Annotated in this window: 47 protein-coding genes (1 of these 47 running past the window's edge); 20 read left to right on the forward strand and 27 right to left on the reverse strand. The window is 70.5% G+C overall.

Translation table 11 applies throughout. The features are described from left to right. The first annotated feature begins 219 nt into the window (after window positions 1-219). From ABD830_RS07580 to ABD830_RS07590, 3 genes are all read left to right on the forward strand, one after another. Window positions 220-1,863, forward strand: coding sequence for a phospholipase A2 (locus ABD830_RS07580; protein WP_344985735.1), 1,644 nt, complete (start codon window positions 220-222; stop codon window positions 1,861-1,863). A 144-nt stretch (window positions 1,864-2,007) separates the two neighbouring features. Next, the gene (locus ABD830_RS07585; protein WP_344985736.1) at window positions 2,008-4,071 is read left to right on the forward strand and encodes a S8 family serine peptidase; all 2,064 of its coding nucleotides are present in this window, start codon (window positions 2,008-2,010) and stop codon (window positions 4,069-4,071) included. Window positions 4,072-4,175: 104 nt separating this feature from the next. Continuing rightward, the gene (locus ABD830_RS07590; RefSeq protein ID WP_344985737.1) at window positions 4,176-4,676 is read left to right on the forward strand and encodes a DUF4232 domain-containing protein; all 501 of its coding nucleotides are present in this window, start codon (window positions 4,176-4,178) and stop codon (window positions 4,674-4,676) included. Window positions 4,677-4,681: 5 nt separating this feature from the next. Here the strand turns inward: ABD830_RS07590 and ABD830_RS07595 are convergent, their stop codons facing one another. Further along, window positions 4,682-5,197 carry a hypothetical protein gene (locus ABD830_RS07595; RefSeq protein ID WP_344985738.1) on the reverse strand — a complete coding sequence of 172 codons (516 nt, stop codon included), beginning with the start codon at window positions 5,195-5,197 and terminating at the stop codon, window positions 4,682-4,684. Between the two features lie 123 nt (window positions 5,198-5,320). On the opposite strand from ABD830_RS07595, the gene ABD830_RS07600 reads away from it, so the two are divergent. Then, window positions 5,321-5,464, forward strand: coding sequence for a hypothetical protein (locus ABD830_RS07600; protein ID WP_344985739.1), 144 nt, complete (start codon window positions 5,321-5,323; stop codon window positions 5,462-5,464). 82 nt (window positions 5,465-5,546) lie between these two features. On the opposite strand, the gene ABD830_RS07605 is transcribed toward ABD830_RS07600, so the two are convergent. Both ABD830_RS07605 and ABD830_RS07610 read right to left on the reverse strand, forming a co-directional pair. Next, window positions 5,547-7,238, reverse strand: a complete 1,692-nt coding sequence (locus tag ABD830_RS07605) for a DEAD/DEAH box helicase (RefSeq protein ID WP_378520792.1) — start codon at window positions 7,236-7,238, stop codon at window positions 5,547-5,549. 61 nt (window positions 7,239-7,299) lie between these two features. Next, window positions 7,300-7,500: a hypothetical protein gene (locus ABD830_RS07610; RefSeq protein WP_344985741.1), complete on the reverse strand. Its 201-nt coding sequence runs from the start codon at window positions 7,498-7,500 to the stop codon at window positions 7,300-7,302. A 48-nt stretch (window positions 7,501-7,548) separates the two neighbouring features. Between ABD830_RS07610 and ABD830_RS07615 the strand changes: the two genes are divergently transcribed. Next, a complete protein-coding gene (locus ABD830_RS07615; protein ID WP_344985742.1) occupies window positions 7,549-7,794 on the forward strand; it encodes a hypothetical protein in 246 nt (81 codons plus the stop codon). Here the strand turns inward: ABD830_RS07615 and ABD830_RS07620 are convergent. After that, complete coding sequence (locus ABD830_RS07620) at window positions 7,791-9,224, reverse strand: serine hydrolase (protein WP_344985743.1); 1,434 nt, start codon at window positions 9,222-9,224, stop codon at window positions 7,791-7,793. The two genes, ABD830_RS07615 and ABD830_RS07620, sit on opposite strands and share 4 nt — an antisense overlap. A 149-nt stretch (window positions 9,225-9,373) precedes the next feature. On the opposite strand from ABD830_RS07620, the gene ABD830_RS07625 reads away from it, so the two are divergent. After that, complete coding sequence (locus ABD830_RS07625; RefSeq protein WP_344985744.1) at window positions 9,374-10,339, forward strand: MBL fold metallo-hydrolase; 966 nt, start codon at window positions 9,374-9,376, stop codon at window positions 10,337-10,339. Here ABD830_RS07625 and ABD830_RS07630 read toward each other — a convergent pair. From ABD830_RS07630 to ABD830_RS07640, 3 genes are all read right to left on the reverse strand, one after another. Next, window positions 10,314-10,466 (reverse strand): hypothetical protein, encoded by a 153-nt coding sequence (locus ABD830_RS07630; protein ID WP_344985745.1) that lies wholly within the window; start codon window positions 10,464-10,466, stop codon window positions 10,314-10,316. The two genes, ABD830_RS07625 and ABD830_RS07630, sit on opposite strands and share 26 nt — an antisense overlap. 154 nt (window positions 10,467-10,620) lie before the next feature. Further along, a complete protein-coding gene (locus tag ABD830_RS07635; protein ID WP_344985746.1) occupies window positions 10,621-12,153 on the reverse strand; it encodes a carboxylesterase/lipase family protein in 1,533 nt (510 codons plus the stop codon). Between the two features lie 199 nt (window positions 12,154-12,352). Continuing rightward, on the reverse strand, window positions 12,353-12,976 hold the full coding sequence (locus tag ABD830_RS07640) for a TetR/AcrR family transcriptional regulator (RefSeq protein ID WP_344985747.1): 624 nt from the start codon (window positions 12,974-12,976) through the stop codon (window positions 12,353-12,355). Between the two features lie 82 nt (window positions 12,977-13,058). Here ABD830_RS07640 and ABD830_RS07645 point away from each other — a divergent pair, with 82 nt between their 5' ends. Beyond that, complete coding sequence (locus ABD830_RS07645) at window positions 13,059-14,261, forward strand: cytochrome P450 (protein WP_344985748.1); 1,203 nt, start codon at window positions 13,059-13,061, stop codon at window positions 14,259-14,261. A gap of 4 nt (window positions 14,262-14,265) precedes the next feature. Here ABD830_RS07645 and ABD830_RS07650 read toward each other — a convergent pair whose 3' ends face one another. The 3 genes from ABD830_RS07650 to ABD830_RS07660 are packed head-to-tail and all read right to left on the reverse strand — an operon-like array spanning window position 14,266 to window position 19,674. Further along, window positions 14,266-14,778 (reverse strand): hypothetical protein, encoded by a 513-nt coding sequence (locus ABD830_RS07650; RefSeq protein WP_344985749.1) that lies wholly within the window; start codon window positions 14,776-14,778, stop codon window positions 14,266-14,268. A gap of 40 nt (window positions 14,779-14,818) precedes the next feature. Then, window positions 14,819-19,246 carry a hypothetical protein gene (locus ABD830_RS07655; protein WP_344985750.1) on the reverse strand — a complete coding sequence of 1,476 codons (4,428 nt, stop codon included), beginning with the start codon at window positions 19,244-19,246 and terminating at the stop codon, window positions 14,819-14,821. A gap of 35 nt (window positions 19,247-19,281) precedes the next feature. Further along, a complete protein-coding gene (locus ABD830_RS07660) occupies window positions 19,282-19,674 on the reverse strand; it encodes a YbaB/EbfC family nucleoid-associated protein (protein WP_344987648.1) in 393 nt (130 codons plus the stop codon). Between the two features lie 129 nt (window positions 19,675-19,803). On the opposite strand from ABD830_RS07660, the gene ABD830_RS07665 reads away from it, so the two are divergent. Beyond that, complete coding sequence (locus ABD830_RS07665; protein WP_344985757.1) at window positions 19,804-20,118, forward strand: hypothetical protein; 315 nt, start codon at window positions 19,804-19,806, stop codon at window positions 20,116-20,118. A gap of 118 nt (window positions 20,119-20,236) precedes the next feature. Further along, the gene (locus ABD830_RS07670; protein WP_344985759.1) at window positions 20,237-20,359 is read left to right on the forward strand and encodes a hypothetical protein; all 123 of its coding nucleotides are present in this window, start codon (window positions 20,237-20,239) and stop codon (window positions 20,357-20,359) included. Between the two features lie 24 nt (window positions 20,360-20,383). On the opposite strand, the gene ABD830_RS07675 is transcribed toward ABD830_RS07670, so the two are convergent. The 7 genes from ABD830_RS07675 to ABD830_RS07705 all read right to left on the reverse strand — a co-directional run bounded on the left by ABD830_RS07675 (window position 20,384) and on the right by ABD830_RS07705 (window position 29,564). Continuing rightward, window positions 20,384-20,887 (reverse strand): NUDIX domain-containing protein, encoded by a 504-nt coding sequence (locus ABD830_RS07675; RefSeq protein WP_344985760.1) that lies wholly within the window; start codon window positions 20,885-20,887, stop codon window positions 20,384-20,386. A 109-nt stretch (window positions 20,888-20,996) separates the two neighbouring features. Beyond that, window positions 20,997-21,884: an IS5 family transposase gene (locus tag ABD830_RS07680; RefSeq protein ID WP_378521066.1), complete on the reverse strand. Its 888-nt coding sequence runs from the start codon at window positions 21,882-21,884 to the stop codon at window positions 20,997-20,999. Between the two features lie 122 nt (window positions 21,885-22,006). Further along, window positions 22,007-23,959, reverse strand: coding sequence for an ABC transporter ATP-binding protein (locus ABD830_RS07685; RefSeq protein WP_344985761.1), 1,953 nt, complete (start codon window positions 23,957-23,959; stop codon window positions 22,007-22,009). Further along, on the reverse strand, window positions 23,956-25,692 hold the full coding sequence (locus tag ABD830_RS07690; RefSeq protein ID WP_344985762.1) for an ABC transporter ATP-binding protein: 1,737 nt from the start codon (window positions 25,690-25,692) through the stop codon (window positions 23,956-23,958). The genes ABD830_RS07685 and ABD830_RS07690 overlap by 4 nt, the downstream gene beginning before the upstream one ends. Continuing rightward, window positions 25,692-26,288 (reverse strand): TetR/AcrR family transcriptional regulator, encoded by a 597-nt coding sequence (locus ABD830_RS07695; RefSeq protein WP_344985763.1) that lies wholly within the window; start codon window positions 26,286-26,288, stop codon window positions 25,692-25,694. The genes ABD830_RS07690 and ABD830_RS07695 overlap by 1 nt, the downstream gene beginning before the upstream one ends. Before the next feature lie 295 nt (window positions 26,289-26,583). Continuing rightward, the gene (locus tag ABD830_RS07700) at window positions 26,584-28,059 is read right to left on the reverse strand and encodes a serine/threonine-protein kinase (RefSeq protein ID WP_344985764.1); all 1,476 of its coding nucleotides are present in this window, start codon (window positions 28,057-28,059) and stop codon (window positions 26,584-26,586) included. Beyond that, window positions 28,059-29,564: a serine/threonine protein kinase gene (locus tag ABD830_RS07705; RefSeq protein WP_344985765.1), complete on the reverse strand. Its 1,506-nt coding sequence runs from the start codon at window positions 29,562-29,564 to the stop codon at window positions 28,059-28,061. Before ABD830_RS07705 ends, ABD830_RS07700 begins: the two co-directional genes overlap by 1 nt. Window positions 29,565-29,957: 393 nt before the next feature. Between ABD830_RS07705 and ABD830_RS07710 the strand changes: the two genes are divergently transcribed. Beyond that, window positions 29,958-31,577, forward strand: coding sequence for a phospholipase A2 (locus ABD830_RS07710; RefSeq protein ID WP_344985766.1), 1,620 nt, complete (start codon window positions 29,958-29,960; stop codon window positions 31,575-31,577). 73 nt (window positions 31,578-31,650) lie between these two features. On the opposite strand, the gene rpoB is transcribed toward ABD830_RS07710, so the two are convergent. Both rpoB and ABD830_RS07720 read right to left on the reverse strand, forming a co-directional pair. After that, window positions 31,651-35,106 carry a DNA-directed RNA polymerase subunit beta gene (gene rpoB / locus ABD830_RS07715; RefSeq protein WP_344985767.1) on the reverse strand — a complete coding sequence of 1,152 codons (3,456 nt, stop codon included), beginning with the start codon at window positions 35,104-35,106 and terminating at the stop codon, window positions 31,651-31,653. A gap of 162 nt (window positions 35,107-35,268) precedes the next feature. Continuing rightward, on the reverse strand, window positions 35,269-36,288 hold the full coding sequence (locus tag ABD830_RS07720; RefSeq protein ID WP_344985768.1) for a hypothetical protein: 1,020 nt from the start codon (window positions 36,286-36,288) through the stop codon (window positions 35,269-35,271). A 132-nt stretch (window positions 36,289-36,420) separates the two neighbouring features. Between ABD830_RS07720 and ABD830_RS07725 the strand changes: the two genes are divergently transcribed. The 6 genes from ABD830_RS07725 (at window position 36,421) to ABD830_RS07750 (ending at window position 42,482) form a co-directional block, all read left to right on the forward strand. Continuing rightward, window positions 36,421-37,584 carry a sensor histidine kinase gene (locus ABD830_RS07725; RefSeq protein ID WP_344985769.1) on the forward strand — a complete coding sequence of 388 codons (1,164 nt, stop codon included), beginning with the start codon at window positions 36,421-36,423 and terminating at the stop codon, window positions 37,582-37,584. Beyond that, the gene (locus tag ABD830_RS07730; protein ID WP_344985770.1) at window positions 37,577-38,242 is read left to right on the forward strand and encodes a response regulator; all 666 of its coding nucleotides are present in this window, start codon (window positions 37,577-37,579) and stop codon (window positions 38,240-38,242) included. Before ABD830_RS07725 ends, ABD830_RS07730 begins: the two co-directional genes overlap by 8 nt. A 126-nt stretch (window positions 38,243-38,368) precedes the next feature. Continuing rightward, window positions 38,369-40,147 carry a bifunctional metallophosphatase/5'-nucleotidase gene (locus tag ABD830_RS07735; RefSeq protein ID WP_344985771.1) on the forward strand — a complete coding sequence of 593 codons (1,779 nt, stop codon included), beginning with the start codon at window positions 38,369-38,371 and terminating at the stop codon, window positions 40,145-40,147. A gap of 1,229 nt (window positions 40,148-41,376) precedes the next feature. After that, the gene (locus ABD830_RS07740) at window positions 41,377-41,790 is read left to right on the forward strand and encodes a ribonuclease domain-containing protein (RefSeq protein WP_344985772.1); all 414 of its coding nucleotides are present in this window, start codon (window positions 41,377-41,379) and stop codon (window positions 41,788-41,790) included. 7 nt (window positions 41,791-41,797) lie between these two features. Further along, window positions 41,798-42,166, forward strand: a complete 369-nt coding sequence (locus ABD830_RS07745) for a barstar family protein (RefSeq protein ID WP_344985773.1) — start codon at window positions 41,798-41,800, stop codon at window positions 42,164-42,166. Between the two features lie 121 nt (window positions 42,167-42,287). Beyond that, window positions 42,288-42,482, forward strand: coding sequence for a DUF5708 family protein (locus ABD830_RS07750; RefSeq protein WP_344985774.1), 195 nt, complete (start codon window positions 42,288-42,290; stop codon window positions 42,480-42,482). On the opposite strand, the gene ABD830_RS07755 is transcribed toward ABD830_RS07750, so the two are convergent. Beyond that, window positions 42,449-43,438 (reverse strand): hypothetical protein, encoded by a 990-nt coding sequence (locus ABD830_RS07755; protein WP_344985775.1) that lies wholly within the window; start codon window positions 43,436-43,438, stop codon window positions 42,449-42,451. The two genes, ABD830_RS07750 and ABD830_RS07755, sit on opposite strands and share 34 nt — an antisense overlap. 121 nt (window positions 43,439-43,559) lie before the next feature. On the opposite strand from ABD830_RS07755, the gene ABD830_RS07760 reads away from it, so the two are divergent. From ABD830_RS07760 to ABD830_RS07770, 3 genes are all read left to right on the forward strand, one after another. Continuing rightward, window positions 43,560-44,675: a sensor histidine kinase gene (locus ABD830_RS07760; protein ID WP_344985776.1), complete on the forward strand. Its 1,116-nt coding sequence runs from the start codon at window positions 43,560-43,562 to the stop codon at window positions 44,673-44,675. Further along, window positions 44,615-45,244, forward strand: a complete 630-nt coding sequence (locus ABD830_RS07765; RefSeq protein WP_344985777.1) for a response regulator — start codon at window positions 44,615-44,617, stop codon at window positions 45,242-45,244. Before ABD830_RS07760 ends, ABD830_RS07765 begins: the two co-directional genes overlap by 61 nt. A 179-nt stretch (window positions 45,245-45,423) precedes the next feature. After that, a complete protein-coding gene (locus ABD830_RS07770; protein WP_344985778.1) occupies window positions 45,424-45,843 on the forward strand; it encodes a sensor histidine kinase in 420 nt (139 codons plus the stop codon). A 14-nt stretch (window positions 45,844-45,857) separates the two neighbouring features. Here ABD830_RS07770 and ABD830_RS07775 read toward each other — a convergent pair whose 3' ends face one another. The 7 genes from ABD830_RS07775 to ABD830_RS07805 are packed head-to-tail and all read right to left on the reverse strand — an operon-like array spanning window position 45,858 to window position 56,384. Then, on the reverse strand, window positions 45,858-46,580 hold the full coding sequence (locus ABD830_RS07775; RefSeq protein ID WP_344985779.1) for an alpha/beta fold hydrolase: 723 nt from the start codon (window positions 46,578-46,580) through the stop codon (window positions 45,858-45,860). After that, a complete protein-coding gene (locus ABD830_RS07780) occupies window positions 46,577-48,049 on the reverse strand; it encodes a glycoside hydrolase family 43 protein (protein ID WP_344985780.1) in 1,473 nt (490 codons plus the stop codon). Before ABD830_RS07780 ends, ABD830_RS07775 begins: the two co-directional genes overlap by 4 nt. Continuing rightward, on the reverse strand, window positions 48,046-50,139 hold the full coding sequence (locus tag ABD830_RS07785; protein WP_344985781.1) for a glycosyl hydrolase family 95 catalytic domain-containing protein: 2,094 nt from the start codon (window positions 50,137-50,139) through the stop codon (window positions 48,046-48,048). Before ABD830_RS07785 ends, ABD830_RS07780 begins: the two co-directional genes overlap by 4 nt. Further along, on the reverse strand, window positions 50,139-53,021 hold the full coding sequence (locus ABD830_RS07790; RefSeq protein ID WP_344985782.1) for a carbohydrate binding domain-containing protein: 2,883 nt from the start codon (window positions 53,019-53,021) through the stop codon (window positions 50,139-50,141). The genes ABD830_RS07785 and ABD830_RS07790 overlap by 1 nt, the downstream gene beginning before the upstream one ends. Window positions 53,022-53,024: 3 nt before the next feature. Then, window positions 53,025-54,596 carry a DUF3502 domain-containing protein gene (locus tag ABD830_RS07795; protein ID WP_344985783.1) on the reverse strand — a complete coding sequence of 524 codons (1,572 nt, stop codon included), beginning with the start codon at window positions 54,594-54,596 and terminating at the stop codon, window positions 53,025-53,027. 28 nt (window positions 54,597-54,624) lie between these two features. Then, complete coding sequence (locus tag ABD830_RS07800; RefSeq protein WP_344985784.1) at window positions 54,625-55,491, reverse strand: carbohydrate ABC transporter permease; 867 nt, start codon at window positions 55,489-55,491, stop codon at window positions 54,625-54,627. After that, a complete protein-coding gene (locus ABD830_RS07805) occupies window positions 55,488-56,384 on the reverse strand; it encodes an ABC transporter permease (RefSeq protein ID WP_344985786.1) in 897 nt (298 codons plus the stop codon). The genes ABD830_RS07800 and ABD830_RS07805 overlap by 4 nt, the downstream gene beginning before the upstream one ends. Window positions 56,385-56,713: 329 nt before the next feature. Here ABD830_RS07805 and ABD830_RS07810 point away from each other — a divergent pair, with 329 nt between their 5' ends. Continuing rightward, window positions 56,714-57,671 carry the 5' portion of a hydroxyacid dehydrogenase gene (locus ABD830_RS07810; RefSeq protein WP_344985788.1) on the forward strand. It continues 29 nt past the right edge of the window, so the window shows 958 of its 987 coding nt (coding positions 1-958); its start codon is at window positions 56,714-56,716; the stop codon falls past the right edge of the window.

The following is a 57,671-nucleotide window of genomic DNA, read 5'->3' on the forward strand; positions in this document are numbered from 1 at the left end:
TTATTCTCGACGGCTCCATATAATCGCCATAAATTCTCCATAAGTTCACCACAAACCCTTACGACCTGCGCGAACACGCGAATAACACACAGCTCGAGATATAGCTTCATCGGCGATTTGAACACCGTTCCAGGGAAATGTCCAGCTCTTGTCGCGCAGTTAACCATCACTTACTCTCCAGGTGATCAAATCACTTCCCGTTTTTCCTGGAGGCACCACTTGCGCCGATTAGCGCTTCCCATCGCCCTCACGGCGATGCTCTTCCCCTTCCTCGCCACGGAAGCCGCCACCGCGACCGCCACCTCCACGGCCACGTCCGCCACCACACTCGCGGATCCGCCGCTGGCGGACGTTCAGGAGATCGGCCCCGGCCAGTACTCCGCCGACACCAAAACCTTCCAGCTCACCGAACTGGACGTGTCCGCCGGCGCGGTCAGCCGCAAGCATGGTGTGGCTCTGACCACCGGCGACCTGGCCCGGCCGCAGTCGGCCCCGGCCACCCGCCCCGAACTGGGGGTCTTCGGGCCGGGCTGGCAGGCCGAGTTCGCCGGTGGGCAGATCAACCGGAAACTGGAGAACCAGAACGGCACGTTCGTCGTCACGGAGCTCGAGGAAGGGACGTCGACCAGCTACCCCCTGAAGAGCAGCATCTCCTACCCCGACGGCGGCGGCGTCCAGACGTACGAGGCCGCCGACGGATCCAAGATCACCCAGACCACCAAGTGGGACGCGGTCGTCGGAGCGATGCGCACCACGACGACCGAGACGTTCGCGACAAATCTGGGTTCCCTGGACCCGGGCAAGGAGCCCTTGACCAACCCCGACGGCACCCCCGTCAGCGACGCCGACCTCCAGTTCACCTACACCTGGTCACGCCAGTCCGGCGCGCCGAGCGCCGACCCCTGGCGGGTGGTCAGCCTGGGCACCACCGCCCTCGGCAAGTCCACGGTCGCCTACGACGCCCAGGGCCGGGTCAGCACCGTCAAGGAACCGGCGCGCGGCGAGAACCCCGGGTCCCTCACCAAGTTCACCTACGCCGCGACCACCACGGCCTCCGGCACCACCTTCGGCGACTACGCGGGCCGGCTCAAGGAAGTCACCGTCGCCTACGGAACGGATGCGCCGCAGACCGAGGCCAGCTACGCCTACGACCCGAACGGCCTCCTGCGCACCGTGACCGACCCCAGCGTCGGCGCCACCCAGGGGACCTACGCCTACGACTCGGTGGGACGCCTGTCATCGATCGACTCAGCCGGCAACGGCGCATGGCAGCTCACCTTCCCGGCGGGCGTCGCCGCTCCCCAGGTGGCCGCCGTCGGCACCGACATGCCGGCCAACGGCGGGGCGACCGAGGGCGCGGCCGGAAGTGAGGACCCCAACGCCACCGAGCCGCCGGCCAGCGACTTCCTGCCGGACGGCGTGGACGCCCCGCAGTCCTACCCGAAGAAGTGTGACACGGCCAAGACCTGGATGTGGTACACGAAGTCGGGCTGCTCGGCCTGGGCATACCACGGCGGCAAATGGCGGCAGCCTGGCTGGAAGCGGACCGCCAGCGGCTTCAACGTCAGGGGCATCACGTACGACCACTGCACGAAGCCGGGAGTGGACCGCCCTCTCGGGTTCGACTTCCGACCGGCCTGTGACTCCCACGACTACGGGTACGGCCTGATGACCAACCAGAAGAAGCACTACAGGTACTACCTCGACCGCACGTGGTGGCGCAAGGCCGACGTGGACACCCGCTTCTACATCACGTTGAAGGACAAGGTGTGCGGGGGCTACTTCTTCCTGGTGCGGCCCAGCTGCAAGAGGATCGCGGCCGTCTATTACGCGGCCGTCCTGACCTTCGGTATGCCCGGATAACGGCGCGAGCAGAACGTAAACCTGCGCTGTGACCTTTTCTCGGGGAACTTTCCTCGGGCCGGATGGCGGCATCGGCCGCCGTCCGGCCACCCCTCATGCCGGCGTCGTTTCCCTGCACCTCCTTTATGTAAGGCGCGGTACGTCATGAAATTGCGAGTTTTATCCAGTCTCATCGTGGCGCTGGCGGCCACGGCGATCGCGACCGGGCCGGCCTACGCGGCAGAGGCCCCTTCTCCAGCGGCTCCCACGGCCGCCGCTTCGGCCGCGCAGCAGACCACGTCGGCGGCCCCCTATATCGAGCCCCAGCTGAGCGCCCGGGTGGCAGCCGCAGGCAAGATCAGGGTGAACGTGGTCAGCAGAACCCGCGCCGACATGCCGGACGCGGCCGCCAGCGGCCAGGTCGTCCAGCAGCTGTCCCGCTTCCCCGTGGTCACCCTGCACGTCGACCAGGCCGGGCTGGACCGGCTGGCCAAACTGCCCAATGTGGTCAGCGTGACCGAGGACCGGCCGATGCGGGCGTCATTGGCCGAGAGCATTCCGCTGATCGGCGCCGACAAGACCAGGGCCGCGGGCAAGACGGGCGCCGGCAGCGTGGTGGCCGTGCTGGACACCGGCGTCGCGGTCAACCACCCCTTCCTCAAGGACCGGGTGCTGGAGGAGGCCTGCTTCTCCCCCATCGACGACAACTACTCGGCCACCAGCCTGTGTCCCGACGGCACCGCCGCGCAGGAAGGGCCCGGCTCGGCCGACTCCGACCAGGGCCCGTGCGCCGACGTCGCGCTGGACTGCGACCACGGCACCCACGTGGCCGGCATCGCGGTCGGCAACGGCACGGGCGTGACCGGCGCCCCACCGGCCGGCGTCGCGCCCGGCGCCGAGCTGGTCGCGATCCAGGTGTTCAGCAAGTTCAGCTCCGAAGACGTGTGCGGGCCGGGCGCCGCCCCGTGCGTGCTCAGCTTCACCAGCGCCCAGCTCGCCGGCCTGGAGAAGGTGCTGGAACTGAAGAACGAGGGCGTGCCGCTGGTGGCCGCCAACCTCAGCCTGGGCAGCGGCCAGTACACCGCCGCCTGCGACGACGTCCTGTACAAGACGGTCATCGACAGCCTGCGCACCGCCGGCGTGGCCACCGTGGTCGCGGCCGGCAACGACGGCTTCGGCGCCGCCGTAGCGGCCCCCGCCTGCGTGTCCTCGGCCATCGCCGTCGGCGCCACCACCGACCAGGACGGCGTGGCCGCCTTCAGCAACCGCGGCGCGCTGCTGGACCTCTTCGCCCCCGGCGTCTCCATCGTCTCCTCCGTCCCCGGCGGCAAGTGGGCCTCCTTGAGCGGCACCTCGATGGCCGCTCCGCACGTCACCGGAGCCCTGGCCGTACTGCGCCAGGCCATGCCCAATGCCACGCTGGACCAGCTCGAAACCGCTCTGAAGAGCACCGGGAAATCCATCGCCTACAACGGCGTGACCACCCCCCGGATCCAGGTCGACGCCGCCGTACTGGGGAAGAGCCCTGACCCCGGCGCCTGGCCGATCCCGTACTACGAGAACATGAAGGACACCGCGATCCCCGACCACGGCACCGTGACGTCCTCCATCGCGGTCAGCGGCCTGATGGGCACCGCGCCCGCCACCACCGAGGTGTACGTCGACATCCACCACAGCTGGCGCGGCGAGCTGAAGATCGACCTGATCGCCCCGGACAACAAGGTCTACCCGCTGCAGGCCAACGATCCCAACGACAGCGGCGACATCATCCACGAGACCTACACCGTCAACGCCAGCGCCTCCCCGGCCAGCGGCACCTGGAAACTGCGCGTGCAGGACGTCGAATACCTCGACACCGGCTTCATCGACGGCTGGTGGATCCGGCTGCCCTGCTTCGGCAACTGGGACGACACCGCCATCCCCGATCCCGGCGTCGCCGAGTCCAGCATCGTCCTGGCCTGGCTCAACGGCAACGCCCCCACGCGCACGCGGGTCCACGTCGAGATCGACCACACCTGGCGCGGCGACCTGAAGATCGACCTGGTCGCGCCGGACAACAAGGTGTATCCGCTGCGCGCCGCCGATCCCAAGGACGGCACCGACAACATCGACGAGAACTACTGGGTGAACGCCAACGTCTCACCAGCCAGCGGCACCTGGAAACTCCGGGTGGAAGATCTCGCCAAGGGTGACAAGGGCTTCATCAACGGATGGACCCTGACGCTGTAGCGGCACCCGCAGGACGGCTGCCCGCGCGCCTGTCGCGGGCAGCCCGGCCCTTTTCCCGGTGTCGCGCCGCGAACACTATGGCGGTGACGAGCGTCAAAGAATGTATGAAAGCTGACAGAAGGCGCACCGCCGCCGTAACGGCCATGCTGCTGCTGGCGGTCACCGGCTGGGGCGCTGAGGCCCACGCCACCTCTTCGTCGGAAACCGCGGCCCAGCGATGCGTGACGGGACAGTTGAAGGCGAGCCTCGGCCGGATCGACCCGGGGGCGGGCCAGCGCAACACCGACCTGTTTCTCACCAACAGGTCGGGCAGGACGTGCTCGGTCTACGGGTTCGTCGGGCTCATCATGATCGACGGCAAGGGCGACGCCCTTCGGACGAGGGTCCGCAGGGACCACGTCACGCCGCACCGCGTGACGCTCAAGCCAGGACATAGCGCGAAGGCCGGGCTGCACTGGGGTGTGATCGAGACGGGCGGCGAGAAGACCTGCCCGACGGCCGCCCGCCTCATGATCATCCCTCCGGACGAGACCGCCCACCTGGAGATCCCCTTCACCGCGCAGGTGTGCGACGACGGCCGCATCGACGTCGCGCCCTTGCGCTGACCGGGTCAGAGCGGGCGGCCGCCCGACAGATGCCGCCGCACCAGCGTGTCCCGGTACTCCTGCGCCTTGCCCTGCGGCGAGAAGTTCCCGATCACGGGCAGGCCCGCCGGGTCGATCAGCAGGTCGCCGGTCTCCCATGACTGGATGATGCCGCGTAACGGGGTGTCGCGCCGGTACGCGGCGACGACGCGCTCGTCGAAGGCCGCCCAGCCGTCGCCCTCGGGCTTGCGGTGGTTGTAGGCGTACACGAGATCCATGCCGGTGCGGCGCAGGAAACGGCCGGTGAGCTGCGTGTACGCGGCCAGCGCCGCCGCCGGCCACGACCCCGGGTAGGTGTAGCCGGCACCGGACGGGCCGGAGATGAGCAGGTCGTTCGCGGTGGCCGTGCGCTGGTAGCACGCCAGCAGAGCGGGGCCGATGTCGGCCAGCAGCGGGCTGAGCGTCCAGTTGACCGGCGCGGCGCCGCGCTTGGGGTCGTCCCAGATCTCACGCATCCGGCGCTGGCAGTACTGGTTGTCCATGGTGCACGGAGGTGCCCGCGGTCATCGTGCCGTGGAACTTCCCCGTGCCCATGATCCTGGGGGCGCTCGGCCCGCTGCCGGCCGCGGGAACACCGTCGTGCTCAAGCCGTCCGAGCGCTCCCGATGTCGGCCGTCCGGCTGCTGGAGCTGATGGACCTGCCGGCCGGCGACAGCGGCATGGGGTGGGCGACCGGCTCCCGGTCGGCCTACGACGCGGCCACCCGCCCCACCTCGATCCACTCCGTCCCGGCGGCCCCGGGCACCTGACGCGCCGGACAGCACACCGCCGTCCGCGTGCTGCCCCCAGGCACCTCACCGGGGCCTCAGCGGGCACCTCTCACCGGGAGCCTCATCGTTGCGTTCGTCTGCCGCGTGGGTCACGCTCGCGGCGGACGATCGCCTTCCTTCCCTTGATCGTGGTCCGCCGGAGCGCGGCGATCACCTCGTCGGCCGCGGCCTGCGGCACCTCCACCAGCGAGAACCGGTCGGCGATCTCGATCGCGCCGATGTCGCGTCCGCTCAGGCTCGACTCTCCGGCTATCGCGCCGACCAGATCCTGCGGCCGGATCCCCGCGCTGCGGCCCAGGCCGAAGAAGAGGCGTGCCATTCCACCCGCGGCGCCACGGGCGTACCGCCCGCCGGCCGGGGCGGCCTCCCTCCGCCCGCGCCGATCGTCCACGGTCCGCGGGGCCACTTCGGGAATCTCCTGCTCGTCGGGCGTGGTCCCGCTCGCCTCGTGCGCGAGCTTGACCGCGGCGAGCGCCACCTCCATGAGATCGAACTCGTCGGTGAGCGACTCGACCACGACATGGAACGGCTCGAGGTCGTCCTGGAGCAGGCATTCCTCCAGCGCGGCACGGGTCAGCTCCATCCGGCGCGCCCGCAGGTCGGCGACGGTCGGCAGCCGCTCCACCGCGATCCGCTGGTTGGTCACCCGTTCGATCGCTTTGAGCATGCGGTGCTCGCGCGGCTCCACCAGGGTCAGCGCGACCCCTTCGCGGCCGGCGCGGCCCACCCTGCCGATGCGGTGCACGTACGCCTCAGGGGCGGACGGGACGTTGTAGTTGACGACGTGGGTGAGTTGTTCGACGTCGAGCCCGCGCGCGGCCACGTCGGTCGCGATGAGCAGGTCAGCGGTCCCGGCCCGCAGCCGTGACATCACCCGGTCGCGCTGCTCCTGCTCCATCCCGCCGTGCAGGGCCTCGGCACGGTAGCCGCGCCCGTTCATGGTCTCCGTGAGGTGGTCGACCTCTTCACGGGTGCGGCAGAAGACGATCGCGGCCGACGGCGCCTCGATGTCGAGAAGCCGCCCGAGCGCCGCCGGTTTGTGCGCCCTGGCGACCAGGTACGCGCTCTGCTCCACCAACGGCGTCGCCTCGCGCCCCGCCGCGGCCGCGTGCCCCATCTCTATCCGGACCGGGTCGCGCAGGTGCCGACGGGCGATCCCGTCGATGCGCGGCGGCAGCGTCGCGGAGAACAGCACGGTCTGGCGATCCTCGGGGGTCTCCGCGAGGATCGCCTCGATGTCGTCGGCGAACCCCATGTCGAGCATCTCGTCCGCCTCGTCGAGGACGACCGTGCGCAGCGTCTCCAGGTCGAGCGTTCCCCGGCCGATGTGGTCGAGGGCCCGTCCCGGCGTCGCGACCACGACGTCCACGCCACGCTTGAGCGCCTGCAACTGCCGGCCGATGGGCGCTCCGCCGTAGATCGGCAGGACGCGGGCACCCAGGATGCGGCCGTACCGGTGGAACGCCTCCGAGACCTGAACGGCCAGCTCCCGCGTGGGCACCAGCACCAGCGTCGTCGGCCCCGTGCCATCACCGGGGGGCGGCATGCGCTGGAGCACGGGCAGCGCGAACGCCGCGGTCTTGCCCGTGCCCGTCGCCGCCTGCCCGAGCAGGTCACTCCCCTGGGCCAACGGCGGGATCGCCGCTCTCTGGATCGGCGTGGGCTCTTCGTAACCCAGATCGGACAGCACGTCCAGGAGCTCGGCTCTGAGCCCGAGATCGGCGAAGGTGACCTCGCCATCGGTCGCATTCATGGTCATGCATCCCCACCGTACGCAATACCGCAGGTCTACCCATGCCAAGGGGCGGAGAACATCAGGCGGAGATCAGCGGGAAGCCGTCCAGGATCCGCCGCCGATGCATCACCTGCCGCGGGAGCTCGCCGGGGCTGAACAACCGGATGCCCCAGGCGGCGACGTTCCCGATGTCGTCATCGCTCCACGAGTGCAGCCCACCAGGGCGACCCGTCGTCGGCCCGGCCATGAGGAGTTTGCTGCGCGAGTGCCGTAATTCCACTCTTGACTATCTCGCCGGCGGCGACAGCGCTGCGACCGAGGCGGATCGGTGCAGAAGGGCTTCGCCGACGACGCCGCGTCCTGGCTGGACGCCACCGGGCTGTGGGGCAGGGCGATGGTGGCCACGCTCGACGCGCTCCGCGCCCGGGAGGCCGGGGACGAGAGCAAGGCCGGCGCGCTGCTCGCCGAGTCGCGGGAGTTGCAGCGGCAGGCCCGCGCCATCCGGGTCAGCCCGCCGCGCAACCGCTGGGGGCGGGTGGATGCCACGGCGTCCACCCGCCCCCTGTTCACTTAGGGGTGGCGCTTCTTCTCGTACGTGTCGATGGCCTTGCCGAGCAGGGCCATCTTCTCGGTGAACCAGACGTTCTCGGCGCCTGTCGGCGGCCGGTTGGAGTCGACGTACTGGTAGCCGAGGTTGGAGAACATGGCGACGATGTAGGTGCGGCCTCCCTTGCCGGGCAGGGCCTTGACGATGCCCGCGTCGGCTCCGGAGTTGCCCACCCAGCCGTTCTTGTGGGCGAACGTCACCTCGGCCGCGTCATTGCACGGCCGCACGTCGTGGCCGTACGCGACGCCCTCGCCCGGGATCGTCACGGTGCCGTCGGCGCCGATCCAGCGTGACGGAGTGAGCTGCGGGATGCCCTGGGCGGGGTAGGCGGCCCCGCACCAGTTGGTGGTCGACAGGGTGACGTTCATGCCCTGGTCGCCGAGCTTGCTCTTGAAGAACTCCCGCGAGGCGGGGCTCAGGACGGCCGCGGTGACCGCGGTGCCGCCGGGCGCCGTCCACAGGGTGCCCAGGCCGCCGTTGACCAGCATGAGCAGCTTGGCCGTGTCGAGGGAGCTCATGGTGACGGGGTTGCCCCACCGGGCGCCGTTGGCCGGGTTGGTGTTCTTCAGCTGGAGCGTCTCCAGACCCAGGTCCTGGAAGGTCTGGTTCAGGCCGTCGACCGCGCCGTGGTCGTGCAGCAGCTTGACCATGGCGCAGGAGGCGGCGTTCGACGACCAGGTCAGCGAGGCGTCGAGGTAGTTGCGGACCGTGTTGCTGCTGGCCGGGCCGCACAGCGAGCTGATCGTCGTCGGCTCGTAGGCGTAGGTGTCGTCGAGCGAGATCTCGCCCTTGTCCACCAGCCGCAGCACCCCGAAGGCCACCATGAGCTTCAGCACGGACGCGGGGTAGGGAAGCATGAAGTCGATGGAGGCGTTCTCCCGTCCCGCCACCACGTCGATCGTGCCCTGACCGTGGTTGGCGTACCAGCCGGCGTCGTCCCACTGCCGCCAGCGCACGTCGGTGGTGTGCAGGTTGCGGTCCACCGGCACGATCTTCCCGTCCGGGTACTGCGGGCTCATCAGCACGGTGCCGGAGGAGACGGGACGGCCGAGCCTGTTCAGCTCGATGACGGTCAGGTCGATCTGCGGCTGCTGCGAGATCGGCGCCGCGGCGGCGGCCGCGGCCTTCAGGTCCGCCCGCTTCGGCGGCTTGGCCGCCTCCTTCTCGACGTCGTTCTGCCGCAGCGCGTTGAGCTCGGCCGCGCTCGTCGGCGGGTCGGTGTCCAGGACCTGCTCGAACTTCAACTGGTCGACGGTCTGCCGCAGATGCTGCGCGAGCGGCGAGCCGCCTTCCGCCGAGGCTGCCTGCGGCACAGCGACGAGACCACCGAACAGTACGGCCGTGGCGGCGAGGCCGGCGAGGCCTCGAGTACGGTTTGAGGATCTTGGTAATGTCACCCGCGCCACTGTAGTCAGAGTGATCCCGGGAAGGCCGACGATTCAGATAATTTCGGGGTGATATCCGGTGGAATTTCGGGCGCCCGTCCGGAAGCATCGGCCATCGGGCCAGGACGAAATCACGCTCGGACCTCCGGAAGGCGCACCCGATGACACAGACCTCCCATCCCCCTGACCGGCTGATAACGGGACATCCTTTCCGGCAGTGGAAGACCTGGCGGATTCCCGGCACCACATTCACGCTCACCGGATACTCCCGCGCGAACGACAAAACCTTTTTTCACATACCGGAGCTGCGGTGCGCCCTGGACGCCGGGCTGTGCGAGGGGCGGCAGCCCGAGACGGTCTTCCTGACGCACACGCACCATGACCACTCCAAGGACCTCGACTATCTCGCCTCGAGGCCGTCCGGCGCCGACATCTACGTGCCTGCCGAGGCGCTGCCCTACGTGGAGGCCTATCTGCGTGCCTCCGCCGAGTTGAATCACGCGGCCGCGTACGATCCCGCGCTGGCCCCGGCGTCTCGTCTGCACGGCGTCCGGCACGGCGACGAATTCACCTTCGGCTCCCGCGGCCACCATGTCCGCGTGGTGCGGTGCGAGCACAAAGTGCCCTGCGTGGGCTATGCGTTCTCCGAGGCCGGCAAAGAGCTGCTGCCCGAATTCCAGGAGCTCCGGCGTACGCTCACCGAGGAGGGACGCGGCGCGGAGTTCGGCCGCGTCATGGCCCGCAAACGGCAGGAAGGCGTGGAGGTCGACCAGCAGGTACGCCGCCCCCTGTTCGCTTTCCTGGGCGACACGCACGTGTCGGTGTTCGAGCAGAATCCCTGGCTGTTCACCTATCCGGTCATCATCACCGAGTGCACCTTTCTGTACGACAGTGAGCTGCCCCGCGCCGACCGGGTCGGGCACACGGTCTGGAGCCGGCTCAAACCCGTGGTCGAGGCGCGTCCGGACACGCTTTTTGTCCTGACCCACTTCAGCCTGCGCCACTCCGACCAGGAGGTGCACGACTTCTTCCAGCGCGAAGGGCACGGCAACGTCCTGGCCTGGGCGCACCCGGAAAGCCAGCTGCCCGAGCAGCACCAGGTCAGGGAGCGTCTTCCTCGGTCCTGAGGAAGCGCGGCACGTCGCGGTGCCAGCCTGGGACGTCAAGCCTGTTCAGCGCCGTGACGATCTCGCGCTCCTCGTAGGCGAAGTGCGACTCCATGATCGCGGACAGCCCGTCCAGCTCGCCCCGCACTCTTCGGACCTCGTCCGGTCCGGCCGCCGCGTCGAAGCCCTCGACCAGCTCGGTGATCCGGCCGAGGATGACCTCCTAGGCGGTCTGACGTACTCATGCGTCCACCATCATGACACGCGACGGCCGCCATCACGTGATCGCCGGCGCCGGCCGCTCAGGCGGTCAGCAGGGGAAGCGCCTCGAAGACGTGGTCCTGCCACAGGCGCCGCGAGATCTCCTCGGGGTACGCCGTGACCGACGGCGGCGTGTCGAAGACCCGCGTCAGGCGCTGCCGGAAGTCGTACGCGGGCCAGCCCGGGTCGCCCGAGGTCGCGAAGGACGTCCAGGCCGTGCGGATCTGGGACGTCAGCTCGCGGGCCTCGGCGGTGTGGTCGGGGCCGATGGCCGCCGGGCCCAGGTGGGCGTCGTAGGTGCCGAACAGCAGTGGGCCGTCCAGGCCGTGGCAGGCGCCCAGCGCTCCGCCCATGCCCGGGGACTGCCAGGCCAGCTCGTACAGGTACGCCCGCCCGCCGCCGGCGGCCTGCGCCTCGGCCAGGCGCAGCGTCGGCATGCGGAACAGCCAGTCGTTCTGCACGAGTTCGTACAGCTCCTCGGCGGACGCGTCCGGGAACGCCGCGCGGTAGGCGCGCTCGCCGTCCTCGCCGGGGCCGAAGTGGCGCAGCGCCTCCGCCGCCTGTTCTTCGGTGATCTTGCCGAGCTGACCGGAGAAGAGCATGAACGTGCGGCACTCGTCGCGGGTGTGACCGATGATCAGCTCCACGTCCCGTCCCGCGCCGCCCGCCAGCGCCTGCCAGGGCGCGGCCGGCAGCACGTCGCCGTCGACGACCGGCGAGAAGGGGGTGAGCGTGTGCGCGAACGAGCCCCAGCGGTCCTCGTACTGCCGCATCTTCGGCTCCAGGGCGTGCCCGGTCGTCACCAGCTCGCGCGGATCCACGCCGGACAGCTCCCCTGCGGTCGGACGCAGGCCCGCCCCGGCCGCCAGTGCCGCCGCGACGTCCCTGGCCAGGGCGTCGGAGAGGAACGTGCCCGGCAGGCTCTGCCCGACGGCCCGCCGGAACAGCCCTGCCGCGCTCGGCATGGCCATCAGCGCGGCGATGGACCCGGCGCCGGCCGAATCGCCCAGGACGGTCACCTGGCCGGGGTCGCCGCCGAACGCCGTGATGTTCTCGCGCACCCACTCCAGGGCGGCGACCTGGTCGAGCAGGCCACGGTTGGCGGGCGCGCCGTCGATGTGCAGGAAGCCCTCGACGCCGAGGCGGTAGTTCAGCGACACGAACACCACGTCGCCGTCGCTGGCGATGTGCTGGGCGTCGTAGCCGGGGCTGCCGGAGAAGCCGTGCTTGTAGGCGCCGCCGTGGATCCACACCATGACCGGGCGGCGGGCGGCCGGGTCCGGGGCGGGCGTCCAGACGTTGACGGTCAGCCAGTCGTCGCCGGTGCCCTTGAAGAGGTCGCCGCCGCTGCGGCCGGCCATGTTGGCATCCTGTGGGGCCGGCGGGCCGAAGGTGTGCGACTCGCGTACCCCGTCCCAACCGCGCACGGGCCGGGGCGCCTGGAAGCGGGCCTCACCGATCGGGGGTTCGGCATACGGGATGCCGCGGAAGACGGCGAGGCCGCCTTCCGCGCGGCCACGCACCACACCGGCGGCGGTACGGACTTCGGGCTCGCGGGACTCGACTGCGGACATCGGGCGGCTCCTCACTCGTGGCACGTCGTTTTTACACTGCCGTCGCCGCATCGCCGCATCGCCGCGCGCAGCAAGCGGCGGCCGCCGGCTCGGACGCCGCGATGGCGCCCCGTCCCAGCCGCGGACCGCCCCGTCGGAGGGCCCGGCCGGTCGATGGTGTGGCCGCAAGCCTCGGCACGGCCCTGCCTGCCGCCGGGCGTCAGGACCGGGTGCGGCCGTCCTCGTGGTACAGGGCCGCCAGCAGCGGCCGGGTCAGCGCGGCCATCTCGGCGGGCGAGCACGGGCATCCGTGCTGAAGCCAGTCCGTGGCGACGCCGATGAGCGCCCCCGCGGTGAACGCGGCGGGCACGTCATGCGGAACGCCGTCCGTGAAGTCGGCAGGCGACGGACCGTCGCCGCCGGTGGCGGCGCGGAGCGCGCCGACGTAGGCCGCGACGGTGGCACGGCGGCGTACGTGGTCGATGACGCGCGCGCTGCCCTGGGCCCCGAGCACGCTGCGGTAGAGCCCGGCGTGCTCGGCGAGGAGGGCGAAGAAGGTCAGCAGGGTGTCGGTGGTCTCTTCCCGGGTGCCGGGCTCGGGGATGGCGTCGATCAGGTCGTCGATCATCGCCGTGCAGGCCGCCTCGGCCAGTTCGTGCACGTCACGGTAGTGGTCGTAGAACGTGGACCGGCTCACCCCGGCGCGTTCGGCGACGTCGGCGACGCTGATCCTGGACAGGTCGCGGTCCTGGACCAGCTCGATCAGCGTGCGCCGCAGGGCCGCCTGCGTGCGGCGCACCCGCGGGTCGTTCAGGTCGGTGCTTCTGTCTCTGGGGAGGGCCACGCCTCAGTGTACTGTGGCCTACATTCGTAGGTTAGCCTACGGATGTAGGGAAGTTGGGATCACACGCCGATGGGGGACCCTCGTGACCGCTGACTCCGCGGAGACGCTCCAGATCACCCGCACCTGCCCGTACGCCCCGCCGGAGCAGCATCTTCGCTTCCTGCGCGAGCAGCCGGTCACCAAGGTCGCGCTGCCGAAGGGATCGGAGGCCTGGGTCGCCGCCCGTTATGAGGACATCCGCACGATCCTGAGCGACCCGCGCTTCACTGCCGACCGCCGCCACCCCAACGCGCCCAGGCTGAACGGCGAGACGGGGCCGGGCGAGTCACCGCTGCCCAAGATGATGCTGGAGATGGACCCGCCCGAGCACGGTCAGGCCCGTCGCGCCGTGATCGGGGAGTTCACCGTCAGGCGCATGGCGGCGCTGCGGCCGCGTATCCAGCAGATCGTGGACGAGCACCTCGACGCCATGCTGGCCGGCCCGCGCCCGGTCGACCTGGTGCGGGCGCTGGCGCTGCCGGTGCCCTCGCTGGTGATCTGCGAGCTGCTCGGCGTGCCGTACGAGGAGCACGACTTCTTCCAGACGCACTCCGCGCAGTTGCTGAACCGCACCATCACGCCGCAGGAGCGGCAGCACGCCTCCCTCGAACTGGCCATCTACCTGGACAAGCTGATCAGGGCCAAGGAGGAGGACCCCACCGACGACCTGCTCGGCCGCCAGGTGATCAAGCAGCGCGAGAACGGCGGGGTGGACCATGGCGCGCTGCTCAGCCTGGCATTCCTGCTGCTGATCGCCGGGCACGAGACGACCGCGAACATGATCTCGCTGGGCACGTACATGCTGCTGCGGCACCCCGACGCGCTGGCCGCGCTGCGCGAGGACCCGGGCAAGACGGCGGGCGCGGTCGAGGAGCTCCTGCGGCACTTCACCATCGCGGAGTTCGCGATGATGCGGGTGGCCCTCGAGGACGTGGAGCTCGGCGGCACGGTCATCCCTGCGGGAGAGGGCGTGCTGATGCTGGCGAACGCCGGAAACCGCGATCCGGAGGTGTTCGCCGACGCCGACACGTTCGACATCGAGCGCGACGCCCGCAGCCACCTGGCGTTCGGCTTCGGCCCGCACCAGTGCCTGGGCCAGAGCCTCGCCCGCGTGGAGCTGGAGATCGTCTTCAACACCCTGTTCCGGCGGATCCCCGGCCTGCGGCTGGCCGTCCCCGCCGAGCAGCTCGAGTTCAAGGACGACGCCACCGTCTACGGGATCCACGAGCTGCCCGTCACCTGGTGACGCCTCAGGTCTCGCGCCGCCTGTTCACGGCGATCATGCCGGCAGTGTGCAGGCTGGTCAGCAAGGTCCAGTCGTCGGCCGGGTCCAGCCACACCTGGAGGTCCGCGGGCCCCGACGGCCTCGGCAGCGCCCCGGCCGGCTCGTAGAAGGTCGAGACCAGGACCAGCGGAACCGGCGCCTCCCATCGGGCGGGCGCCGGCGGTTCGTGGCGGCCGCCGAGGATCACGGCGCGCTCCGCCTCGCCGCAGTCGTCGAGATCCGGCCCGGCCGCGAGCTGGGCCTGCAACCTGACCTGCGCGTTCAGGGCGAAGCGGACCCGCGCCGTCATCCGCTCGTCGTCGGCGAGCTCGTCGTAACCGGGCACGAGCATCCCGACCAGCTCGGCGGGCTCGTCGGCGTAGCCGCGGTAGTCCCCGCCCGCGTAGATCATCTCGTAGCGGTACGGCCGGCCGTCGCCTCTGCGCGGTGCGACCGGCGGCGACTCCATCGCTGAGGTGTTCCGGAGGATCACGGTCACTGGTCGGCATCCCGTTCCGTGGTGAGGTCGTCCGGTGCCGTCATCGCGCGCGCACCCAGCGCGTGGCGGCGTACAGGGCGGTGAGCTGCTCCTTGTCGGCGGCCCGCCAGAACAGCTCGTCCACCAGGCTGCGGAAGGAGAGGCTCCCCCGCTCGGTGAGGTCGAGCGCGGCGCCCAGCTTGCGGAGCCCGGCGTGGGTGCCCAGCCGGTCGCGCCGGCCCATGTTGGGGAGATCGCCCAGCGGCGCGTTGCGGAGCACCGCCTCGACCAGCGCGATCGACACCTTCGTCTGGGACTGGATCACCGCGGGGTCGAGTGAGCCGTCCCACAGCCGGAACTCGATGTGGTCTTTCGAGGAGCCTTTCATGCCCGCCATGTTCACCGCGACCTTGCGGTTGCTGTTGGAGTTGCGCATCGGAGCCATCGACTCGTAGCCGGCCGCGGGCCGCTGGTTGGGCTGACAGTACTGCAGGCCCCGGTGGCTCTCCCGCTCCGGGTTGTGCCCGAGTCTGAACAGCGTGTCGGAGTGGTGGTCCACGTAGTCCAGCATCCCGGTGTAGTGCTCCACGATGTGGTCGTAGTCGTGCGTGCTCACGTGGACGTGCCCGCCGGTCGAGACGGTGGCCGTGCCGCCGTGCGCCCGGATGATCTCGCAGGCGATGCGGAGGTTCTCCCACGTCGCCGGCTCGTCGTACAGGATGGGTGAGATCAGTTCGCCCGCGACCGTGCCGTCCTTCTCCAGCCTCCAGAGGCCGCGCCCGCCGTTCTTTCCTGACCGGTAACCCTGCGCCAGCATGGTGTGGTGCGAGTGCACCTGAGCGTCGCCGGTCAGACCAGCCTCGTGCAGGGCGTGGGCGATGTCCTCCAGCACCCGGCCGGTGGCGGGGCCCGGCAGGTCGAACTCGAGCTCCAGCCCGAACCCGCGCCCGCCGTCACGGGCCCCCAGGGACGCGGTGGCGTTCTCCGGCATGTACGGAATCACCGGCTCTCCCCTGGCCGCGCGTTCCAGCGCCTGGTCGTAGGCTCTCCGGAACGCCGCGAAATCCCGCGTGAAGGACACCTCGGGGAGCTCTGGCCGGCGCTGCCAGGCCTGGGCCCGGGCCTCCAGCGAGGCGACCCGTTCCTGCTGCGCCACGGCCAGCGCGTCGGTGCCGGCGAACCGGGACAGGGCACGGCGCATGCGTGGATGCGCCCGCTGATACGCCTGCTGTGCCTCGGCGTGCTCGTGGATCGCGGCCTGCCGGGCGTCCCGGACGGTCGAGGGGGACAGATCGTGCAGCCCCGGCGGGACGTCCGGCGGCCGGCTGATCGGGGTGTTCCGGGTCAGGGCGTCGATCACCTGCCACCGGTCGACCGGCCCGAAGAGGTCGAAGCCGGCCCGGTGGGCCTCGGCCGCGCACTGTGCCAGCCGTTCGACGGAATGGTCGAGACCCGCCTCTCCCGCCAGCCGGCGCAGCGGATCGAACACCCACAGCCGGGACGGCGCCTCGGCCCCGGTGATCTCGGCGAGGCGGGAGAGGGCCCGCGCGTCGTCGCCCCCCGGATGCGCGATGCCGCGCTCGGCCGCGATCCGCAGCCCGTCCCAGAGATGCGGGTCTCGCGCCCGGTGGGCGTTGAGGAGGCCGGTGAGCTCATGGGGGCTGTCCGCCCGCACGAGGTCGGCGCCGTGCGCCTGCGCGTCCTCGGCCAGGCGTACGAGCTGCTCGACCGAGCGCCCTTGGCCGACATCGGCGGCCAGGCGTTCCAGCGGAGGGACGGCGCGGTCCGCGCCGGCGCCCGGGGGCGGGGCGTGCTCGTCCAGGAGCGCGACCAGACGTGCCGTCTCGTCGCCGGGGTCGGTCAAGGAGTGCCTCTCCGCGAGCAGCACGCCGTCCCACAGGTACGGGTCTTCCTGCCGGAACCGGTCCATGCCCGTGTGGAACGCCGTCTCCCCGTCCGGTCCGGCGAGGAGGTAGCCGTTCTCGTGGGCCGCCCGGACGACCGGCAGCAACTGCGCGGTGTCGCGGATGCCGTGCCGCTCCAGCACCGGTCTGACGAACTCCCGGGCACTCCTGTAGGTGATCGCCTCCCCCATCATGTGCACCATGAGTCCGACCGTGCGTGCCTGCGCGGCGGTCACGTCCTGGAGAGAGAACAGGGTGTGGTGGCGCTGCCCCGCCCAGCGATGGGGGTCCGCCTCCATGCTCCTCTTGAGGATGTCGGTCAGTCCCGCGCGGTCGGTCGCGCTGTCGGGGGCCAGGCCGTGTCGCCGGGCGTCGCCGTAGAGGTCGACCAGGGCGTCGACATCGCGGTCGAGGCCGAGTTCGGCCGCGATCTCGGGGATGGCCCTTCGCGGATCATGCCACTGGAGGACCCTGCTCATGGATGCGAGGGCTCTCGCCGTCGTGTCGCCGTGGTCGAGTACGGGCAGCTGGTCCACCAGTCGCCGGCCCTCTGCCAGGAGCCCTTCATCGAGGGCGTCCCGGCCCTCGCTGCCGGGCGTCCAGCGGTGGACCGTCGCCGCGGCCTCGGCGAAGTTCCGTGGCCGCGGATCCGCTATCGGGGAGAACTCGCCGGGGATGTCCGGAGGCGTTCCCCATGGGCGTTCGGCCGGAGCTGGGGGCGTTCCCACTGGCCTTACAGACGGGGACGGTCCTACTGGGCCGACGGCCGGAGCCGGCGGCGTCGGGTCAGGGGTGCTCGGCCGGCTGTCACCGATGCCGGAGTCCGCCAGCGCGCGTGTCACCGGGCGGGCGGCGGCCGGGCCCACCACGGGCTCCGGTGCCCCTCTCGTCACGGGCTGGTCCTGGGGCGTCTCCGCGAGCGTCGATGTCCGGGTCTCCGGTGTGGAGCCGTGATCGCGTGGCGGGTGGGGCGCGGGGTCGTCCGCGGGAGACTGCTCTGGTCGTTCCGGCCTGCTGTGGGCGGCCGATGCAGGTTCGGCCGCTTCGGGAGCCTCATGCCGCTTCTCGACGGCCTTGGGAGGGCTGTCGGTCCCCTGTGCGCTCGGCTCGGGAGTGCCGGCGTCGTCGGGGGTCGTGCTGATGATCGACGGGACAGTGGCCGGCAGCATGGAACCGCGCGTGAGCCTGCTCGAAACCGGCGCAGAGGCGGGAGCGGCTTCGCCGGTCGGGGTTCGGTCGGCGGGGAGGCCCTGCGGGGCTCGTGCCGGGGTTCCGCCGTGGCCCGCCCTGTCGCCGACCGGGCCCGGCAGGGGCGTGTCGTGGCGACGGGTGACCTCACCCATGATCACCGGGCTGGGGTACGGCTGGAGCAGCACGTCTCCCGATTGGGACTGGTCATGATCGGTTGAGGTGTCGGCATGGTCCTCGGGCCGGGGATGCTGCACCAGGGCAGTCGTGTCGTGGCCGGTGGCCGGCGGGGTGTGGTCGCCGGGGCTCCCGGGCTGGTGCGGCTCGAGGGCTCGGGGAGCGGGCGGGGGCGGCCCGTCGGGTGCGTGCGGCGGCCCGTCGGGTGCGTGCGGCGGATCGGCGTGGGAGGTGCCGATGAGCGGTGGGTCGCCGATCTCAGCGACTGCCCGCATCGGGACGAAGCTCACCCGGGCCGAGGCCGGGATGTCGAGGCCGCCCGCGACGCCGGAGATGAAGGTGTAGGCCAGGTGTTCGGCGTCGAGCTGCCCGCTGAGTGCCAGGCCGGGGACGGCGCCGGCGGTGCCCGCCATGCCGCCCAGCAGCGCCTGGCCGTACATGCTCTGGGTGATCGCCACGACCCTGTCGCGCACGGCCAGCTCGGCCTCGGAGGCGACGTACACCATCGGCCGGCTCAGCAGGCGCGAGAGGCCCGCGTTCGCGCCGGCGAACAGGGCGCCGGTCAGTGCGCCGCTGCCGAGCGACATCGCCAGCGACTCGAGGTCGAAGTCGCCCGCCTCGCGAGCCCCCCAGATCTGCTGCGCCACCTGCACGCCGAAGTCCAGGCCGCCTGAGATCGCGGCGAACTTCACCATGTTGACGAGGACGAGCCGCTTGACCGTCTCGATCTTCACCTGGGTCAGCAGCGTGTGGTGCTGGATCAGCCTGAGGACGGCCGGGCCGTTGACGTAGATCCAGACCAGGAGCCTGACGATCATCACGCCGAGCAGCGCCAGCGAGGCATAGATCATCCACTCGGTCTGCTGCATCCGCACACCGTGCCGGCGCAGGGACGCGGACTCCTCCCGGAGCGCCTGCGCCAGCCGGTCGATCAGCGCCTCCGCGGAAGGACGACCGGCGGCGTCCGCCTCCCCGCCCAGCGCGGCGAACGCCTGCTCGAACGCCTCCTTGGCGGGGCCCTGCCATTCCCAGCCGCGCAGCATGCGGACGACGGCGTGGGCGTCCTCCGCCTTGATCTTCGCCAGGAGATCCGCCAGGTGCTCCAGCGTCTCCGCCTCGGCGATGATCCCGCCGACGTCGGCGTCCGGGATCGCCCCGCCCGCCAGCGGCTGCGCCACCGGCTTCACCACGTCGGGCACCAGGTTGAGATCGAGCCCCATCAGACGGTGTCAGCTTTCTCGATCGACAGTCATGATCACGGCCGAGGGTCCCGCGGCTCGGGCGTGCTCGGTTGCGGCAGGAATGACGCGAAGTCCGTCCCCTCGCCGAACAGATCGTCGAACGGAAGATCTGGTACGAAGGGCTCCATCAGCTCCTTCATCCCGGCGGAGACCTCGCTGGTCGCCCGCTCGATCTGCTGGACGATCACGGCGGACAGCTCCGAAGGCGACAGTTTGCGGTAGACCCGGGGGTCGAAGTCGATCGTCCGCACCTCACCGCGCGGGCCGACGGTCACGGTCACCATGCCGTCCTTCGAGCTGGCCGTCGCCGACAGCTCCCCTACCTTCTCCTGCATCTTCTTGAGCTGCTCGGTCTGCTGGTTGACCTCCTGGACGAGCTGCTCCAGCAGCCGCCACGACTCGTCCATCGTCACCTCTGTCCCTCACGTCTGCCACTTCAGCCTCAAACATCTCAGAAGTAGCATTCTTTCCTGATTTTGGGGTCAATATCGAGATCAACTGCCCCGATGGTGACGTGCCCGTTAGGCTGCCGACCCGTGAGCTTCGACGGTGTCGCCTTCAGCAAGAGCCACCTCGACCGGCTGGCGTGCGCGGCGGACGGGATGGCCGGTGACGTGGCCGACGTACGGGTCCAGTTCGAGACGTCGTCCTCCGCGGCGCGCGCCGCCCTCGGCGACGACGACTACGGCCTCATGTACTGGCAGGCGCGGGGGCCACGGATGGAGAGCGTCGGCGCCGGGCTCGACCTGCTGGCGGCCGCGCTCCAGAAGCAGGAATCCAGGATCCGGCGGGCGTCGCACATGTACGACGCCTGCGAGGACGCCGGCACCCTGCGTACCAGTGGACGATGAGAAAGGCACAAATGGGCGAGCAAGGAATCAATCGGCGTCAGCTCCTGGCCTCGGCTGGCCGCCGGAGAGCGACGTCGGCTGGGCCGGTGTCCCGCAGCGGCTCATCATCAATCTGCAGATGGGCTCCTGGGCTTCCGGGATCGAGCCCGGCGGCCCCGGCTGGGACGAGCAACCGGGTCCGGCCGGCAACACCTATTTCCGCGCTCGCAACGTGTGGGTCGGCCGTACCCGCGCCTGGTGACGCACCGCTCCGCTCACCTCGCCGTCATCGCAGAGGTGCCACGGGAAGGTAGACCGTACGGCCGCTCTTGCGGGCACGGCGCGCGGCGGGGATCCGCGCCGCGGTGTGCGCCGGAAGCCGGGCCTCGGCCTCTTCCCAGCCGAGGAACTCGGCGGCGTCGAGCTCATCGGCCTGGAGTTTGATCCGGCCGGGGTCGGCGACGACGCCGCCGTCGAAGAGGAAGGTCAGCATGGGGCGAGGCCGCTCCCCCAGCGGGGGCGACCACTCCACGGCCAGCAGGTCTCCGGCCTGGACGTCCAGCCCGAGCTCCTCGAGGATCTCGCGCACGGCGCCCTCGTGCGGAGCCTCCCCGGCTTCGACGATGCCACCCGGGAAAGCCCAGTACGGGCGGTAGTTCGGCTTGACGAGCAGGACGCGGTCGTCGCCGTCGGTCAGCAGCATGCAGGCCGCGGTGTATGCCGTCGGCAGGCTCGCGTACCAGTCGGCCGGCTCCAGGTACGGCTTGCTCATGTCGTTCATTCGCACCATCACCTGCTCATTCTGACCGGACGGACAGCGCCCACGAGCCGGTCGATGCCCCGGGCGTCCGCCGTGGGTCGGTGATACCCACGGCGGACGCCGGGGCCTAGGTCGTGTTTCATAAGGCATTGAGCCACTGGTTGATCGCAGCGATGATGACGACGGCTTCGTAGCGTACGGCGAGCTTGTCGTAACGGGTCGCCATGCCGCGGTTGCCTTTGAGCAGGTTGATGCCGCACTCCACAGCGTGACGCAGCCGGTAGAACGCGGGGTCGAAGGCGGGCGGGCGACCTCCCTTCGATCCCTTGGCTCGCCGGTGAGCGTCCTGGTCGGCCTTGCTCGGAATGCACGCCTTGATCCCACGCCGGCGCAGATGAGTCCGGTTGGCCTTGCTGGTGTAGGCCTTGTCGGCCAGGACCCGGTCCGGGCGGGTCCTGGGACGGCCACCGCCGAGGCGGGCCACCCGGATCTTGCCGAGCACCGGTATGAACTGCGGGCTGTCGCCCCGCTGCCCGGCGGTCACCACCGCAGCCAGCAGCTTGCGGCCCTGCTCGCAAGCCAGATGGGTCTTGGTGGTCAGCCCGCCGCGCGAGCGCCCCAGGCCATGATCGGCCGGCTCGCTGTGCACCCCGCCGGGTGGTTCCTTTTGCAGGTGACCGTCCCGGCGTGCTCCGGCCGCGTGCTGGTGAGCCCGGGTGATGGTGGAGTCCACGCTCACCGTCCAATCGATCTTCCCGGCGGCGTCCGCACACGCCTGCAAGGCCGCCAGGATCCGCGCCCAGATCCCCTCCCGCTGCCAGCGCCGGAACAAGCCATACACGGTGAACCAGTGGCCGTAGCAGGCAGGAACGTCCCGCCACGGCGCCCCGGTCCGGATCCGCCACCGGATCCCGTCGATCAACTGACGCTTGCTCCACTTCGGCGGACGCCCCTTGCCCGATGCGGCAGGCAGATGCGGCTCCAGCGCCGCCCACTGCGCATCAGTGAGGTCGTGCCGCCTCGTCACCACTACGCTGGTCACGAGGTCTCCGGTATTTCGTTCTTCTTGGTCGTTGAACCACCTACCGGAGACCTCTTCGTTCAACGATCACCGACACGCCTCACACACGTGATCTTTCGAAACACGGCCTAGTCCACCTCCACGACGGCCTGGGCGAACTGGGCCGAGTACAGCCGGGCGTAGGCGCCCTCCGCCGCGAGCAGCGACTCGTGCGTGCCCTGCTCGACGATCCGCCCGTTCTCCATGACCAGGATCAGGCTGGCGTCGCGGATCGTGGACAGCCGGTGGGCGATCACGAAGCTGGTGCGCCCCTCGCGCAGCGAGCTCATCGCCCGCTGGATGAGCACCTCCGTCCGGGTGTCCACCGAGCTGGTCGCCTCGTCCAGGATCAGGATCGCCGGCTCGGACAGGAACGCCCGGGCGATCGTGATCAGCTGCTTCTCGCCCGCGCTGACCGTCCCGCCCTCCTCGTCGATCACCGTGTCGTAGCCGTCGGGCAGCGTGTGCGCGATGCGGTCCACGTGGGCGGCCTCCGCGGCGGCCTCGATGCGTTCGCGCGTGGCGCCCTCCGCGCCGTAGCCGATGTTCTCCGCGATCGTGCCGCCGAACAGCCAGGTGTCCTGCAGCACCATGCCGATGTTGGCGCGCAGCTCCTCCCTGGACAGCTCGGCGATGTCGACGCCGTCGAGCGTGATCCGGCCGCCGGTCACCTCGTAGAAGCGCATGATGAGGTTGACCAGCGTCGTCTTGCCCGCTCCCGTGGGGCCGACGATGGCCACGGTCTGGCCGGGCTCCACGGTCAGCGACAGGTTCTCGATCAGCGGCCGGTCCGGCACGTAGCGGAAGGACACGTTCTCGAACGCCACGCGCCCCCTGATCGGCGCGGTCCGCGCCGGCCCCTCGGGCTCCTGGGACTGCTCGGGAGCCTCCAGCAGCTCGAAGACCCGCTCGGCCGAGGCGACGCCCGACTGCACCAGGTTCGCCATGCCGGCCACCTGGGTCAGCGGCTGGCTGAACTGCCGCGAGTACTGGATGAAGGCCTGCACGTCGCCCAGCGAGATCGAGCCCGAGGCCACCTTGACTCCGCCCACCACGGCGACCAGCACGTAGTTGAGGTTGCCGATGAACATCATCGCCGGCTGGATGATCCCGGAGATGAACTGGGCGCGGAAGCTGGAGGCGAACAGGGCGTCGTTGTGCTCGGCGAAGGTCTCGGCGGCCTCCTTCTGCCTGCCGAACACCTTGACCAGCGTGTGCCCGCCGTACATCTCCTCGATGTGGCCGTTGAGCTTGCCCGTCGAGGACCACTGCTTGATGAACTGCGGCTGCGAACGCTTGCCGACGGCCGCGGTGACGTAGACCGACACCGGCACCGTGACCAGCGCGATGAGCGCCAGGATCGGCGAGATCCAGAACATCACCACCAGCACTCCCACGACCGTCAGCACCGACGAGATGAGCTGGCTCATCGTCTGCTGGAGCGTCTGGGCGATGTTGTCGGTGTCGTTGGTGGCGCGGCTGAGGATCTCGCCGCGCGGCTGGCCGTCGAAGTAGCTCAGCGGCAGCCGGGCCAGCTTGGCCTCGATCCGCTCGCGCAGCCGGAACGCCGCCCGCTGTACGACGACCGTGGTCAGCCGGAACTGCAGGATCCCGAGCGCCGCCGCCAGCACGTAGATCGCCAGCACCCAGCCGAGCACCTGCGCCAGCGCGGTGAAGTCGATGCCGTGGCCGGGCACCACGTTCATCGACGACACCATGTCGGCGAGCGTGCCCTGTCCTCTGGCACGCAGCCCCGCCACGGCCTGTTCCTTGGTGGTCCCGGCGGGCAGCTGGGCGCCGACGATGCCGGCGAAGATCAGGTCGGTGGCGTGGCCGAGGATCTTGGGGCCCGTCACGGTCAGCGCGACGCTGGCCGTCCCGAGGGCGAGGACGACGGCGAGCAGCGCGCGCTCGGGGCGCAGCAGCCGCAGCAGGTGACGGAGCGAACCGCCGAAGTCGTGGGCCTTCTCGGCGGGCCCGGACATGATCCTGCCGGGGCCGAAGGCGGGCTGGGGGCGGCGCGCGGGCGCCTGAGTCGTCATGCTGCTGCCTCCTGTTCGGTGAGCTGGGACAGCACGATCTCCCGGTACGTCGGGCAGGTGCTCATGAGCTCCGCGTGGTCGCCGCTGCCGACCACGCGGCCGTCGTCGAGCACGAGGATGCGGTCGGCGTCGCGGATGGTGTTCACCCGCTGGGCCACGATGACGATCGTGGCGTCGGTGATCTCCTCGGCCAGCGCGGCGCGCAGCCGGGCGTCGGTGGCGTAGTCGAGGGCGGAGAAGGAGTCGTCGAACAGGTAGATCTCGGGCCGGTGCACCAGCGTCCTGGCGATGGCCAGGCGCTGCCGCTGGCCGCCGGAGACGTTCGTGCCGCCCTGGGAGATCGGCTCGTCCAGGCCACCGGGCATCGCCTCGACGAACTCGCGGGCCTGGGCGATCTCCAGGGCCCGCCACAGCTCCTCGTCGGTCGCGTCCGGCCTGCCGTACCTCAGGTTGGAGGCCACGGTGCCGGAGAAGAGGTACGGCGACTGCGGGACCAGGCCGACCGCCCGGGAGAGCACGGCCTGGTCGAGGTCGCGTACGTCGACGCCGTCGACCAGCACCTCGCCGGCGGTCGCGTCGAACAGGCGGGGGATGAGGTTGAGCAGCGTCGTCTTGCCGCTGCCCGTGCTGCCGATGATCGCGGTGGTACGGCCGGGCCGCGCCGCGAAGCTCACGCCGCACAGCACCGGCTCCTCGGCGCCCGGGTAGCGGAAGTCCACGGACCGCAGCTCCAGCTCGCCGAGGCGTCTTTCGGGGGTGACGGGCTCCGCCGGCGGGTGGACGGTCGGCTCGGTGCCGAGCACCTCCTCGATGCGCTCGGCGCAGACCTCGGCCCGCGGGATCATCATGAACATGAACATCGCCATCATCACCGACATGAGGATCTGCATGAGATAGGCGATGACCGCGGTCAGCGCGCCCACCTGCATGGTCCCGTCGGCGATGCGGTGACCGCCGAACCACACCACGGCGACGCTGGACACGTTCACCACCAGCATGACCGTGGGGAACATCAGCGCCATCAGCCGCCCGACCCGCAGCGACACATCGGTCAGCCGGTCGTTGGCCACGCCGAAGCGCTCGCGCTCGTGCCTGTCGCGGACGAACGCCCTGATGACCCGGATGCCGGTGATCTGCTCGCGCAGCACCTGGTTGATCCGGTCGATGCGCTCCTGCATGGTGCGGAAGAGCGGGCGCATCCGCACCACGATCAGGGCCACGATGGCGATCATCACGGGCAGCACGACGAGCAGCAGCGACGACAGCGCGGTGTCCTGGCGCAGCGCCAGCACGATGCCGCCGACGCACATGATCGGAGCCGCCACCATCATCGTGAACGTCATCAGCACGAGCAGCTGGATCTGCTGCACGTCGTTGGTGGTCCGGGTGATCAGGGACGGCGGGCCGAACCGGTTGACCTCCTGGACGGAGAAGTCCTGCACCCGGTGGAAGATCGCGGCCCGCAGGTCCCTGCCCAGGGCCATCGAGGTCCGTGCGCCGTAGTACACGGCCACGACCGAGCAGACGATCTGTATGAGCGTCACACCGAGCATCACCAGCCCGATGCGCATGATGGAACCGGTGTCCCCCTTGACGACGCCGTCGTCGATGATGTCGGCGTTGAGCGTGGGGAGATAGAGCGTGGCCAGTGTCTGCACGAACTGGAAGAGGACCACGAGCGTGATCTCCTTCCCGTACGGCCTGAGCTGGACCCGCAGGAGACGGAGCAGCATCAAGAGGCGCTTTCTGTCGAAGGGGTGGAGGAGGGCCGCACGAGCAGCCCGTCGAGCAGGACGGAGACGATCTCCTCGTCGTCCATGTCGGCGAACTCGCCGCCCAGGCCGAAGCCGCGGTGCACGCTGGCCGCGATCAGCATGAGCAGCAGGTGCGCCGTGCCCTCGGGAGAGCGGCGCAGCCGGTCGCGGTCGGGCTCGACCAGAGCGGCGATCGCCGTCCCGATCCGGCGCCGGCCGTCCAGCATCCGCTCGTGGAACTCGGCGTCGTCGGCCATCAGCTCCTTGGGCACGGCCATGAGATTGGCATTGACGCTCATCCCTTTCCGCAGCAGCAGGACCACCTCGCGCAGCCGAGCGCGCAGCTCGACCTGCGTGCCGATGGCCGCCAGCGCGTCCACCGCCGGCTGCGGATCGAACGCGCTCATCAGCGTCGCCCGGAGCAGCGAGGCCTTGTCGGGGAAGACGCCGAAGATCGTGCCCTCGGCCACGCCCGCGGCCTCGGCGATCTGGCGGGTGCTCACCGCGGCGCCGTATTCGCGCAGCAGGGGGAGCGTGGCGGCGATGAGCGCTGCACGGCGGTCTTCTGGCGCCATGGCCGGCACCCTTCGCCTTCTTGTCATAGAACGAGTCTAATGAGCGAGTACTCACTCGTTCAAATGGTTATGTGGCGGTGCCTACCGCTACGCTCCCTCCGTGCTCAAACCTTGACTGCCCGGTTTCCTGCTGCTGCGCACCGAGAAAGCGACCTCCGGCCGGGTGGCGGGCCTCGGCCTCGGCTTCGCGGGCGTCATGGTCGTGCTCGGGGTCTGGCAGCCGATGGCCGGCGGGCTCGTCATCCTCGCCGCCATCGCCCTCACCCGGCGCGCCGCCCGCCGTCCCGTCCCCGGCCTAGGAGTACCGTTCGCAGACCGTGAAGGACACACTCCTGGTGGCCCTGGAGGGGGTGAGCAGGTGGAAGACGATCGTGTGCCGGCCCGGCTCGAAGGCTCCGAAGGGGTTGCGCTGGTTCTTGGTCGTACCGGTCACCCAGTCCGTCTTCCACCCCTCGTCCTCGCCGTCCACGACCCAGCGGTAGCCGTACTCGACCTGCCTGCCCGACGGGCCCTTGAGCAGGGCGACGGGGAAGAGACTCGGTGACCAGCAGTTGTCTCCGGTCTGCTGCCCGTCCAGCGTCAACGACACCAGGCGTACGGTCGCCGCGGCCGCCTTCGTGGTCGTGGTCCTGCGTGGGGAGGTCGTGGTTCGGGGCGTCGATCGCGTGCGGGTGGCGGTGGGCTTCGGGCTGGCGGTCCTGGTGGGACGCGTCCTCTTGGCGGGAGCGCTGGGTGTGCGGGTCGCGCCCGGCGTCCTGCCGGCGTCCGGTTTCTCGGCCGGGGCGCCGGGCGTCGTGATGGCGCCCTGGGCGGCGGCCGAGGAGGTGGGCGCGGCCGTCGTCTCCGGGGCGGGCATCCAGAGGATCGCCCCGCCCACCAGGGCGGCGGACGCCGCCAGCGCCCCGGCGCCCACCAGTATCGCCTTCCAGCGCGGGCGGCTCGCGGGACGACCCGCCGCACCGCCTCGACGGCCCGGCAGGGTGCCCGCCGTACCGGTGGGCGGGGCGCCGATGAGCCGGAGCAGGACGTCCTGCATGGCGGGCCGGGCGGCGGGGTCCTTGGCCAGGCAGGACAGCACGATCGGGCGAAGCGGGCCGGACAGGCCGCCCAGGTCCGGCTCGTCGTGGAGGATGCGGCGGATCACCGCGGGCAGCGAGTCGTTGCCGAACGGCGGCCTTCCCGTCGCGGCGAACACCATCACCGACGCCCACGCGAAGGCGTCCACCGCGGGACCGAGCGGAGCTCCCGTGAGCTGCTCGGGCGCCATGTAGGCGGGCGTGCCGACGATGCTGCTCGTGACGGTCAGCGAATGGCCGGCCGCGCGGGCGATGCCGAAGTCGATGACCCGCGGGCCGTCCCTCCCGAGCAGCACGTTGGCGGGCTTGAAGTCACGGTGCACCACCCCGGCCCGGTGGATCGCCGCCAGCGCCGTCGCGGTCGCCACCGCGAGCCGCTGCAGGTCGGCACCGGCGTGGCGGCCGGCCTGCTGGAGCGAGGGCCCCTCGACGTACTCCGTCACGATGTACGGCCGCCCGCCCAGCGAGGCGTCGAGCACCTGAGCGATGCAGAACGGCTCCACCCGCCGCGCCGCGTCGATCTCCTTGGCGAAGCGGTGGTCACCGGCGAAGCCGTCCGCCAGCACCTTCACCGCGACCCGCCGCCCGTCGGGCGCCTGGCCCAGGTAGACCACCCCCTGGCCGCCCACACCCAGACGCCCGAGCAGCCGGTAGGGCCCCACGGCTGGGGGGTCTTCCGGCAGGAGGGGGTCCATCACTCGCTCCCGTCCGGGCAGATGGTGAACGAGAGCGTCTTCGACACCGTCGCGGGCGAGGTGATGCGGAGGGTGACCTTGTGGGAGCCGTCCGGTTTCACGAGCGGGCCGACGACCTGGTGGGTGTGGGACTCGGCGAGAGTGCCCTCGGAGCGCATCACCACCCGCCCGTCCAGCACCCATTCGTAGCGGAACGTGGTGCCCAGCTTGGTCCCTTCGACCATGCCGAAGGTGTTGCTCTGTCCGAACAGGCACTCAGGGGTGTCGGCGTGCCGGGGACCGATGACCCAGACCCGCGGGATCCGCACGGAACCACCGCCCGATGAGGGCTTCGCCGACGAGGTCGCCGGTTTGGGAACGGACTGCGTCGGCCTGGCGGTGGGCTTCGTGGTCGGTTTGGTGGGGGTGGTCACCGGTTTCGCGGGAGACGGGCTCTTGGTCTTTTTCGGGCGCTGGCGCGTGCTCGTCGAGGCCGGCGTCTTCGGGGTCGGCGGCTTCTTCGAGGTCGGCGTCCCGGCGGAGGTGAGGGCCAACGGCTGCGTACTCGGTTGGGGGCTCGGGAAAGGGAAACCCCAGACGCTCGTGGCCCCCCAGACGACGGCGCCCGCCACCGCCAGCGCCCCCACCCCGGAGACGCCCGCGACGACCGCCGTCCTGCTCCCGCGCCGCCGCCGCCCGGGTGCCGTGGACAGTCTCCCGCCGTCGGCGCCGTACGGATGCGCGGGCGCCTGTCCGCCCAGGAGCCACAGCAGCACGTCCCGCATGGCCGGCCGGCGCGCCGGATCCTTGGCCAGGCACGCCAGCACGACCTGCCGGAGCGGTTGCGGCAGGTCGCCGACCTGCGGCTCGTTGTGCAGAATCCGGTTGATCACCGCGGGCAGCGAGTCGTCACCGAACGGGGGCACCCCGGTGGCTGCGAACACCATCACCGACGCCCACGCGAACACGTCCACGGCCGGCCCGATCCGCTCGCCGGCGAGCTGCTCCGGCGCCATGTACGCCGGCGTCCCCACGATGCTGCTGGCACCCGTCGGCCCCGCTTCGACGGACCGGGCGATCCCGAAGTCGATCACTCGGGGGCCGCCCTGCCCGAGCAGCACGTTGGCGGGCTTGAAGTCACGATGGACGATGCCCGCCTGATGGATGGCCGCCAGCGCGGTCGCGGTCACCACCGCGAGCCGCTGCAGGTCGGCACCGGCGTGGCGGCCGGCCTGCTGGAGCGAGGGCCCCTCGACGTACTCCGTCACGATGTACGGCCGCCCGCCCAGCGAGGCGTCGAGCACCTGAGCGATGCAGAACGGCTCCACCCGCCGCGCCGCGTCGATCTCCTTGGCGAAGCGTTCGTCGGCGAGCCCCTCGCGCAGCACTTTGACCGCGACCCGCCTGCCGCCGGGCGCCTGACCGAGGTAGACCACCCCTTGGCCGCCGGCGCCCAGACGCCCCAACATCCGGTAGGGCCCCACACCGGTGGGGTCGCCTTCCCGTAGAGGTTCGACGTGCGTCATGGGACTCCTGCCAAGCGTATGGGATCTTCGGCACCATAGCGGGAAATGTCAGACCGGGTGCGCCAGTTGCGTCAACCGCGCCGTACGGGACGGTGGGCACGCGCCCGAACAAGGGCGCCCCGCCGGCGGACGGCGCATCTCATAAGGCGCCTTACCCGGCGACCGCGAAAGCATAATTGACCCATTATCCGCGCGGGCGCTATATTGTCGCCACAATTTCTCCACACAAACGGGATGACCTGCGCGGATTACAAATTGCCATCCGCTTCAGCGCCCAGCTCCGTAGGTGATTTGAACACCGGTTGAAAGATTTGTCCAGGCCCTTGTCGAGGGTGTTCGGATCACTTACTGTCCAGGTGATCTAATCACCCCCCACACAATTCAGGAGCCCTGGTGCGCCGATTAACGCTCACCGCCACCATCGCGGCGGTGCTACTCCCCCTGCTCTCCCCGGCAGCCTCCGCCACCACCACCGTCGGCACCGCCACCGCCGCCGAAGACCCTGACGCCGTCCAGCAGGTCGGTCCGGGTCTGTACTTCTCCGACACCGACACCTTCACGTTCGACGAATCGGACGTGCCCGCAGGGTCGATCGGCCGCACGCACGGCGTGGCCACCGGCGGCGGCGACCTCGCGCGACCGCAGTCCGCCCCCGCCTCCCGGCCCGAGATGGCGGTGTTCGGCCCGGGCTGGAAGGCCGAGTTCCTCGGCGGAATGCTCGACAGGAAACTGGACGTCCAGAGCGGCGCCATCGTGGTCACCGAGCTCGACGAGGGGACCACGACCCGCTACACGCTGAAGAGCAGCATCTCCTTCCCCGAGGGCGGCGGCATCCAGCGCTACGAGAGCGGCGACGGATCCAAGATCACCGAAACGACCCGGTGGGACTCGGCGGCCGGGGCGATGCGGACCTCCATCTCCGAAGCCATCGCGATGGACAAGGGCGCCACGGAGGCGGGGGACGACAACTTCTCCCAGAGCAACGCCGAGCTCGGCCTCACCTACAGCTGGACGAAGATCGACGGGCTGCAGAGCACCGACACCTGGCGGGTGACGGCCACCGGCAACACCGCCTACGGCGCCTCGACGGTGGCCTATGACGCCCAGGGCCGCGTCAGCACCGTCAAGGAACCGGCCGCGGGCGAGGCCCCCGAGGAAACGCTGACGGTCACCTACGCCACGTCGACCACGGCCACCACGTCCTCCTTCGGTGACTACGCCGGCCGGCTCAAGCAGATCACGCTCACTTCCGGCACGGAGGCGCCGCAGACCGTCGCCAGCTACGGATACGACGCCAACGGCCTGCTGCGCACCGTGGCCGACCCCAGTCTGAGCGGCTCTCCCGCGTCCACCTACGCCTACGACCAGGTCGGGCGCCTGACGTCGATCGACTCGCCCACGGACGGCGGCTGGCAGCTGACCTTCGCCGGCGGCACCGCCGCCCCCACCGCGACCGCCACCGACACGTCGCGGCCGGCCGGCGGCGATCCCATCCAGGGCGCGAAGGGGATCAACGACCCCAACGCCACCGCGCCCGACCCCGGCGACTTCCTCCCCGGCGACGTCTCCAACCCGCAGGCGTACCCGTCGTACTGCAACGACGCCTGGAAGTGGCTGTACTACCAGAGGGCCGGCTGCGCGTCCTGGGTCGCCCACTACGGCTGGCGCAAACCGCTGTGGCGGAAACTGCCCAGCAAGCGCTACGTCATGGGCATCGACTACGACCACTGCACCAACGCCCCGGACCGTCCCACCGGCTTCGACTTCCGGCCGGCCTGCGACATGCACGACTACGGCTACGGGCTGATCGGCAACACCTACAAGCACTACCGCTACTACCTCGACCGCTATCGCAAGTCCCAGGTCGACGACGTGTTCTACCACACGCTCAAGAACTGGACCTGCAACGCGTACAACATCTTCGTCCGCACCGTCTGCAAGCGCTGGGCCTTCGTCTACCGCCAAGGGGTTCGCCTGGGCAACCCCAAGAACGGCGCGAACGCCACACACTGACGACCGCACCTGAGCGTGCCGGGCCGGATGGCTGGATCGCCCGCCGTCCGGCCCTTCCGATGTCCGTAGCGGATCAGACTTCTTCCACGCTGCTCGGCTCACGCCGGGACAGATCGATGCCGAGCTCCTCCGCGGCGCGGAAGACGTCCTCGTCGGTGTCGCGCATCTCGATGGACATGCCGTCGCTGGAGAGCACCTCGACGTTCAGGCACAGGGACTGCATTTCCTTGATGAGGACCTTGAAGGACTCCGGAATGCCGGGCTCGGGGATGTTCTCGCCCTTGACGATGGCCTCGTAGACCTTCACGCGGCCCAGGACGTCGTCGGACTTGATCGTCAGCAGCTCCTGCAGGGCGTAGGCGGCGCCGTACGCCTCCAACGCCCACACCTCCATCTCACCGAAGCGCTGGCCACCGAACTGGGCCTTACCGCCCAGCGGCTGCTGAGTGATCATGGAGTAAGGACCGGTCGACCGCGCGTGGATCTTGTCGTCCACCAGGTGGTGCAGCTTGAGGATGTAGACGTAGCCGACCGCGATCGGGTATGGGAACGGCTCACCGCTGCGGCCGTCGAACAGCTGGGCCTTGCCGCTCTGCTGCACCATCCGGTCACCGTCGCGGTTGGGGTTGGTGTGGGCGAGCAGGCCGACGATCTCCTCCTCGTTGGCGCCGTCGAAGACCGGGGTCGCCATGCTGGTGCGGGGGGCCACCTTCGCGAAGCCCTTGTCGCGCAGCCGTTCGGCCCAGGCCTCCTCGATCCCGGAGATGTCCCAGCCTCTGGCGGCGATCCATCCCAGGTGCATCTCCAGGACCTGGCCGATGTTCATCCGGCCGGGCACGCCCAGCGGGTTGAGGATGATGTCGACCGGGGTGCCGTCCTCCAGGAACGGCATGTCCTCGACCGGCAGGATCTTGGAGATGACGCCCTTGTTGCCGTGACGGCCGGCCAGCTTGTCACCGTCGGTGATCTTACGCTTCTGCGCCACGTAGACGCGGACCAGCTCGTTGACCCCTGGCGGCAGCTCGTCGCCCTCGTCGCGGCTGAACACGCGCACGCCGATGACCTTGCCCTCCTCTCCGTGCGGCACCTTCAGCGAGGTGTCGCGGACCTCGCGGGCCTTCTCACCGAAGATCGCGCGCAGCAGCCGCTCCTCCGGCGTCAGCTCGGTCTCACCCTTCGGGGTGACCTTGCCGACCAGGATGTCGCCCGGCACCACGTCGGCGCCGATCCGGATGATGCCGCGCTCGTCGAGGTCGGCCAGCACCTCCTCCGACACGTTCGGGATGTCCCGGGTGATCTCCTCAGGACCCAGCTTGGTGTCGCGGGCGTCGACCTCGTGCTCCTCGATGTGGATCGAGGACAGCACGTCGTCCTGCACCAGCCGTTGCGAGATGATGATCGCGTCCTCGTAGTTGTGGCCCTCCCACGGCATGAACGCCACGAGCAGGTTCTTGCCGAGCGCCATCTCACCCTTGTCGGTGCACGGCCCGTCGGCGAGCACCTGGTGGGCCTCCACCCGGTCACCTTCGGCCACGATCGGCTTCTGGTTGACCGCGGTGCCCTGGTTGGACCGCTTGAACTTGGCCACCCGGTACGTCGTCCGCGTGCCGTCGTCGTTCATGACCGTGACGTAGTCGGCGGAGACCTCCTCGACCACACCGGCCTTCTCGGCGCTGATCACATCGCCCGTGTCGGTCGCGGCACGGTACTCCATGCCGGTGCCGACCAGCGGCGCCTCGCTCTTCAGCAGCGGCACCGACTGCCGCTGCATGTTCGCGCCCATCAACGCCCGGTTGGCGTCGTCGTGCTCGAGGAACGGGATCATCGCGGTGGCCACCGACACCATCTGGCGCGGCGACACGTCGATGTAGTCGACCTCGGCGGAGCGTACGTACTCGGTCTCGCCGCCCTTGGTGCGGACCAGGACGCGCGCCTCGGCGAAGGTGCCGTCGGGGTTGAGCGCCGAGTTGGCCTGCGCCTTGACGTAGCGGTCTTCCTCGTCGGCGGTCAGGTAGTCGATCTGGTCGGTCACCGTGCCGTCGACGACCTTGCGGTAAGGAGTCTCGACGAAGCCGAAGGCGTTGAGGCGGCCGAAGCACGCGAGGTAGCCGATGAGGCCGATGTTCGGGCCTTCAGGGGTCTCGATCGGGCACATCCGGCCGTAGTGGGACGGGTGCACGTCGCGGACCTCCATGCCCGCCCGCTCGCGGGACAGACCGCCGGGGCCCAGCGCGTTCAGCCGCCGCTTGTGCGTCAGGCCGGCCAGCGGGTTGGTCTGGTCCATGAACTGCGACAGCTGCGAGGTGCCGAAGAACTCCTTCATCGACGCCACGACCGGGCGGATGTTGATCAGGGTCTGCGGCGTGATCGCCTCGACGTCCTGCGTGGTCATGCGCTCGCGGACGACGCGCTCCATGCGGGCCAGGCCCAGGCGGACCTGGTTCTGGATGAGCTCGCCGACGCTGCGGATGCGACGGTTGCCGAAGTGGTCGATGTCGTCGACCTCCACGAGGGCCTCGCCCATGGAGGTCTCGCCGGCGTGCAACCGGACCAGGTATTCGATCATCGAGACGATGTCGTCCTCGGTCAGGGTGCCCTGGGTGATCTCCGCGTCGACGCCCAGCTTCTTGTTGACCTTGTAACGGCCGACCTTGGCCAGGTCGTACCGCTTGGCGTTGAAGTACAGGTTCTCCAGCAGAGTCTGCGCCGACTCCTTGGTCGGCGGCTCACCCGGCCGCAGCTTGCGGTAGATGTCCAGCAGCGCGTCATCCTGGCCGGCCGTGTGATCCTTCTCCAGGGTGGCCCGCATGGACTCGAACTGGCCGAAGCGCTCGAGGATCCGCTCGTTGGTCCATCCCAGCGCCTTGAGGAACACCGTCACGGGCTGCTTGCGCTTGCGGTCGACCCGCACGGCGACGCTGTCGCGCTTGTCGATCTCGAACTCGAGCCAGGCACCCCTGGACGGGATGACCCGGCAACCGAAGAGATCCTTGTCGGACGTCTTGTCGACAGTACGTTCGAAATAGACGCCAGGCGAGCGGACCAGCTGCGAGACCACGACACGCTCGGTGCCGTTGATGATGAACGTGCCCTTCGGCGTCATGAGCGGGAAATCGCCCATGAACACCGTCTGGCTCTTGATCTCACCAGTGGTGTTATTGATGAACTCCGCCGTCACGAACATCGGGGCGGAGAAGGTCATGTCCTTGTCTTTGCACTCATCGACCGAGTACTTCGGCGGCTCGAACCGGTGGTCGCGGAACGACAAGGACATGGTCCCCGAGAAGTCCTCGATCGGACTGATCTCTTCGAAGATCTCTTCGAGGCCCGACTGGGTCGGGACGTCCTTGCGCCCGGCCTGGCGAGCCGCCTCAACCCGGGCCTTCCACTTCTCGTTTCCGAGCAGCCAGTCGAAAGACTCGGTCTGCAGGGCCAGAAGGTCAGGAACTTCGAGGGGCTCCTGGATGCGCGCAAAAGAGACGCGACGGGGACCAGCGGGTACGGCGGAGGCGTTGCGCGAGGCTGTCAACAGATGTCCTTCCGGGCAGCACGGATGGAATCGAACTGCGCGCACGCCAAACGCCCCGGCGAAACCCGGGGCGTGGGAAAGGCAGCGCGGATGAGCAGCATAACGCAAAGGAGAAAACAATGTCCACACTTATTATTAGTGTCAACCTCGCTGCCAAGGCCACTATTTCACACGCGCAGCGAATTCGTCAATATCGATCCGGGTGTGGCGGCCGAGCAGGGCCAGCAGGCCGACCATGACCACCCCGAGCGCCGCCAGCGAGAGCCGGTCGGTGGGGGTCTTTCCGTTGGCGATCACCCCGAACACCGTGTGCGCCACCAGCGCGCCGCTCGCCAGGGCCAGGCTGTGCCGGTCGCCCCACGCCTGCCCCCTCGTCCACCGGCTGAGCAGCCACCCCGCCGCCACCGCCAGGACCGCCGCCGCCGCCATCGGCACCAGCACCCAACCGCCCCGCGTGAAGGCTGGGTGCTCGGCGCCGCCGAACGGGAACAGCAGCGCCAGATAACCGAGCACCACCACCCCGCCGAACCCGCCGACGAACAGCGGCCCGGGCGGCGGCCCCCCGGCGACCGGCGACGGGCCGGTGGGTCGCGGGGTGAGGCGCAGAGCGATCACGGCGAGCAGCGCGACCGCCAGCAGGCAGCCGATCACGACCGCGAGCGGCGCCTGGTAGCCGGGGTCGATGACGGCCGCCACCATCAACCGCAGCAGCACGGCCCCCAGCACGAACACCACCCCGGAGGTCACCAGTCCCACCCGTCCCAGGTACGGCCGGCGGCGCAGCCCGGGAAAGATCAGGTCCAGCAGCAGGATCGGCACGGCCACGCTGAAGACCGCGTGGTAGGGGATGTTCAGCTCGGCGTAGGCGCTGTTCAGGCCCAGGACCCTGGGCGCCCAGCCGGCCACGCCGTAGAGGGTCGGGCTGGTGAGCGCCTGCAGCGCCAGCCCTTCCTCGACGATCCCGTACGCGGCCCCGAGCAGCAGGATCGCCACCCAGCCCCGCCCCGAACGGCACACCAGTTCGCGCACCAGCACCGCGCCCGCGCCGTAGATCGGCACCCACAGGAGCAGCAGGTACGCCTGGCGGAGTGGCGGGTTGCCCAACGTGAACTCGGCGACGACCGGGGTGAGCACGGCCAGCAGAAGTGCGACCCACCGGCCGCGTGCCTTGGAGGTGACCATGCCTCCACACTCCTCGGGGAGAGGGGACGGCCGCTGCTGCCGGAAGGCCGGTCCGTGGCCACTTCGGTCACCTGCCGGGGCTGACTTTGGTTGTCTACCGGGGGCCGGGGGCGGCGGCTACGATCTGCGGTTGTGTTCGTGGCCCGCATGCAGGACGTGCGACCCGGCTGGATGCGGTCGTGGCGCGACTGGACGGCCGGCACAGGCAACTTCGTGATGGCCCTCGCCGGCGCCGCCGCGGTCATCTGGGGAGACCTGGCTCCGGGCGTGCCCGGCTGGTATCTGGCGGTCGACGTGGTGGGCGGGGCGCTGGCCTGTGCCGGGTTGTGGTTGTGCCGCAGGTGGCCGGTCGCCGCGGGGCTGGGCGTCATCGCGCTGTCCGTGCCGGCCGCCGCGGCGTCGGTGGCGGCGGGGATCGCCACGCTCATCGCGGCGGTCTACCGGCGCCCGCCCGCCGCCGCCGTGGTGGGCGCGGCGTGGGTGGCCGCGACGCTGGTCAGATTCGCGCTGCGGCCGCCCGGCCTGGCCCCGTACTTGGTGTGGGCGCTGGTGGCGGTGCTGATCGGCGGGGCGCTCACCGGCTGGGGCATGCTGGCGCGGACCCGGCGCGAGCTGATGCTGTCGCTGGCGGAACGCGCCCGCCGCGCCGAGGCCGAGCAGCGGCTGCGCGCGGAGGAGGCGCGCCGCGCCGAACGGCTCGGCCTCGCCCGCGAGATGCACGACGTGCTCGCGCACCGGCTCTCGCTGCTGGCGGTGCACGCCGGGGCGCTGGAGTTCAACGCGGAGGCGACGCCGGGCGAGGTCGCCGAGGCGGCCGGCGTCATCCGCTCGAACGCCCACCAGGCCCTGGAGGAGCTGCGCACGGTCGTCTCCGTGCTGCGCGACGGCTCCTCGGCCGAGCCCGCCGAACCGCATCAGGGGCTGGCGCCGCTGGTCGAGGAGTCGCGGCAGGCGGGGATGCGGGTCGAGCTGCACGACCATGGCGTACGGCTCGCCGGCCTGCCGGAGGCGACGGGGCGTACCGCGTACCGGGTGGTGCAGGAAGGGCTCACCAACGCCCGCAAGCACGCGCCCGGCGAGCCCGTCACCGTGCACCTGTCGGGCACGGCAGGCGGCGAGCTGACGATCGAGGTGCGCAACCCGCTCGGAGCGGCAGTGGGACTCGGTTCGACGGGGGCCGGGGCGGGGCTGGCCGGGCTGGAGGAACGGGTCTCGCTCGTGGGCGGGCGTCTGGAGCACGGGCGCAGCGGCGACGGATTCCGGCTGCTGGCGCGGCTACCATGGCCCAGTGAGTGAGGCCGCTCCGATCCGGGTGCTGATCGTCGACGACGACGCGCTCGTCCGTGCCGGGCTGACGCTGATGCTCAAGGGCGCGCCCGATCTGCTCGTGGTGGGCGCCGTGGCCGACGGCGGCGAGGTCGAGGCCGCGGTGGGCGAGCACTCCCCCGACGTGGTGCTGATGGACATCCGGATGGCCGGCGTCGACGGCATCGACGCGACCGGCCGGCTGCGCAGCCGCCGGGGCGCGCCCGAGGTCATCATCCTGACCACGTTCGACGCCGACGAGCACGTGTTCAGGGCCCTGCGGGCGGGCGCGAGCGGGTTCCTGCTGAAGGACACGCCGCCCGAGGGGATCGTGGAGGCCGTCAAGCGGGTCGCGAACGGCGAGCCGACCCTGTCGCCGAGCGTCACCCGGAGGTTGATCGCTCACCTGGTGCCCGAGGAGGAGAGCCGGCGGCAGGCCGACGCCCGGCGCCTGCTGGGCACGCTCAGCGAGCGTGAGCGAGAGGTGGCGCTGGCCGTCGGCCAGGGCAAGCCGAACGCGGTCATCGCGCGCGAGCTGCACATGAGCGTCGGCACGGTGAAGGGCTACATCTCGCGCATCCTCACCAAGGCCGGCCTGGACAACCGCGTCCAGCTCGCCCTCGTCGTCCACGACGCGTCAGGCCGTTAGCCGCCGGTCCTCGGACTCCCCGCCTTTCCCCAGCTCTTCACCTGCTCGGCGATCAGGGGCTCGACGTACGTCACACGTCCGTGATCGAATACCGCGGCCAGCAAGCAAGAGCGAGTGAAGGTACCCATGAAGCAGAGCAACCTCCGGCGCTGGGCGACGGTCACGGCTATTTCCGCAATCATGGTCCTGCCGACCGGCACGGCCCAGGCCGCGCAGTTACCCGTGGACGTCCAGCTCCTGTCCATCACCGACTTCCACGGCTACCTGACCCCGCAGAACGACGCCGCGAACGGCACCGTGAAGGACGCCGCGGGCAGGAGCATCGTGGTGGGCGGCGCCCCGTACATCGCCACGCATCTGAAGAACCTCAGGCAGGGCCACGAGAACTCGATCACCTTCACCACCGGCGACGACTTCAGCGGCTGGCCCACCGAGGTGGCCTTCCACGAGGACGAGCCGACCGTCGAGTTCCTCAACTCGATCGGCGTGGAGTTCTCCGCGGTGGGCAACCATGAGCTCGACCGGCCGCTCGAGTTCCTGCGCGACCACATGGGCAAGGGCCGCTGCTTCGGTCAGGTGGACGTGGACAGCTGCTTCACCGACTCCACCGGCCGCCGCTTCCGCGGCGCGGACTACCCGATCTCCTCCGCCAACATCACCGCCAAGGGCTCCACCGATCCGATCTTCCAGCCGTACGTCATCAAGCACGCGAAGGCGCCGGGCGGCAAGGACGTCCGGATCGGCTTCATCAACCTGACCACCCCGACCACCGTCACCGGTTCGACGTCCTACCAGCCGGCGCTGGACAACCTGCCGCTGGTGGAGACCGCGAACAGATACGCGGCCGAGCTGAAGCGCCAGGGTGTCGAGGCCATCGTGGTCAACATGCACGAGGGCGGGACCGCGGGAGACGTCTACGACCGCTGCGGCAGCAACCCCTCGGGGCCCGCCTTCGACTTCGCCAGGCAGGCCTCCCCCGACATCGACGCGATCGTCACCGGCCACTGGCACGCGCTGTTCAACTGCGTGATCCCGGACCCGGCGGGCAACCCCCGGCCGGTGGTGGAGGCGGCCAACCACGGACGCCTGATCAACGAGATCAACCTCAAGATCGACCCGCGCACGGGAGACGTCATCCGCTCCACCACCACCTCGGTGAACCACCCGGTCACCCGGGACGTCACCCCGGACCCGGCGGCGGCGCGGCTCGTCGACCACTGGAAGGCCAGGGGCGCGCAGACGTACGCCCGGCCGGTCGGCAGGATCAGCGGTGACATCACCCGGACCCGCGCCGCCGACGGCGAGAGCGCGCTCGGCAACCTCGTCGCCGACGTGGAGTACGCGGACGCCGTGCGCACCGCGGGCGGACCCGTCGACCTGGCGCTGGTGGCGACGGCGCCGCTGAAGGGTTCCAACAGCCTGCGCGGCGATCTGCGCTTCGCCAAGGGGAGCAACGCCGCGGACGCGGACGGGACCGTGCTGTTCGGAGAGGCCTGGGCCACGTTCGGCTACGCGAACCCGGTGCTCACCGTCTCCCTCACCGGGCAGCAGCTCGAGCAGGCGCTGGAGCAGCAGTGGCAGACGCAGGCCGACGGCACGGTGCGGTTCAGCCCGCTGGCCGTCTCGTCCGGCGTGCGTTACTCCTATGACGCCTCGCGGCCGGTCGGTGACCGGGTGGATCCCGCGGACGTGCTGATCGGCGGGGCCCCGCTGGACACCACGCGGACCTACCGGGTGGCGGCGCTGGCGTACACCCTGATCGGAGCGGACGGGTTCGGCGCGCTGAGCGGCTTCACCGACCCGGTGCGGTGCTCGCGCGACTACGACGCCTTCCGCGCCTACTTCCAGGCCGACGGGACGGTCGCGCCTCCCGCGCTCGACCGGGTGACCGCGACGGCGAGCTGAGAGTCGCCCGCCTGCCTGTCCGTCTGGAGGGAGGCGGACAGGCAGGCGGCGCTCTCATCGTGCGGGCACGTCCGGGGGCTCGCCTAGTTCGGGTTGCCGGCGTGGGTGAGGGTCTCCCAGGCGACGAAGAGGCTGTTGGTGCCCGCCGGGCGCTGCCGCTCGGTGAGGGCCTGCGTGTTGCTCATCGCGATGCCCATCCGGTTGTGCAGCGCGTTGAAGCCGACCTCGGTGACCGGCCCCAGCCCCAGGGTGAGGCTCCCGCCGCACAGCCACGCCGGAACGGCCGCCCCGAGCTGGTACTTGGCGTGCAGGCCGAGCGCGTGCCACAGGCGGTCGGCGATCTCCGGGTAGAGGTCCTGCCCCTGGATCCTGGCGATCTCGGCGATGTGCGCGGTCGCCGCCAGGCCGTACCCGGCCGTACCCGGTGTGGGTGAAGTCGCGGCACGTCTCCTGGGACAGCCCGTCGACGAAGGTGTCCTGGCCCTGCCAGTAGTCGACGACCTCCGCCCGCGTGTCGATGCCGGAGCCCGCAGGGCCCTTGGGGAAGGCGCCGTCGCCGGTGAGGTAGATGTAGGCGGGCACGCGGGCCCGGAAGGTGCTCACGGCCTTGTCAAAGGCGGCCCGGTCCTCCAGGAACACCGCGATCCCGATGGCCGCGTCCATCATCGTCAGCTCCCAGTTGCCGTTCGTGCGGAGGCTGCCGTTGACGACCTCGGGGAGGTAGACGTTCCTGAGCATGATCGCGAAGCGGTTGACTCCCGTGGCGGACCACCCGGTGTAGGTGTAGCGGATGATCTCGGCCGCCCTGGGCCAGGGCGGCGGTGTACGCGGCCAGCGCGTCCTGGCGCTCGTCCGTGCAGCCGTTGTTGGGGTTGGAATATGGGCCGCACTCCACGACGGCCCGCGGCTTCGGGGTCCGCGACAACGACGCGAGCGAACTGGCGATCATCTGATCGTAGGCGCCCTTCCACGGCTGGGCGCCGGCGTTGACCTTGGAACGGACGAAGTCGAGCTGGGCGCCGCTCACGAGCACGCCGGGATGGGTGAAGGCGGCGGGCGCCCTCCGGGCAGAGGCGGCGGGCGGCGTCGTCGCGCCGGTGACCAACGTGACGCCGAGACCCGCGTGGACCGTTTGCGAAAATTCACCATACTTTCAGAGTCTTTGTCTTGGTCGAGCCTGGCTGAGCGGTGATCATTGCGGTGTCCGTCGCACCCCACAAGGAGGCTTCGTGCACACTTCGCAACGCCCCAGACCGTCCTGGGCGGTAAGACTCACCGTCGTCCTCGCCGCCATCGTCTCCGTCATCGGCCTGGTCGGCATCGCCCCGGCCGGGGCCACGGTCTACAACTCCTGCACCATCTCGCGGTGCGCCGACGCGCGCTCGGCCGCCTCGATCTGGTCCTCCAAGGGCTACCCCACCTCGAGCGGCTGGTACTCGTGGCCGGACCGCAGGTACAACTACACCGGCGGGCGCTTCTACAACCGCGAGGGGCAGCTCCCCAGCGGCGCCACCTACTATGAGTACGACGTGTACTCCCGGGCGCGGGGCGCCGCGCGCGACGCGTACCGGATCGTCGTCAACCGCAGCACCGGCGCGGTGTGGTTCTCGCCCAACCACTACACCGACTTCTACCGGCTCTAGGACTCCCATGACCTCTGCCGCACGCCCACTGCCGCACTGGCTGACGGTGTCCGCCGGCCCGGCGCCGGCGGTGGTCGACGGGCGGGCCTGCCGGACCCGCGCCGCCTTCTTCGAGGAGGTGGCGCGGGCTCTGCGCCTGCCCGGCTACTTCGGCCGCAACTGGGACGCGCTCACCGACTCCCTGCGCGACACCGGCGCCGTCCCCCTGGTCGTCGAGCACGCCGAGGAACTGCTCGGCGCCGAGCCTCCCGACCAGTTCGCCATGCTGCTGGCCGTCCTCGCCGACGCCGCCGAGGGCGGGCTGACCGTGACGCTGTGCACCGACCCCGCCCACGAGGCTCTGCTGCGGCAGCGGGCCGCCGACGCGCTGCCCTGAGCCACGGAAAGGGCCCGCGTCACCCGAAAGATGTACGCGATCTCCTCAGCCCGCAGGAAGCCGCACGACCATGCCCTTGACTAGCGTTTCCGGAGGTTCCGCACGCTCGAAAGGGTTTCCCATGGCCTCTGCCCGCAAGACAATGATCACCGGTTCCGCCACCTTCGTCGTGGGGCTGGCGCTGTGGCTGTTCGGGCTCGACGAGGAGATCTTCATCTTCACGCCGTCGAAGATAGGCGTGGTCCTCATGGTCCTCGGCGGGCTGGAGACCCTGTACGGGGTCTACAAGAGCGTGCGCGGCGACGACGCGGCGTAGGGCGCGCCCCTGCGGCGCAGGCGGTACGAGACGGTGGCGGTGGCCAGAGCGGCGCCCCAGATGGGCCAGAAGCACTCCGGGAGCCACGCGCCCCATTCGTCCAGGGCGAAGCGGCCGGCGACCGTCCACCGGATGTAGGTCAGCCCGGCCACGGTGATGATGATCGAGACGAACCCGGCCGGAACGACCGCCAGCAGCGGGGGCACCCGCCTGCCGCGCAGGCCGGGGATCCACCGGGGGAAGATCTCGCCCCACGGCTGCGCCAGGCCGAGGGTGAGCACGCCACCGAGCGCGCCGAACGTGGCCAGGTAGGCCCCGGCCAGCCACAGACCGCCCTCGCCTTCGGCGAGGAACTCCCGGCTCACCCCGAGCGGGATGCCCAGCGCCCAGGCCCACCGGGTCAGGCAGTACACCAGCGGCACCACGGCCGCCACGTACGCGGCGGTCCGCCCCCGCGCGGGGGTGAACCAGTGGGACCGGCCCCGGCCGTAGGCCAGCGCCGCCGCGGCCAGCAGCAGGCCGCCGAGCACGCACAGGAGCTGGTTGAGCACGGGCCACGGCCAGGCGTCGGCGAACGTGGCCCCGCCCAGGCTCCAGCCGAAGGCCGGCGCGACCAGCAGCAGGGGCGTGTAGGCGACGCCCATCATGAGCCGGGAGTCGGGGATCACCAGGACCAGGAGCGCGGCGATCGGCCAGGCCACGAACAACGGAGCCCGGCCGCCCCTGCGGGTCAGCGCCAGCGCCGTCACCATGGTGAGCAGCGCAAAGGCGGCGATCCACCAGCCGAAGCGCGGCGTCGTTCCGGACAGGACGGACAGCGCCCCGTCCGGATCGGGGTCCGAGCCGCCCCAGGGGAAGCCGGGCACGCCGAGCGCCCACGCCACGCCGAGCCCCCCGTAGGCCAGCGCCCACACCGCCGCCGCGTAACCCCGCCAGGACGAAGTAAGAGTTTCCATGTGCTCAGCGTCGCGGCCTGGCCCGTTCCGGGGTGAGATGCCGTTCGGCACCCGCTGCTCCCGGTGAACGTGCCGTTCGGCACCCCGTGAACCCCCGCGCGCGGGGCCTATCCTCGGTGCGGTGAGCTTGATGTGGGTGGCCGCCTTCGTGCCGGCGCCGGTTCCCGTCGCGGCGGTGGCGACCGTGCTGTTCCGCCGGCGGCTCAGGTCGCGGCTGCCCGCGCTGGTCTGGCCGGCCGCCGCCGTCTCCCTGGCCGTCACGCTGGCCTGCCTGTCCGGGGCGGTCGAGCCCGCGCCGGACACCGCCGTGCTGTGGATGTTCGAGAGCCTGGCGCTCATGGCGCTGACCGGCCTGGCCGTCCGGTACGCGCCGCCCCGGCAGGCCGCCGCGGCGGCCCCGGCGGCGGGCCTGGCCGCGTCCGTGTGGCTGCTGCGCTCCTTCACCCCCGCCTCGCCGCTGGAAGGGGTGGGTGTCTGCGCGTTCTGGAGCCTGGGCGCGCTCCTGGCCGCGGCCGTCGGCGGTTACCTGCGCCACGTCGAGGCACGGGAGACCCGCGCGGTGGCCGACGCCCGTACCGCCCTGCGGCTGCGGCTGGCCGGGGACCTGCACGACTTCGTCGCCCACGACATCAGCGAGATGGTGGCGCACGCCCAGGCGGGCACGGTCACGGGCGATCCGCTGGGGGCGCTCGAACGCGTCGAAGCGGCGGGGCAGCGGGCCCTGTCGATGCTGGACCGCACCCTGGACATGCTGCACCACGACCGGCCCCTGTCACCCCCGGGTGACCTGAACGGCATCCGCGAGGCCGCAGAACGCTTCTCCGCCGCCGGCGCCGCCCAGGTCAGCCTGCGCATGGATCCGCTCGTGGCGGTTCCCGCGGAGCTCGGGGCGCTGGCGTACCGGATCGTGGTCGAGGGGCTGACCAACGTACGGCGGCACGCTCCCCGGGCCACCAGGGTGGACCTCGCCGTCAGCGCCGGAGCCGACGCGCTCGAGATCACGATGGCCAACGACGGCGTGACCGGAGCACGCGGCGGGCGACGCGGCGGGTCCGGCCTGGCCGGGCTGGCGGCGCTCGTCCAGGAGCAGGGCGGCGACCTGGTGGCGGGCCGCCGGGGGGCCGTACGGGACGGGTGGTCGCTGGCCGCCCGCCTGCCACTGGCACAATCGCCGGGGTGTCCACCCGCATCCTCATCGCCGACGACCAGGAAGGCATCCGCGGCGCCTTCCGGCTGATCCTCGACGCCCAGCCCGACATGACCGTCGTGGCGGAGGCCGCCGACGGCCGGGCCGCGATCGACACCGCCAGGGCGATCAAGCCCGACGTCGTGCTCGCCGACATCCGCATGCCCGGGGCCGACGGCATCGAGGTGGCCCGCGCCCTGGCCGGCACGGGCATCCACGTGGTGATTGTCACCACGTTCGGGCTCGACGAGTACGTGCACGCGGCGCTGCGGCACGGCGCCTCCGGGTTCGTGCTCAAGCGCTCCGGCCCCACGCTGCTGGTCGAGGCCGTCCGGGCCGCGATGAACGGCGACATGCTCATCAGCCCCCAACTCACCGTCCGGCTGCTGCGCGAGCGCGGCCTGCCGCACGAGCGGCCGGACGTCGTCCTCACCGAGCGCGAGGACGAGATCGTCGTGATGGTGGCGCAGGGCAGGACCAACGCCGAGATCGCCGGGGAGCTGTTCCTCTCGCCGGGCACGGTCAAGAACCACATCGCGACCGTCCAGCGCAAGATCGGCGCCAGGAACCGCGTCGGCATCGCCGCCTGGGCCTGGTCCACCGGCAGAGCCGAGCCGTGAGCTGTTCGTGCCACCGGCGCGAACGCGTAAACGGACCCGCTCCCGCCCTGTGATCCGTGTAGCATCTGGGACACAGGGGGACGAAACTGCGCGGCGGCGGTGGTCTTACTGCCGTGCGGAAACGGCGTGAGACTCCAGGTCTGGCCATCTTCGCCGACACTCACGACGATGAGGCGATCTTGGAACGTTTGGACGAGCAGTCGCATGAGGCCGAGGGTCTTGCGCGGATGTTGGAGAAGCTGCTGGACGACTGGTCGGCGCGCTCCGGCATCGCGGTCGAGGTCTGGGCCCTGCCCAAGGGCGACGTTCCCGGCCCGGCCGCCCGCAACGTGTTCGCCGCGGTGCAGGAGGCGCTGACCGGCATCGAGCGGCACGGCCGCGCCCGGACAGTCTCGATCGCCGTCACGTTGAGCCTGAGCGGCCTGCGCCTGACCGTCAGCGACGACGGCCACGGCCTCGCCGACAGTCAGGACGACCGGGAGGTGGCCGTGATGAAGGCGTGCTTCGCCGAGATCGGCGGGGAGCTCACGGTCAACCGGGTCTCCGGCGAGGGGAGCACCGTCACGGGGATCGTCCCGGCCCGCGCACTACGGAGCTGACGAGCCGGGCCGTTTCACCACGATTGGGACAGCACCAGGTCCACGAACGTCGCGGGGTGCTCCAGGTGCAGGAAGTGCCCGGCCTCCGGCCACACCACGGTCGTGGATCGAGGGTGCCCAAGAGGTGGGCGCGACAGGCCCGCCTCCCACTTCGCGGCTTCCGGCACATTGTGTACGGCGAGCACCGGGCAGGTCCGTCCGGCCAGGTAGCGCTCGGATTCGCGGCGCACCCCGAAGGCCCCCGGCTCGGTGTACATCCCGGCGTAGCACTCGGCCAGCACATGACCGGGCGTGGCCAGCAACTGTTCGGTGATCGGCCCTGGCAGCGGCCCGAGCTGACGCAGCGCCGCGGCCGCACCGTCGGCGCGCAGCGCCGCCAGCCGCCCGGGGATGAGCCGCTCCTCCGCCACGTCCGCGCCGTACGCGGGGGCGATGACGACCAGCGCGCTGACCAGCTCCGGATGCTCGACCGCCAGAGCGGTGACCACCTGGGCGCCCATGGAGTGCCCGATGGCCACCACCGGCTCGTCCAGCAGCGGCAGCAGGTCACGGGCCAGGTCGGCAGGCCGATATCCGGTCGCCGGGGCCGGCGACCTGCCGTGGCCGCGCAGATCGGGGGCGATCACGCGGCGCTCGCCGAAGTCGAGCGCGTGCCACACCCGGTGGTCGCCGCCCCAGCCGTGGACCAGGAGCAGCGGGGGCCCTTCGTGCCCCCGCGTCTCCACGTGCAGGTTCACGTGCCGTAGCTGATCTGCTCGAACCGCGCCGCGCAGCCCTCGCCCGCCAGGTCCTGCACCCAGAACCCGACGAACGCGCCGGTGAAGCCGAACGCGCGCACGTGACCGTCGACGAACTCGTCGGCGTGCTCGTCCGACACGATCGTCGCGTCCAGCTCGGGGCCGTCGTTGAACCGCACCACCGGCCCGTCGAACTCCACCCGCAGCCTGACCTCGGGTCCCGCCGGGCCGAGCAGGTGCTCGGTGCGGGTGCCCCGGTCGCTGGTGGTCAGCACCAGGCCCTCGGTGGTCAGCGCGAGGTAGTGCCAGTTGCGCGAGTTGTAGTACGCGGTGATGCCCGCCGACTGGTGGACGCTGTCCGGCTCGAACCGCAGGACGGCCTCCAGGGAGCACTTCTGCGCCGTGACCCGGCGGGCGACCAGGCTCGGGGTGCGCAGGCCGTACGGAGACTGGCCACCCTGGACGGTGAAGCCGCCGTCGTCGGCGCTCAGCCAGTCGGGTGAGGCGGGCCGCCGCAGCGTGCTCCAGTCCGGCCAGAGCCCGGTCCCGTCCTCGGCCGCCGGCCACGGATGGGCTGGCAGCGCGGGCGGGACCACCTCGACGGCGGGCACGCCGCCCGCCACGCGCGGCCAGCCGTCCTCCCAGACCACGCGCTGCAGCGCGGTCTCACGCCCGAGCACGCACCTGCGGTTGTGGTACGGCCGGGCCACCAGGTGAGCGACGTACCACTCCCCCGTCTGCGTCTGCACCAGGCAGCCGTGACCCGCCTTCTGCAGCTCAAGACTCGGGTCGTGCCGCGAGGTGAGCATCGGCCCGGCCGGGTCCTCCTCGTACGGCCCCGACAGCGAGCGGGAGCGCAGCACCGAGACCCGGTGCTCGTAGCCGGTGCCGCCCTCGGCCGCCATCAGGTAGTACCAGCCGTCGATCCGGTAGATGTGCGGGCCTTCGCTGATGTTGCGGTTGGGCAGGATCAGCTCGGGCTTGCCGCCGTCGAGAGCCTGCAGCTCGATCCCGGCGAACCCGCGCCCCGGCCGGGAGTCGAAGACCATGTTGAGCAGCCAGCTCCGGCCGTCCTCGTGGTAGAGGGCGGCGTCGAAGCCGCGGCCGGGCAGCCGCACCGGGTCGGACCACGGCCCTTCGATCGACGGCGCGGTGATCAGGTAGTTGGCGATGTCCTTGTAGCCGAGCGCGTAGTTGTCCATCACGCCGTAGACGAGGTGGAACAGCCCGTCGTGGTAGGTCAGGTCGGGCGCCCAGACGCCGCCCGAGTCGGGCACGCCGGACAGGTCGAGCAGCCTGCGCTCGGTCAGGATGCCGCCCAGCGGCCGCCAGTTCACCAGGTCGCGGGAGTGGTGGACGCGCACGCCCGGGTACCACTCGAAGGTCGAGGTGGCCAGGTAGTAGTCCTCCCCCACCCGCACGATCGACGGGTCGGGGTGGAAACCGGGCAGTACGGGGTTGCGGATCATGCGATCTCCACGCTCTTTCCAGCTGGCAGCTCGACTTCTCGGCGCAGGCCCGAGGCACGATGGATCACTGTGACAGTCTGGCCGACCGGCGAGGTGAGCCGGGCGCGTACGCCGTCGCCCCAGGTCAGCTCCTCGACCGTCACCCGGCCCCGGCAGCGGACACCTGTGACGCGGCCCCGCCCGAGCGCGGACGGCAGTGCGGGCAGCAGCTCGACGACGCCCGGCCGGGAGTGGACCAGCAGCTCCAGGAGGACGCCCGGCAGGCTGATGGCCGCGTCGGCGTTGTAGATCTCCCGGCCGGGGTTGTGGGAGCTCATCAACGAGTCGAAGAACATCCCGTTGTCCAGAATTTTCCGGACATTCGCCCAGGCCAGCTCGCCGTCCTTCAGCCGCGCCGCCGCCAGCGCCCGGTGCAGGCTCCCGTGCGCCGACAGGTTCTCGTCGCCCCTGAGCAGGAGGGCCTGGCGGGCGGCCGCCGCCAGCTCGGGCGTGTCGTCGGGGTTGATCTCGTGCAGCGGCCACACCGGGTAGAGGTGGCTGACGTGCCGATGATCCTCGTACGGCGGCACGTCCGCGATCCACTCGGCCAGCGCACCCCTGTCGTCGATCCGGTACGGCGCGAGCCGCCCGCTCACCGGGGAGTCGCCGAGCGCGTGCCGGGCCGCCGCGACGTCCATGGTGGCGTTGACGCAGGCAAGCGGCCCGCCGCCCGGCCCCACCTCGGGCGAGAACGACGGCACCACGCTCCCGTCCGTCCCGGCGAGGAAGTCCTCCCAGAACAGGCGGCACTCCGCCAGCCACCCCTCCAGCTCGGGGACCGGCTCGCCGGTGGTCTCGGCGTGCTCCACCAGCGGGTACAGCAGCCAGTCCGCCCCGGCCAGCCACATGGTCCACGGCCAGTCGGCGTTCAGGTGGAACAGGTGGCCGTTCTCCCCGTCCGTGCGGCTCGGCGCGAGGATGCCCCTGGCGCCGTAGATCTGTCTGGCGTTGGTCCGCCAGTGGTCGATCTGGCCCCGGATGAGGTTCGCGTACCCGTCGATCAGCTCCGGCAGCGCGCCGATGTTGACGCCCGCCATCTGGAGGTTGAGGTTGGCGTCGGTGGTGAAGTCGCCCGACCAGGCCGCTCCCCAGGCCCCCAGCCAGAGGCCGGTCAGCCGGGGCGGCAGGATGCCGCTCGAGCTCAGCAGAAGGTAGCGGCCCGCGTGGAAGATCCGCTCCACCAGCGCGGCGCCTGCCAGCTCGCCGACCGGCCTGGCGCGCTCGTCCGGGGTCGCGCCCAGGTCGAGGGTGACGCGCTCGTACAGCGGGCGGTGCAAGGCGACGTGCCTGCTCAGCAGGCTGTCGTATCCGAGCTCGGCCAGGTCGGCCAGGTCGGCGGCCGGAAGCGGCTCGGTCGGGCTTTCGTCGTGCCGGGCCGCCTGCGTCAGCAGCAGCACCTCGGCCGCGCCCGTCACCGTCACGGTGTCGCCCTCCACCACGACGGTCCCGCCGCGCGGCCGGACGAGGGTGAGACCCTCGAAACCGGCGGCGCCCCGGCCCTCGGGCGGGTAGGCGCCGCGGATCCGCAGGAAGACCTGGCCGTCCTGCTCACCGGCCGCCGTCTCGTAGCGGACCGTCTCCGGCCTGCCGGGCAGGTCGCCGGTCAGGCGGAGGGTGACGTCACCGGTGAGGCGCTGGACGACGACCGCGTCGGCCCGGGACACGAAGGCCCAGTGCGAACAAGTGGTGACCTCGCCGGTGGCGAAGTCGGTGGTGCGGCGGTACTCCCCGCTCGACGCGGGCCGTGAGATCACCAGCTCCCAGCCGGGGTGGAACGGCTGGGTCCACTCCAGGCTCCGGCCGTCGGCCGCCAGCGCCTGGGCCTCGGCGGGCCGTCCGGCCAGCAGCAGGGAGCGGATCTCGGGCAGCAGGTGCGCGACGGCGGGCGGGCGGCGGTCGCGGGTGCCGTTGGGCAGGACGAACCGGTGGTGGTTGACCACCACCCGCTCCTCCCGCGGGTCCCCGTACACCATGATCCCGACCTCGCCGTTGCCCGAGAGGAATGCGTTTTCCCACGTGAGCGCGGGCGACAGGTCGAGCAAGGAGTGCATCAGTCCTCCAGGTAGAGCACCACGGTGCTGAGCGGTCCCACCTCGATCGGACGGCCGAGGGGGACACGGCGGCCGGTGACGAGATTACGGGCGTGGCCGGAGCCGGTCGCGTGTAGGGTGCGCGAACGGTCCTCCGAGGTGTTCATGCCGATGAGGTACCGGCCGTACGAGCAGCGGTAGAACTGCGCCTTGCCGACGAAGAGCTTCTCGACGCCGGGGAAGTCCACGCCGAGTGCCGGGTCGGGCACGTCTGCGGGGTGCGGGCCGACCTTGAGCACCTCGCCGGCGAAGGCCTGGTGCAGTTCGGGGCCGGGGGGCGGGAAGCCGCCGGGCGGGATGTGGGAGGCGGCGGGGTCGTTGATGGCGAAGGAGAAGCAGACCCAGTCGGCCTCGGTCCAGGTGTCGCCGGTGGGCGTGACCTGGCACTGCTGGCGGATGGTGGCGACCCGGTGGGTGTCCGGGGTGATGTGGTGGACGCGGGCCAGGTTGTTGACGGCCTGGCGGGCGCGCCAGTAGAGGGAGGCGTAGAGGATCTCCTTGCCGTTCTTGATGGCGACGACGCCGTTCTCCTCGTCGGAGAAGACGAAGCCGGGGGCGTCCCAGTCCATGGGGAAACGCGTGCCGGCCTGGGGAAGCGCCCGGAAGGCGGGCCAGTCGCGCTGGACGAGGCGCAGGGCGTTGAGCCCGACGCGCGGCCAGGTGTTGGTGAGCAGCAGGTCGAGGTGGCCGAAGAGCTGGTTGTCGGCGACCATGCGCTGGGCGTGCCCCGCGATCGACGGGTCGCCGAGTACGGCGGCGGCCATGACGGGGTGGCCGTCCCAGGCCAGGCGCTGGGCGTAGACGACGTCGCCCGGATAGTGGTCGTCGCGCCAGCCGACGGCGGCCTCCATGCGCATGGTCCGGTAGCCGTCGTTGTCGACCTCGGGGTAGCGGAAGACGGCCCGCGCGTTGATCATCTTGATCAGCTGCGCCTTCAGCTCCGGGTCCTCGACGCCGTCGAAGCGGGTGACGGCCTCGTAGAGCAGGATGAGCCAGTCGGTCACCTCGCCGTAGTTGCCGACGTACCCCAGCTCCCGGGTCAGCCCCTTCCTGGTGACCTGGTAGAAGTGCTCGCCGAGGATCTTGCTGGGGGTGCCGGAGGCGTCCTCGTGGCCGAGGAACGGCTTCAGGCCGACGGCCTGGTGGATGTAGTCGCGGGCCTTCTCCTCGGTGAGCGGCGCCTTATCCGGATTTATCAGCATCAGCCCGCGGTTGCAGCGGTAGATGCCGAGCGCACAGATCTGCACCTGGTTGCTGTAGTGCGGCATGTGCTGACGCCAGTACGAGACGGACTCGGCCAGCATCCTCGTGTAGGCGTCCCGCCGTACCGGGAGGTCGCCCTGGTCCGGCGGGGTGGCCCCGTCCAGCGGCGTGACCTCGACGTCGTCGAACCAGGCGGTGCCGCCGCCCTCCACCCGGACGTCGAGCCGGAGCTCGACCGCGGTGGCCGGGGTGGTCAGCTCGGCGGTGATCCGGGTCCAGTCCTGGGTGCCGGTGGGGGCGTAGAACTTGTTGTCGGTGCCGACGATCTTCCCGGCGGCGTCGTAGAAGAGCACGTCGAGGTACGCGCCCGGGGCGACGACGTCCTCGGTCCTGACCCAGACGCCGTAGCGGTGCCTGCCCTGGCCGATGAGGGTGCGGTTCTGGGCGGTGTTCCAGCCCGCGGCGGCGCCGGCGGCGGCGGTGATCTTGACCGAGCGGGAGCCGCCGCGCTTGACCGTGTCGTCCCAGAGCCAGGTGGCCGCGCCGCGCCAGAGCACGGTGTTCCAGGAGGCGGGGGCGGTGCCGCCGCGCTCGAAGCCCGGGTTGGGTGCGCCCACGGCCCGGCCGCCGACCGGGCGTTCCAGCCGGTCGCCCAGGACGTCACGGAGCAGCAGCAGCGCCATGCCGACCTTGGCGAAGCCCTCCCACTGCTGGTCGGAGCCGGTCAGCACGGTCGGGTCCGTGAGCCACTTGGTGTAGCGGGCGTCGATGGCGGCCAGCACCTGGTCGATCGCCTCGGGGCTGCGGTACGCGGGGCTCTCGGGCCAGTGATAGCCCTCGGCCAGTCCCTGGAAGGCCCAGGAGTCGAGCGAGGCGGGATTGCCGTTCAGCCAGTTGCGGTGCTCGGTCAGCACCCTCGCCTTGATCTGCTCCAGCACCTCGGGACCCGGTGCGGGCCGGGCGGGCGCGTCGGGCGCGGGGCCCTGGACGTCGTCGCCGGGGAAGTACGGCTCGGCATGGGTGTAGATCCGGTAGAAGGGGCGGCCGGGCTTGTCCATCGAGCGGTAGAACTCGGTGGCCTTCTGCCCGTAGCCCCAGATCCGGCCCATCGACCTGATCTCCAGGGTGACCTGCTCGCGGTCGCGCGTCATCGCCTCGGGCAGCGGCAGCGTGTGGTAGTGGAAGCGGCCGGGCGAGTGGGCCTCCAGGCTGAGGATGTCCAGCGGGTCTACCGCGCCCAGGTGGTAGTGGCCGACCTGCCTGCCCTCGCAGAAGAGCTGCAGCCGGGACTGGCCGGCCTCGCTCGCGGCGTGGTCGTCGCCCCAGAGCTTGATCGTGACGTACGTGGTGCCCCGCGGCAGGCACCTGACCGTGAAGGAGATCGTGCCGCCCCAGACCCCGACCGGCTCCTGGGGGTTGAGCACGCGGGCGGGCTGATCGAGCCCGCCCGTCACGACCTCCGACCGGTCGGCGGTCACCGCGTGGGCGGCCTCGGAGGCCTCGTCACCGAAGACCACCACGTCGAGCGGCTGCTCACGGGGTGACGTGGCGGCGGCGGCCTCGCCGTTCCATAACCAGGTGGCGGCGGCCAGCGCGCCGGAGGACGCCAGCACGGTCCTCCGGCTGATGCTGTGGGTCATGGGTCACTGGCCCTTCAGGTAGGCGTCGGCCTGCTTGGCCATCTCCGCCTGGACCTTGGCCAGGCCCGCCCTGTCCAGCGCCTTCTTCAGCTTGTCCAGCCCCTGGTCGACATCGACGGCGCCGAGGAACAGGGGGTTGGCGAACTGCGTCATGGCGGCGGTGATCTGGGTGTTCTCCCGCTTGATCGGCTCCGGGTCGGGGACGAAGCTGGCGTACGGGTCGATGGTGAAGTTATTGATGTCCTGTGCCCAGTCGAACCACTTGGTCTCGGACTCGGTCATGCCGTTGACCCGGCGCTCCAGCTTGGCCCGCCAGGCGAGGGCGAAGCCGGGGAAGGTGTAGGTGGACACCTTCTCGTACTTGTCGTCGCCGATGGGGTTCCAGTCCTTGCCGGTGATGCCGTAGTTGAGCAGGTCGTGGTTCTCCTTGATCGACGCCCAGTCCTGCAGCTGCATGGCCTTCTCGTTGCTCTGGCCCTTGGCGTTGAGCACGACGAAGTTGTCGCTCTGGAAGGTCTGGTACGGCTTGGCGCTCTCGCCGCCCTTGAGCGGCATCACGTTCGCGATCATCGCCCCGGGCACGTTCTTGGTCAGCTCAGGCAGGGCCGCGGAGGACAGGCCGTCGGTCATGGCCCAGACGGTGGCGACGCGGCCGGCCTTGTACTGGGAGTCCAGCGCCTTCGAGTCCAGGGTGAGGCCGTTCTTGTTGAACAGCCCGTCCTGGTAGTACTTGCGGACCAGGCGCAGGGCGTCCACCATGCCCGGGGCCTCCCAGAACGGGATGGGGTTGGACGAGCCGGTCTGCTTGCCGTCGGCGGCCAGGACGAAGTTGAGCGATTCGCCGGTGAAGGAGGCGATGCTCATGGTGGGGTTCTCCCACATGTAGGGGTTGAGCCAGCCGACCGGGTTCCACGCCACCAGCAACTTGGGCATCCGGGAGCTGATCCCGATCGGGATGATGTCCTTGTTCTTCTGCTTGACGTCGTACCAGAACTTCTCCAGGCCCGCGAAGTCCGTGATGTCAGTCATGCCGAGCTTCTCCGCCAGGTCCTGGCGGATGGTGAAGTGGTGGAAGCGGGCGGCCGAGTTGATCTGGGGCACGCCGTAGAGCTTGCCGCTCCACCGGTTCAACTCGATGATCTTCGGATCGATCGTGGCGGCCAGGTTGGGGTACTTGCCGCTGGACATCAGGCTGCTCAGCTCGACGATCGAGCCGCTGGCCGCGAGCTGGGTCATGTTGAGCCAGCGCGCCTGCAGTGCCGTGTCGAACTTCTCCCCCGCGGTGAACTTCAGCAGTGCCTGCTGGCCGTAGCTGCTCCACGGGATGAACTGTGGCTTGATCGTGAAGCCCAGGTCGGCCTGGAGCTTCTTGTTGACCTCGGCCAGGACGGCGTCCCAGCCGGCCGGCGCGTCGCCGGGGAGCAGCAGGCTCAGCGCGAGCGCGCCCCCGCTCGCGGCGGCGCCGGTGGTCTGCGCCTTCTGGGAGTCGTCCGAGCAGGCGGCTAGGAGGGCGGCGAGAGACAGGCCGCCGCCGGTGGCCAGCAGGCGGCGCCGCGACATGAGGTGGTGGGACACGGTAACTCCTGAGGTGGGGGGAGCGGAATCAGCCCTTGGTGGCCCCGAGGGTGATGCCCTTGACGAAGTAGCGCTGGGCGAAGGGGTAGGCGAGCAGGATCGGGCCGATGCTGACGGCGGTGAGAGCCAGCCGGAGCTGGTAGACGGGGGTGGCCGCCTCGGCCAGCTGCGGCAGCATCTGCGTGAACGAGATGTTGGAGATGAGGTTCTGCAGCACGAGAGGGAGCGGGAACTTGTGCACGTCGTCGATGAACAGCAGCGCCATGAACCAGTCGTTCCAGTAGTGCACGGCGTAGAAGAGGCCGACGACGGCGAGGATCGGCTTGGACAGCGGAATCGCGATCGTGAAGAAGATGCGCAGCTCGCCCGCGCCGTCGATCTTGGCGGACTCGAAGATCGACTCCGGCAGCTGGCGGAAGGCGCTGACCTGGACGAAGACCAGGAACGGCATGACGAGCAGCGGCAGGATGACCGAGAAGTAGCTGTTCTGCAGGTTCAGGTACTGCGTGACCAGCAGATAGAGGGGCACCAGCCCGCCGGAGAACAGCATCGGCAGGTAGGCGAAGACGGTCAGCGGCCGGCTGATGCCGGGCAGCCGCCGGGCGATCACCCAGCTCAGCCCCGAGGTCACCGCCAGGGACAGGGCCGTGCCGACGACGGTGATGAAGACGCTGGCGAAGTAGGCGTCGAGCACCGCCGGACCCGTGAAGATCATCTTGTAGGCGGTGAGGTCGAAGGAGACGGGGAACAGGCTGTAACCGGTCGTGGCCAGCTGGGACTCGCTGGTGAACGACCCCGAGATGATCATCCAGAACGGGATGGCGCAGGCCAGCAGGGCCAGGGAGACGCCGACGATGCTGACGACGGTGAACGGTTCCAGCTTCTTGCGGCTCATAGGATGCTGGTCTCCTTCGAGTACTTGCGCTGGATCAGCACCGCGATCAGCACGAGGATGAAACCCACGACCGACTGGAACAGGCCGACCGCGGCGGTGGTGCCGAAGTCGCCGAGCTGGCGCAGGGCGCGGAAGACGTAGGTGTCGATGACGTCCGTGCTGTCGAACAGGGTGCCGTTGTCCCCGACGATCGCGTAGATGGTGCCGAAGTCGCCGTAGAAGATCCGGCCGACCCCCAGCACCAGCAGGACCGCCGCGGTGGGCTTCAGCAGCGGGAGGGTGATGCGCCAGGCCATCTGCGCCCGCGAGGCCCCGTCGATCATCCCGGCCTCGTAGACCTCCTCGGGGATGCCGGTGATCGCGGCGAGGAAGATGACGCTCAGGTAGCCGCCGAGTTGCCAGACCTTCACCACGGTGAGGATCCACGGCCACGGCCCGGGCTCGGTGTACCAGTCCACCGTGGGGAAGCCGAGGCCCCCGAGTGCGTCGTTGACCGCCCCGCCACCGCCGGAGGCCCCGGCCAGGAGCACCTGCAGGATGATGCTGATCACGACCGGGGAGACGAAGTAGGGGAAGAAGACGACGGACTGGGAGACCCGCTTGAAGAAGGTGCTGCGGATCTCGTTCAGCATGATCGCCAGGATCATCCCGGCGGCCAGCGTCGCGCCCAGGAACAGGACGTTGAGGAAGAGCGTGTTGAACAGGATCCGCGCCGCGTCCCCTGACTCCAGGAAGTAGGCGAAGTTCTCCAGCCCGTTCCACGGACTGCCGAAGATCCCCAGGTTGACGTCGAACTGCTTGAACGCCACCACCAGGCCGGCCATCGGCAGGTAGTTGAAGACCAGGAAGAAGACGACCGCCGGGAGCGCGAGCAGCCCGATCGACCAGCTCACGCGGGCCGCCTTACGCCGGTCGCGGCGCCTGGGCGGCGGCCCTGTGGGCGGTCTCGTCTGAGGCTCTTGCCTCGTCTGTAGCGTGCTCATCACCGAAGTCCCGTCTGAGGCGGCAGCAGGTGGATCCGATAGAAACCGGTCGCTGCGAACGCTACGTCCGACCGGTGGGCACGTTCAAGGCTGCGTTACGGAGACGTTACACATCTTCCCTGGACAGTCAGAGATCCAGGTAGTCCGATCGCGAAGATCGGTCGAGCCGGACCGTTGACCGTGCGAAGCTGTGCTTCTACTTTAGAAACCGGTCTCTATCCGAATGGAGGGCTCTCCCTGTGTCCCCACGCCCGAAGGCGCTGTTCGCCATGAGCGAGGAACATCTCGCCCTGCTCTTCCCCGCGCCCTTGCTGCGGCGGCTGGACACGCTGGCCGACATCGACGTCACCCTGGTGGCCGAGCGCTTCGACGACCCGCGGCTTCCCCTGGCCGACACCGAGATCCTGCTCACCGGCTGGGGCTGCCCGCCGCTCGACGAGGCACTGCTCGCCGCCGCCCCCCGCCTGCGCGCCGTGCTGCACGCGGCCGGCTCGGTGAAGAGCCTCGTCACGCCCGCCTGCTGGGAACGCGGCCTGCTGGTCTCGTCGGCCGCCGCGGCCAACGCCGTCCCGGTGGCCGAGTACACCGTCGGCATGATCCTGCTGGCCGGCAAGGGGGTCTTCGCCCTCAGCGAGCGCTACCGGCGCGACCGCGCCTTCACCCTCGCCAAGATCGAGCAGAGCATCGGCAACAACGGCCGCAGGGTCGGCGTCGTCGGAGCCTCCCGCATCGGCCGCAAGGTGCTCGAGCTGCTGGCGCCGTACGACCTGGACCTGTGTCTGTACGACCCCTACACCCGGGTTCCCGGCGTACCGCAGGCGTCGCTGGAGGAGCTGCTGCGCAGCAGCGACATCGTCAGCCTGCACGCCCCAGCCACCCCCGAGACCCGGCACATGCTCGACCGCGAGCGGCTGGCGCTGATGCCGGACGGCGCGGTGCTGATCAACACCGCCCGGGGGTCGCTCGTCGACACCGACGCGCTGGTCGCCGAGCTGAAGTCCGGGCGGCTGTCGGCGATCCTCGACGTCACCGAGCCCGAGCCGCTGCCGTCCGCCTCACCCCTGTTCGACCTGCCCAACGCCTTCCTCACCCCGCACATCGCCGGCTCGCACGGCAACGAGCTGGCCCGGATGGGCGCCGTCGTGGTGGACGAGCTGGAACGGCTGACCGCCGGGCTGCCGCTGGCCCACCCGGTGA

The sequence above is a fragment of the Nonomuraea helvata genome, assembly GCF_039535785.1.
In the GTDB taxonomy this organism is placed as follows: Bacteria; Actinomycetota; Actinomycetes; order Streptosporangiales; family Streptosporangiaceae; genus Nonomuraea; species Nonomuraea helvata.

Bases quoted from the DNA above. Each gene is read 5' to 3' on its own strand.
- ABD830_RS07585 (WP_344985736.1), top strand. From the start codon at position 2,008: ATGAAATTGCGAGTTTTATCCAGTCTCATCGTGGCGCTGGCGGCCACG.
- ABD830_RS07590 (WP_344985737.1), top strand. From the start codon at position 4,176: ATGAAAGCTGACAGAAGGCGCACCGCCGCCGTAACGGCCATGCTGCTG.
- ABD830_RS07595 (WP_344985738.1), bottom strand. From the start codon at position 5,197: ATGGACAACCAGTACTGCCAGCGCCGGATGCGTGAGATCTGGGACGAC.
- ABD830_RS07600 (WP_344985739.1), top strand. From the start codon at position 5,321: ATGTCGGCCGTCCGGCTGCTGGAGCTGATGGACCTGCCGGCCGGCGAC.
- ABD830_RS07605 (WP_378520792.1), bottom strand. From the start codon at position 7,238: ATGAATGCGACCGATGGCGAGGTCACCTTCGCCGATCTCGGGCTCAGA.
- ABD830_RS07625 (WP_344985744.1), top strand. From the start codon at position 9,374: ATGACACAGACCTCCCATCCCCCTGACCGGCTGATAACGGGACATCCT.
- ABD830_RS07635 (WP_344985746.1), bottom strand. From the start codon at position 12,153: ATGTCCGCAGTCGAGTCCCGCGAGCCCGAAGTCCGTACCGCCGCCGGT.
- ABD830_RS07655 (WP_344985750.1), bottom strand. From the start codon at position 19,246: ATGGGGCTCGATCTCAACCTGGTGCCCGACGTGGTGAAGCCGGTGGCG.
- ABD830_RS07660 (WP_344987648.1), bottom strand. From the start codon at position 19,674: ATGGACGAGTCGTGGCGGCTGCTGGAGCAGCTCGTCCAGGAGGTCAAC.
- ABD830_RS07670 (WP_344985759.1), top strand. From the start codon at position 20,237: ATGGGCTCCTGGGCTTCCGGGATCGAGCCCGGCGGCCCCGGCTGGGAC.
- ABD830_RS07675 (WP_344985760.1), bottom strand. From the start codon at position 20,887: ATGGTGCGAATGAACGACATGAGCAAGCCGTACCTGGAGCCGGCCGAC.
- ABD830_RS07685 (WP_344985761.1), bottom strand. From the start codon at position 23,959: ATGACGACTCAGGCGCCCGCGCGCCGCCCCCAGCCCGCCTTCGGCCCC.
- ABD830_RS07690 (WP_344985762.1), bottom strand. From the start codon at position 25,692: ATGCTGCTCCGTCTCCTGCGGGTCCAGCTCAGGCCGTACGGGAAGGAG.
- ABD830_RS07695 (WP_344985763.1), bottom strand. From the start codon at position 26,288: ATGGCGCCAGAAGACCGCCGTGCAGCGCTCATCGCCGCCACGCTCCCC.
- ABD830_RS07700 (WP_344985764.1), bottom strand. From the start codon at position 28,059: ATGGACCCCCTCCTGCCGGAAGACCCCCCAGCCGTGGGGCCCTACCGG.
- ABD830_RS07705 (WP_344985765.1), bottom strand. From the start codon at position 29,564: ATGACGCACGTCGAACCTCTACGGGAAGGCGACCCCACCGGTGTGGGG.
- ABD830_RS07720 (WP_344985768.1), bottom strand. From the start codon at position 36,288: ATGGTCACCTCCAAGGCACGCGGCCGGTGGGTCGCACTTCTGCTGGCC.
- ABD830_RS07735 (WP_344985771.1), top strand. From the start codon at position 38,369: ATGAAGCAGAGCAACCTCCGGCGCTGGGCGACGGTCACGGCTATTTCC.
- ABD830_RS07745 (WP_344985773.1), top strand. From the start codon at position 41,798: ATGACCTCTGCCGCACGCCCACTGCCGCACTGGCTGACGGTGTCCGCC.
- ABD830_RS07750 (WP_344985774.1), top strand. From the start codon at position 42,288: ATGGCCTCTGCCCGCAAGACAATGATCACCGGTTCCGCCACCTTCGTC.
- ABD830_RS07755 (WP_344985775.1), bottom strand. From the start codon at position 43,438: ATGGAAACTCTTACTTCGTCCTGGCGGGGTTACGCGGCGGCGGTGTGG.
- ABD830_RS07780 (WP_344985780.1), bottom strand. From the start codon at position 48,049: ATGATCCGCAACCCCGTACTGCCCGGTTTCCACCCCGACCCGTCGATC.
- ABD830_RS07785 (WP_344985781.1), bottom strand. From the start codon at position 50,139: ATGCACTCCTTGCTCGACCTGTCGCCCGCGCTCACGTGGGAAAACGCA.
- ABD830_RS07790 (WP_344985782.1), bottom strand. From the start codon at position 53,021: ATGACCCACAGCATCAGCCGGAGGACCGTGCTGGCGTCCTCCGGCGCG.
- ABD830_RS07800 (WP_344985784.1), bottom strand. From the start codon at position 55,491: ATGAGCCGCAAGAAGCTGGAACCGTTCACCGTCGTCAGCATCGTCGGC.